The organism is Azospirillum endophyticum (assembly GCF_016595245.1).
Taxonomy (GTDB): Bacteria; Pseudomonadota; Alphaproteobacteria; order Azospirillales; family Azospirillaceae; genus Azospirillum; species Azospirillum endophyticum.
In genome coordinates this window covers 1-50,858 of sequence record NZ_JAENHM010000002.1, presented here as the reverse complement: position 1 = coordinate 50,858, position 50,858 = coordinate 1, and the positions used below count along the sequence as shown (strand labels likewise).

Genomic DNA, 50,858 nt, shown 5'->3' with positions numbered 1-50,858 from the left:
AAACTTACTTCTGCGACCCTCACGCACCCTGGCAGAAAGGCGGCGTCGAGAACACGATCGGGCGGCTGAGACGCAAACTACCCAGGAAGACAAACCTTGCCGTGACAACTTCGCAAGAGATTGAGGCTCACGCGGATTGGATCAACTCCATACCGCGTGAGTGCCTCGACTTCTTCACGCCAGATGATCTATTCTCTAAAAATCTCTCCGTTGCGCTTCAAGCGTGAGACCATCTCCCCGCCTTCGCGGGGATGACGGAAGTCCTTTGATGGGAATCCAATTTCCATATGCGATTGCCATACGGGCGCTGAGAAGGGAAATTGCGTACGAGGGCGTGCATCAGACCACCATGAATCCTTTTTATTAGACAATCATCATTGCCTTGCTACCTTCCGTTCCGGTCCGAGCCTTTGGGGCGACCAGCAACAATCTGATCGTGTTCCGTCCGCCCGGGCCAACCGGGACCGGAGCGGCACGACGGGGACGGATGACGCGACGAGGGGCGGGGCGCGGATCGCCGCTGTCCACGCGATGTCGACAACCCTTGCAGGGCAAAGGTGACCCTCTCATGACGATTTCAAACAAAATCATTCTGAAGACCGCACTGGCGGCGCTCGTCGTCCTGGCGCCGCTTCCCGCCGCCGCGCAAAGCAGTGCCCAAATCAAGCTGTCCGATTTGAAGGTGAAGATCGACCCGGCGCAGACGACGGTGTCGGGCATTTCGTCGGGTGCCTATATGGCCGGACAGTTCCAGGTCGCCTATTCGGGGCTGGTCAAGGCGGCCGGCATCGTCGCCGGCGGTCCCTACGACTGTGCCGAGGTGTCGGAAGGCGGCATCGCCCCGGCGGTGGTGGCGCTGAAGCGCTGCATGGACGTGGCGATGGGACCGCCCGACGTGCCGGCGCTGGTCGCCAACGCCAAGGCGCGCGAGGCGGCGAAGGAGATCGATCCGCTGTCCAACATGGCGCAGTCGAAGATCTACCTGTTCAACGGCGACGACGACCGCACGGTGAAGCGCCCGGTCGCCGACGCCACCGAGCAGTTCTACCGGGCGCTGGGGGTGGCGGAGGCGAATTTTTCCTATGTGAAGCTGCCGAAGGCGGCGCACGCCTACATCACCGACGGCTATGGCGCGGCCTGCGACTTCATCCCGCAGGAGGGGGAGAAGAGCGAATACATCAACGACTGCCGGTATGATCAGGCGGGTGCCATCGTCCGCTTCTTCTATGCCGACGCCCGGACACCGAACGCCCCCGCCGCAGCCCGCCAGCCGCAGCTGTTCGATCAGGCCCCCTTCGTCGGCGATCCCAGCCGCAGCGGCATGGGCCGGACCGGCTATGTCTATGTTCCGGAAGCCTGCGAGGGCGGCCGGCAGACCTGCCGCATCCATGTCGCTTTCCATGGCTGCCAGATGGCGTCCAACCTGATCGGCGACCATTTCGCCGTGCATGCCGGCTACAACCGCTGGGCCGACGTCAACAACATCGTCGTGCTGTACCCGCAGATCGACGGCGCCGCCAAGCCGACCTCCAACCCCAAGGCTTGTTGGGACTGGTTCGGCTACACCGGCTACGACTTCGCCCGCAAGAGCGGCTTCCAGATGACCGCCGTCCGCAAGATGATCGGCGCGCTGACAGGCGAGTGAAGGGCGGCGTTCGGTTTGCCCCCTCCCCGACCCTCCCCCGCTGGGCGGGGGAGGGGGCAGGCGCTTGTACGAGATGGCGGCGGAGTTCCCTCCCCTGCGTAGCGGGGGAGGGTTAGGGTGGGGGCATCCGAAGCCCGCACTCCACCAACAGAAAAGCCCCTCTCCGGCGAACCGGAGAGGGGCTTTTCCTTGAGCCTGAACCGATCAGGCCTTGAGGATGCCGCGGCCGGCGAAGCGGGCGGCGACGCCGAGTTGCTCCTCGATGCGGATCAGCTGGTTGTACTTGGCGAGACGGTCCGAGCGGCTGAGCGAGCCGGTCTTGATCTGGCCGCAGTTGGTGGCGACCGCCAGATCGGCGATGGTGCTGTCCTCGGTTTCGCCCGAGCGGTGCGACAGCACGGCGGTGTAGCCGGCCTTGTGCGCCATGTCGACCGCCTCCAGCGTCTCCGACAGCGTGCCGATCTGGTTCACCTTCACCAGGATCGAGTTGGCGACACCTTGGCGGATGCCCTGGGCCAGACGCTTGGGGTTGGTGACGAACAAATCGTCGCCGACCAGCTGCACCTTGGAGCCGATGGCGTCGGTCAGCGCCTTCCAGCCCTCCCAGTCGTCCTCGGCCATGCCGTCCTCGATCGAGATGATCGGGTAGCGGGCGGCCAGGTCGGCCCAGTAGGCGACCATCTGTTCCGGCGACAGCGACTTGCCTTCGCCGGCCAGCTCGTACTTGCCGTTCTTGAAGAACTCGGTCGAGGCGGCGTCGAGCGCCAGCATGACGTCGTCGCCCGGCTTGTAGCCGGCGGCCTCGATCGCCTTCATGACGAAGCCGAGCGCCTCGTCGGTCGAGCCGATGTTGGGGGCGAAGCCGCCCTCGTCGCCGACATTGGTGTTGTGGCCGGCATCCTTCAGCTTCTTCTTGAGCGACTGGAAGATCTCGGAGCCCATGCGGATGGCGTCGGCGCCGGTCTCGGCGCCCACCGGCATGATCATGAATTCCTGGATGTCGATCGGGTTGTCGGCATGGGCGCCGCCGTTGATGATGTTCATCATCGGCACCGGCAGCAGCGAGGCGAAGGCGCCGCCGACATAGCGGTAGAGCGGCAGGCCGGCATCCTCGGCGGCGGCGCGGGCGACCGCCAGCGACACGCCCAGGATGGCGTTGGCGCCGAGACGGCTCTTGTTCTCGGTGCCGTCCAGGTCGATCATGGCGAGGTCGATGGCGCGCTGGTCGTCGCCGTCGAGGCCGGCGAGCGCGTCGTAGATCTCGCCGTTGACGGATTCGACCGCCTTCAGCACGCCCTTGCCGCCGAAGCGGGACTTGTCGCCGTCGCGCAGCTCGACCGCCTCATGGGCGCCGGTCGAGGCGCCCGACGGCACCGCGGCACGGCCGAAGGCGCCGCTGTCCAGCGCGACGTCGACTTCCACGGTGGGGTTGCCGCGGCTGTCCAGGATTTCGCGGGCGTGAATCTCGGTGATGACGCTCATGATCGGTCGATCCTTCGAGGAATGGCAGCCGCGTTGTCTCGCAGGCCGCGTTTTGAGGCGCGCTGGCTTGATAGCCCCGACGTCCGGGCGATGCAATATCTGCTTCGGCTTACAACCCGGCCCGAATCGGCGCCGATCAGAGGAATCCCTCGACCATCGCGGCGAATTCGGCCGGGCGTTCGGCATGCAGCCAGTGCCCGACCCCCTCGATCATGCGGATTTCCGCCTTGGGGAAATGGCGGCGGATGGCGTCGTGATGCTCGGGCCGGATGTAGTCCGAGGCGCCGCCGCCGATGAACAGGGCCGGACCGTCATAGCGCGCGCCGCCGAAATCGGGGAAGTCGATCAGCCCCGCCATGTTCGAACCGATGGAGTCGAGGTTGATCCGCCAGGAGAAGGCGCCGTTCTCCAGCACCAGGTTCTGCATCAGGAAGGAGCGCAGCGGCGCCTCCGGAATGGCGTCGGCAAGCTGGGCCTCGACCTCCGGCCGGCGGGTGGCGCCCTCCAGCTTCGCGGCCTTCATGGCGGCGACGTAGGGGGCGTGGGTGTGGGTGTAGGCGACGGGGGCGATGTCGGCGACCACCAGCCGCTCGACCCGTTCGGGATGGGCCAGCGCCAGCGCCATGGCGGTCTTGCCGCCCATCGAATGGCCGACGATGGTGGCGCGGGCGAAGCCGCGGTCGTCGAGGAAACGCAGCACGTCGGCCGCCATCTCCGGATAGCCCATGTCCTCGGCCCAGGGCGCGCCGCCATGGTTGCGCAGATCGAGCGCATAGACCCGCCGCGATTCGCCGAAGCGGCGGGCCAGCGTCTGCCAGTTGCGCGCCGAGCCGAACAGGCCGTGCAGGACCAGCATCGGCGTTCCGCCATTGGCTTCGCCGGCTTCCAGATAGGTCAGGGGGAGGGCTTGCTGCGGCATTTCGGGGCCTTTGTCCGGTGAGGTCCGAGATGGGTTCTGGACGAATGCGGGCCGCGATCCTATGACGAACGTGGTCGCATCGCTAGAGTGCGATCGTTTCGGACGGAAACGTCCGAAGCGTGAATCGCACGAAGAATCAAACGGCTGGAGTCCATCGGATGCTTCAATAAGCCCCCGATGGACTCTAGGATGCCGCCGGGCTATTTCTGCACCACAAGAGCGACCCAGCCATCGTGTTCCGTCATATCCTGTCCGTCGGCGGCCTGACCCTGGCCAGCCGGGTGCTCGGCTTCCTGCGCGACGTGCTGACCGCGGCACTGCTCGGCGCCGGGCCGGTGGCCGACGCCTTCTTCGTCGCCTTCCGGCTGCCGAACCATTTCCGCGCCCTGTTCGCCGAGGGCGCCTTCAACTCCGCCTTCGTGCCGCTGTTCTCGGGCAAGCTGGTGCAGGACGGCGCCGCTGCCGCCCGCCGCTTCGCCGACGAGGTGATGACCTTGCTGGTCATTGTGCAGCTCGTGCTGCTGCTGGCGGTGCTGGCCTTCATGCCGCAGTTCATGACGGTCTTCGCTCCCGGCTTTGCCGACGAGCCCGAGAAGTTCCGGCTGGCGGTGCTGTTCACCAGCATCACCTTCCCCTATTTGCTGCTGATCTCGCTGGTGTCGCTCTATGGCGGCGTGCTGAACAGCATGAGCCGCTTCGGGTCGGCCGCTGCGGCGCCCATCCTGATGAATCTCTGCCTGATCGCGGCGCTGGTGGTCGGCACGCCGCTGACGCCGACGGCCGGACACGCGCTGTCCTGGGGCGTGCTGGTATCCGGCGTGGCGCAGTTCCTCTATCTGGCCTGGGACGCCCGCCGGGCCGACATGAGCCTGCGGCCGGTGATGCCGCGCCTGTCGCCCGACGTGAAGCGCTTCCTCAAGGTGCTGGGACCCGCGGCGCTGGGATCCGGCCTGACCCAGATCAGCCTGTTCGCCGATACGCTGATCGCGTCGGCGCTGCCGACCGGGGCCGTCTCCTACCTCTATTACGCCGACCGGCTGAACCAGCTGCCGCTGGGGGTGATCGGCATCGCCGTCGGCACCGTTCTGCTTCCGGAAATGTCCAAGCGGATCAAGAGCGGCGATGAGGCCGGCGCGGTCGACAGCCAGAACCGCGCCATCGAGCTGTCGCTGGTGCTGACCCTGCCGGCGGCCATCGCCTTCCTGGTGGCGGGCACGCCGATCCTGTCGGTGCTGTTCCAGCGCGGTGCCTTCGGCCCGTCCGACGCCGCGGCCTCGGCACTGACGCTGCAGGCCTATGCGCTGGGCCTGCCGGCCTTCGTGGTGATCCGCAGCCTGGTCAACGGCTTCTATGCCCGCCACGACACCGCGACGCCGGTGCGGGTGGCGCTGGCGGCGGTCGGCATCAATGTGGCGCTGAAGCTGGCGCTGATGGGGCCGCTGGCCCAGGTCGGGCTGGCGGTCGCCACCTCCGTCGGCGCCTGGGTGAATGCCGGGCTGCTGGCGCTGCTGCTGCACCGGCGCGGCCTTTTCCGCGCCGATGCGCGCCTGACCCGCAACCTGCCGCGCATGGTGGTCGCAGCATCCGCCATGGCCGGCGCCCTGTGGCTGGCGACCGGCCGGCTCGCCCCCTGGCTGGGCGCCGCCGGCGCGGCCGAGCGGCTGGGCGGGCTGCTGGTGCTGGCGGCGGTCGGGCTGGCGGTCTACGCCATCGCCGCCGTGCTGCTGGGGTTGGTGCGGCGCAGCGACCTCGGCCGTCTGCGCCGCCGCCGGGCGAAGGCGTGAATTGAAGGGCGGGAGTCTTGTCTCCGCGCTGCTTTGTCGATCTTGTTGAACACTGCGGCCCCTATCCAAAAATCCTCCGACCTCACTCCTCTGTCTGCAAAGGCCGCTCCGGATCGGCGCTCCATTCCGACATGGAGCCGTCATAGAGCCGCACGCCCGGCACCCCCGCGATCTCGCTCAACGCGAACCAGGACACCGAGGCGAGGTGGCCGGTGTTGCAGAAGGTGATGGGCTGGTCGCGCAGCGGCAGGCCGGCCTGATCGGCCAGCGCCTTCACCGCATCGGGCGTGGCGAAGCGATGCTCCGTCGGAGAATAGAGGGCGGCGATGTCCAGGTTCACCGCACCCGGGATGGTGCCGGGCGCGCGGGCCTGCGGGCTCTTGGCCTTGCCGGCGAACTGCTCGGCGGACCGGGCGTCGTGCAGGGGCACCGCCCCGGCCTGCACCGCCGTCTCGACCTGCTCCAGGGTGGCGCGCAGGTCGGTGCGGGGGCGGGCGGTGAAGCCGGCCGGTTTGCGGTCCGCCGGCTGCGGCGCCACCGGTCCGCCGGCAGCGACCCAGGCGGCGAAGCCACCGTTCAGCACCGACACCGCATCGTGCCCCAGCATCTTGAAGGTCCAATGGACGCGGGTGGCGTTGCCCATGTCCGACGCGTTGGCACCGGCCGCCACCAGAACGACGTGGTCGCCGTCGCCGATGCCGAGACCGCCGATCAGCCCGGCCAGCACCCCAGGCTCCGGCAGCATTCCGGCGCCGCCGCCGACCACCGTCCGCCAGCCGGCCGTTGCGTAATCGGAATGAACCGCTCCCGGAACGAAGCCGCCGGCGGGCGGGGTCCGCACATCCAGGACGACGAGGCCGGGGCTGTCGAGCCGGCTCTTCAGCCAGGAAGCGTCGACGAGCGGGGAAATGCTGGTGTCGGTCATCAGAGTGAACCCGGTTCCGGTTGGTCGGTGCCAGGACCTGCCATGGTCGTTGCATGATGACAACGACTCCTCCGGCGGGCCGGCGGCTGCCCGCCGTGGCGGGTGGGCGGACAGTGTGGGCGAAGTGCCGGTGCGGGAAAAGCCCAATCTTGTCGCAATGCCCGCCTGCCGGTGGCGTTGCCCGCCTACCCGCCCGGGGTGTAGGATGTCCCGTTCGTATAGGTAAGGCGCCCTTCACCGGCGCGGGAGCTTGGACAGCCATGGCCAACATCGACGACCTGCTCGGCGCCGCCGATCCCAATGACGGCGACGCCTCGTCCTTCGCCATCGGCGACGCGCCGGTGGAGATCAAGGTCGTCATCGGCACCGCCATGCTGCGTGTCCGCGATCTGCTGAAGCTGGGCCGCGGTGCCGTGGTGGAACTCGATCGCCACCTGAAGGACCCGACCGACGTCTATGTCGAGGGCGTGCTGGTCGCCCGCGGCGAGGTCGCGATCATCGACGACAAGATCGGCGTCACCCTGACCGACTTCATCAAGTCCAGCCGCGAATGGAAGCGCTGACCGCTCCATCGTCGCCGCGCCCCGCCTTGTTCCCTTTCCGATGCTTCATTCGGTAGCAGCCCCGTTCGCGCCGGCGCCTTGACGGCGGGCGGTGGCATCTGGTCTCGTTGAGGGCAATCGTGGGATGTGCCGTCGCCGACGGCATCACCCACCGGCCGGCCCGGAGAGCGATGCCATGCCCCATCACGCGGTCTCCCCATCCTCCTGCCTGCCGCGCCACTGTTCGAACCCGCAGGCTGACCGCGAGCGGGGCTACGGCCCATCGGAGCGCGCCATCCTCAGCCGGGCCGCCTTCGCCGAGGCGATGGCGGAAATCGGCGCCTGGCCGGGCTATGCCCCGACCCCGCTGCGTTCCCTGCCCGGACTGGCGCAGGAGGCCGGGATCGACCGCCTCTGGTACAAGGACGAGAGCACCCGCTTCGCGCTCGGCAGCTTCAAGGCGCTCGGCGGGGCCTATGCCGTGCTGCGCCTGCTGGCGCGGGAGGTGACGGCGCGGGTGCCCGGCGTGCCGGTGACGGCGCTGGACCTCGTCGTCGGGCGCTATGCCAAGGTGACCCGGACGCTGACCGTCACCACCGCCACCGACGGCAACCATGGCCGGTCGGTCGCCTGGGGCGCGCAGGTGTTCGGCTGCAGCTGCGTGGTGTATGTGCCCGCCGCCTGCACGCCCGGCCGCCGGGCCGCCATCGAGGCGTACGGGGCGCAGGTGGTCGTGGTGGACGGATCCTACGACGACGCGGTGCGCCGCGCCGCCGCCGACGCGGCGGAGCAGGGCCGGTTCGTCGTCTCCGACACCTCCTACACCGGCTACATGGACGTGCCGCGCGACGTGATGCAGGGCTATACCGTGATGGTGGAGGAGGCGATCCGCCAGCTTCCCGCCAGCGAACGGCCGACCCATGTCTTCGTCCAGGGCGGCGTCGGCGGGCTTCCCGCCGCCGTCTGCGGCCATCTGTGGGAAAGCTGGGGACGCCAGCGCCCGCGCTTCGTGGTGGTGGAGCCGCACAATGCCGATTGCCTGTACCAGAGCGCCGTCGCCGGCCGGCCGGTGCGGTCGTCCGGCGATCTCGACACGGTGATGGCCGGGCTCGCCTGCGGCGAGGTCTCCCCGCTGGCCTGGGCGATCCTGGAGCGCGGCGCCGACGATTTCCTGACCATCCCCGACGAGGGGGCGGTCATCGCCATGCGCAAGCTGGCGGACGGCAAGCAGGGAGGCCGCCCGGTCGTGGCCGGCGAATCCGGCGTCGCCGGGCTGGCTGGTCTGCTCTGCGCCGCGGCGCATGAGGAGATCCGGCTGGCGCTGGGCCTCGTGCCCGACGCCCGCGTGCTGGTGTTCGGGACCGAAGGGGCGACTGACCCGGAGGTGTATGAGCGGATCGTCGGCCGGACGCCGGATGCGGTCGCCGGACTGCTCAGCGCAGCAGATCGGTGACGATGTTGGCGCCGTCGGCGCTCAGGCGGTCCGCGGTCTCGCGGTAGTCGCGGGCGCCGGAGAAGCCGCCTTCCGCCTTCACCCGCTGGATCCAGGCGGGCGAGGCGCCGAGCGACACCAGGCGCTCCACCATCATCTGGGTCGAGCGCATGGTCATCCGGCCGTTCTCCGCCATGCGCGGGGCATGCACCATGAACTCCGCCCGCGGGGCGGCATAGCGCGGGTATCCGGCCAGATAGAGGCCGACGCACATGCTTTCGCAGGATTCGCCGTCGCGCACCCGGGTGGCGATCGGCCGGCCGTCTTTGCGTTCGGCCAGCACGGCGTCGATCATCCGGTACCCCGCGGCGGTGAAGCCGCCGGGGCTGGACAGCTCGATCACCAGCGGGCGGCGGGCCGGCAGGGCGTGCAGGGCGTCGACGAAGCTGCGTTCCGCCCCCGGCGTGATGATGCCGTCCAGGCGCAGAACGGTGAGGTCGCCCTGGTCGTTGCGTGACATCACGGCATCGGGAAATTCGGCGGAGGAAGCGGCAGAGGGAGCCGGCGGGGCCGGATTGACGATGACGGGGGCGACGGCAGACGGGGTGACCGGGTTGAGGGACAGGCCGTCCGGCTGGGTCGCGGCACGGCCGGACGCGGCACCTGCGATCAGCAGCGCGCCCAGACCGCACCCGAACCCGACCTTCCGTACCAGCGACCGCACCGACATCAGGACCTCCACCGCTCGTCTCGTCCAGCGTGGCGGGCAAAGCTTGCCCGAGGGTTAACGGCGTGTCTGTGGCCGGCCGCACAATGGGGGTACGAGGGGGGATGATGGGGGAGGGGAAGCCGCGGCGCGATTAAGCGTGCGCGCGGGCGCAAAGGGCGCTAGAAGAAACGGGATTCCAAGGGTATGGCCGGGGCGCCCTTTCCAGGGCGGCGCCCGTCCGGTCCCGTGCCGTGAACGTCGAAGAGCGGAACGATGTCGTACATCCAGGGTGAAACGGGCGATTGGGAAGTCGTGATCGGGCTTGAGGTCCATGCCCAGGTGATTTCGAACGCGAAGCTGTTCTCCGGCTCCGCCACCGAATTCGGGGCCGCGCCGAACAGCCAGGTCAGCTTCGTCGACGCCGCGTTCCCCGGCGTGCTGCCCGTCATCAATGCATATTGCGTGGAACAGGCGGTGCGCACCGGTCTGGGGCTGAAGGCGCAGATCAACCTGCACTCGGTGTTCGACCGCAAGAACTACTTCTACGCCGACCTGCCGCAGGGCTACCAGATCAGCCAGTTCCTGCAGCCGATCGTCGGCAAGGGCGAGATCGTGCTGGACCTGCCGGACGGCACCAGCCGCACCGTCGGCGTGACGCGCCTGCACCTGGAGCAGGACGCCGGCAAGTCGCTGCACGACCAGCATCCGTCCAAGACCTATATCGACCTGAACCGGTCGGGCGTGGCGCTGATGGAGATCGTGTCGGAGCCGGACATGCGGACCTCGGAAGAGGCCGGCGCCTATGTGCGCAAGCTGCGCTCCATCCTGCGCTATCTCGGCACCTGCGACGGCAACATGGAGGAAGGCTCCATGCGCTGCGACGTCAACGTGTCGGTGCGCAAGCCGGGCGATCCCTTCGGCACCCGCTGCGAGATCAAGAACGTCAACTCGATCCGCTTCGTCATGCAGGCGATCGAGTACGAGGCGCGTCGCCAGATCGAGATCATCGAGGACGGCGGCAAGATCGACCAGGAGACCCGGCTGTGGGACACGACCAAGTTCGTGACCCGCTCGATGCGGTCGAAGGAAGAGGCGCACGATTACCGCTATTTCCCCGACCCCGACCTGCTGCCGCTGGAACTCGACCCGGACTGGGTCGAGGACATCAAGAAGACGCTGCCCGAACTGCCGGACGACAAGAAGACCCGCTTCATCGAGGATTACAAGCTGTCGGTCTATGACGCCGGCGTGCTGGTCTCGGAGAAGTCGAAGGCCGATTATTTCGAGGCGGTGGCCAAGGGCCGCGATCCGAAGCTGGCCTCCAACTGGGTCACCGGCGAGCTGTTCGGCTATCTGAACAAGGCCGGCAAGGAGATCGAGGAAAGCCCGGTGTCGGCCGAAAATCTCGGCGGCCTGATCGACCTGATCGCCGACAACACCATTTCCGGCCGCATCGCCAAGGAAGTCTTCGAGACGATGTTCGAGACCGGCGAGAAGGCCGCCGACATCGTCGAGAAGAAGGGGCTGCGCCAGGTCACCGACACCAGCGCCATCGAAGGTTCGATCGACGCCGTGCTGGCCGCCAACCCCGACAAGGTGGCGGAGTTCCGCAGCGGCAAGGACAAGCTGTTCGGCTTCTTCGTCGGCCAGGTGATGAAGGCGACCCAGGGCAAGGCCAACCCGGCCATGGTCAACGAAATCCTGATGAAGAAACTGAAAGGCTAAGCGTCCTTTCCCTGTTGGCGGAGTGAAAATCCCACTCTGTCCGAAAGAAAGCCTCTCCGTCCGGTGGAGGGGCTTTTTTCTTGGGTGCCTCCCGTCGTTAGGGTGAGACCGCAGTTGAATTCTCCCGGTTTCCACCGTCACAGTGCTGGAAACGGGGGAGGAACCATGGCGGCGGAGCCGGTGATGGTGGCGCTGGCGGCTGTTTCCGTCGGCGGTCTGCTCGGGGTGCTGCTGGGCCGCTATGCCGGGCGCCGGGCGATCCGTCGCCCGCCGCCACTTTCCCTCGCCGACCCCGGCATCGCCTCTCCGGCGCACGCCATGCACGAGCCGGAGATCGGCGCAAGGCTGGAGATGGCGCTGGAGGCGACCGGCGCCGCGGTGTGGGATGCCGATCTGCTGGCCGGCACCTGCTGGTGGTCGGATACCTTCCCGCGCATGCTTGGCCATCGCACCCGGCCGGCGATGCCCGCCGATTTCTGGGAATGCCGGCTGCATCCCGACGACCGCGACCGGGTGCTGGCCCACATCGCCTCGCATCTGGCGGGGGAGACCTCCGCCTATGCCTACAGCTACCGCCTGCGCCATGAAGGCGGCGGCTGGGTGTGGATCGCCGCCAAGGGCCGCGCCATCCGCGACGAGACCGGCCGTGCCGTGCGCTATGCCGGCATCATGACCGACATCACCGAGGCCCGCCGGCAGGAGGAGCGGCTGCGGGCCAGCGAGGAACGGCTGCTGAAGATCATGGAGGCGGCGCCCATCGCGGTGAACGTCACCACCCGCGACGGCCGCTGGCTGTTCTGCAACGCCCAGTCCGCGCGGCTGCTGGGCCGCGACAGGGCAGAGCTGATGCGCACCCCGGTGAGCGAGCTGTATGCCGACTCCGCCGACCGCGAGGCGCTGATCGCCCGATTCGACGATGAAGGGGCGTTCCGCAATGCCGAGATCCGCTTCCGCCGGCCCGACGGCAGCGTCGTCTGGGTCCTGTCCTCGTGGAACAGCATCGAACTGGACGGCGAATCGGCGCTGTTGACCTGGCTCTACGACATCACCGACCGCAAGGCCGCCGAATCGGCGATGATCGAGGCCCGGGAAGAGGCCGAGCAGGCCTTGGCCGATCTGCGGGAGGCGCAGGAAAGCCTGATCCAGGCCGAGACCATGGCCTCGCTCGGCCAACTGGTGGCGGGGGTGGCGCATGAGATCAACACGCCCATCGGCATCGGCCTGACGGCCGCCAGCCATATCGGCGAACAGGCGCAGATCCTGCGCGACCGCTTCACCGGAAACGCGCTGCGGCGGTCGGAATTCCTGGAGTTCCTCGAGGGCTTGAGCGAGAGCAGCCGCCTGTTGATGGCCAACATCGACCGCGCCGCATCCCTGGTGCAGAGCTTCAAGCAGGTGGCGGTCGACCAGTCCTCCGGCGACCGCCGGGTGTTCGAGCTGGGAAGCTATATCGGCGAATTGCTGTTCTCGCTGCGTCCGCGGCTGAAGCGCACCAGCTTGACGGTGGTGGTGGAATGCGATGACGAGCTGACGATGGACAGCTTTCCCGGCGCGCTGGGGCAGGTGCTGACCAATCTGGTGATCAACGCCGTCGTCCACGCCTATGGCGACGGCGACCGCCAGTCCGATCGCATGGCCGAGAAGCCGGCCGGCACGATCAGGATCGCCGCGCAGCCCGACGGAGCGGAGCGGGTCCGGATCGATTTCATCGACGACGGTGTCGGCATCGCGCCGGAACATCTGTCGAAGGTGTTCGACCCCTTCTTCACCACCAAGCGCGGGCAGGGCGGCTCCGGACTCGGGCTGCACATCGTGTTCAACACCGTCACCGGTCCGCTGGGCGGCACGGTATCCGTCCAATCCTGGCCGGGGCAGGGCACCCGCTTCACCCTCCTGCTGCCCCGCGAGGCACCGGCGCTGCAGCCGGCCGCGGCGGCGGAGCCGGCCTTGGGCTGACACCGTCGCGCGTCGAGCGACGGATCAGGCGCAACGGGTCAGGCGATGTGCAGGTCGTGGAGTTGCAGATGCTTGGGCCGGCGGCCGCGGCGCTTGGGGGCGGCGAAGTCGGCGAGCGCACCGTTTTCCCCGCGCAGCTCGGCATTGAGTTCCTGCAGGCAGCGCTGCAGCAGTTCCTTCTCGCGCTGGTCCTCGCGGTCGGTGATCTCCAGACAGCTCAGCTTGATTTCGACGAGATCGATCAGGGTTTCGGCGCAACGGCGTGACAGGGTCATGGCATCCTCCACGGCGACGGGGGCGACGTCACTGTCCGGCGGGTCGAGCTTTCGGCATCGAACCCTGCGCGACCGAGTTGTGCGTCACCCGGGCTTTTTATTGCTCATGGTGGCATCATAAGCGCCTTCCGTTAAAAAGTGACTAAAATTTTATATAGATTTGTCCTTCCCCATCAATTTTCGGGAAAAGCGGGTTTGTGTGTCCGTAAGCGTTGACAAGGCTACGGCCGGCCGTTAGAACCGCTCCCACGCCAGCGGTGCCCTAAGGGAAGCCGCACTGGCTGGAGGGGTGGCCGAGTGGCTGAAGGCAACGGTTTGCTAAACCGTCATAGGGTTTAAAGCCCTATCGTGGGTTCGAATCCCATCCCCTCCGCCATCATGCATGATATATGTCAAGGCGTTGAAAGAGCTCGGCTTTTTGCCGGGCTTTTTTGTTATTCTCCACGCGTTTCCCACACATATCTTCGTTAGGCCGTTCTAAACGTCATACGGAGTGTGCGGTGAGCAAGGATGTTCCTATTGGACAGCGGTTTAGCTGCGTTTATTCAGAGCGCCTAACAAAACCTAGCAAGGAGCGGAGCCCCCGCCTATATGCCCGGGCATGGCGGAACCTCTTGTAAGTGACGCTTTGTGGGCGATGGCTGCCTGTGCGGTTAGCCCGCCGGAAGAGCAGGTGTCAGCCGCTCAATGGCTGAACAGGTTTAACGGGCGTCATCTTTGTGCTGGAGAGCGGCATTCCTTAGGGGTTGCTGCCCCAGCCCTGGAGATGGGGTACGGCTCGGGCATGACGTACTGGCGCCGGCTGCGCGATTGGCATAAGGCCGTCGTGTGGCAGACGATCCATCGGGCCCTGCCGGAGCGTTTGGGGTAGCCACTGCCATCGACTAGCGCCGGACGGCGCTGGACAGCGCCAGCGTTCCGGCGAAAGGGGCGCGGACAATGGCCAGAACCCGACGGACCGGGGAACGCCGGAGGCCAAGCGCCATGTCGTCATCGACTCCAACGGCATTCCGTTGGCCATGACCATTTAAGCGGCGAACGTCCACGACAGTCAAAAGCTCGAGACCGCCGTCGATGGAATTCCGTCTGCCCGTCAATGCGCTGGACGATCGCGACGCAGGGAGGTTTATAATCATTTCCGGTCTGCGAAATCGATGTCCTTCAAGGCGCGTGCGGGCACCCCGCCATAAACTTTCCCTCCTTCGTATTCACCTGGCAATAGAACGGAACCAGCCGCAATTACTGCATCGTCTCCGATCGTGCAGGGACCAAGGATGGTGGCATTGGTGCCGACCCAAACCCCTTTACCGATACGAATATCCCGACCTGATGAAGGATACTTGAACCGGCCTACGCGTCGTTCCTGAATTTGGTGCGTTCCTGTGATGAGACAGACATTGTTCCCGAAGAAAGAATGATCGTTGATGTAAATTTCGCCAGAACTTAGGTTAAAATGCGCGTTGTTTACCGCGACCATGTTTCCAAGATGGACGCGAGATGGATCGCCCCAATAGCTTGGCGTCCTCATGAGTTCATCAGCGATGTATGGCGCCAACAGTTTAGCGGCGTAGGTTAGTTGATCCTTATCCAAGGCCCATTCTTCTCCAGTTTAGTCAGTCAAGCTTGCAACGTTTGGCGTGCATTTGGGCTAGTGCGGGCAGATGACATAGAACAGCATTCGGTGTGATTTTTAGAAAATACTCGAGCGCCAAGTTCGGATAAATGAGCTTGCTCGCTCAAAGTATGGTCTGCATAGGATTGGGTTTATGTTTGTAGTAGTTGTATAATTTTAAAAAATCTGCTTTCTATACGTTAAATGGATGTTCCGCTGGATCGGTAATTTCGACGACATCAACACTTATTTCAGCTTCTTGAGGAATGCATATCATATTGATTGCGGCGCGACTTGGAAAGACATTTAGTTTATTTCCATAATAATTATTTTCATGAAAATAGACGCAATTGTGCCAATAACATCTATAGCCCATACTCTTGACCTTATAAAACATGCGTGCGCCATCAGAGCCACCATTGTCTTCAAGGTAGAGTATTGGTCTAAACATCTGAATTGTCCTCTGCGCTCCTTCTAGCAGTTCTGTTTCCATGCCTTCAATGTCTGCCTTCAAAAAATGGCAATTTTTAAGATTAAGGCCATCAATAGTAGTAATTCTTATTTGTTCTCCATCCTCATGATCGCCTAGAGAGACCGATCCAAAGTTATTCTCATGGCTATAGTTAATGCACTTTATTCGTGTTTCTTTGGATGATGCGCCAAGTCCTAGGTTAACAGCTTCAACGTTTATGCATCTATTGAGCGTAATGTTTGTGCAGAGAATATTAAAAATAGCTTTTTGAGGCTCGAATGAAAAAACTTTTCCAGTGCTTCCAACCAATTTTGACATGAGCACAGTGTGTGCGCCGATGTTTGCTCCGGCATCGATGGCAGTGAATCCGCTCATGACGACGGAAGAAATTATCCTTGTTTCTGGAAAACAGTACTCGCCGTAAAGATCTAAAGACCTGCCAACGTAAGTATCATGTGGCATGAATGCCATAATCCCATATCGGCACTGCTTTATCTTTAAATGATTTGATTCAAAAATTGGTTTGCTTTTATCTTGTTCTGACATTACTTCCTCTTTGGCCAGGAGCACTGGCATCAGCTTGATGGTATCGGCGACCCGAAGCTAAACCTTCATACAATCCATATCAACCATCGGCATGGATGAGGATTGATGCCGTAATGGAATGAGTCCGGATAAATAGGAGCTGTTGAACCGCGCAACGGTCGGCGTTCAAGGTACGGATGGCGTTGCTGTCGAAGGCTTTGTCGGTCAGAGAAGGGGAGACCTCAATGCCGTAGATCTCTCGCAGGTGCCCAGTGATCTCCCGTGTCGACATGCCTCGCGCGTACATTGAGATGGCTTATCGGGAAAGCGATTCACTGGATCATTTTCTGATCCTCCTCGCTGTCATCGAAGCCGGGGAAACGACGCAGGTACTTGGCGATCAGTGCCGGGGCCAATGTTCCTGTCCCCCTCAATAGAGCCGTCCAGCGGATGCTCAGGGCGACAGAGTGGTTGCACCAGAATCCGCGATCATCTGCGCTGGGCCATTCATGGCGGCGAGCGATGACCGGATTTGAAGGGCCGCCCTCCCGCCGCCTACCCTGCCAGGGCCGAGCGTCGCCGCGATGCCCTGTTCGGCATCCTCCCTGCCCATCCGGCTGGCCGCGAGCATCTCGGCAATCATGTGACGCCGTCTTCGGCCGGTTGATGGCATCGGCTCTTGAGATCGTGGATCTCATCAACCAGCGAGTCCGGAGGCGGCCGGCACCCACATGCCTGGGAATGGGCCAAGTGCCATTCGACCCGCTGCTGTCGGGTCGCCTTCACGGGCATGGGATGGGCTTTGTGCCAGTTCCTGTTCATCGGCCCCCCCAAAGAACCTGATTATGCTCTTTGGCCGGGAGGCCCACCAGCGGCTCCGGGGGACTGGTCATCATGCCGCAGGTCAGAACCTTCCGCTGACGCCCTTTCGGAACATGAAGTAAACACGCAAGGAAGGTTCTTGCGTCCTACGCGCCCCCCGTCTGCTGAAGGCGCTGGAGACGCGATGTTCTCTATTCGGAGCCCGGGTTTTCCTGGAAGTATCCGGACGGTTCGATCAACCCCGTCTCCCGCGCCTCCGCCTCCGGCGCGGGCTCCCATACCGCCCTTGCCCAGGCTGAAGTGCCTTCGGCCCAGCCGCGAAGCTGGCACATGAAGTTTTCAATGTCGTCTGCGGCCGTATTCATCATGGATTAAATTTAGTGATGGCGCATTAAAGTCGGAACTTGGCTGTTCCGCCAAGTCGTTAGATTTTTTGGATAGCTGTGTCTATGCGGAATCGCCAGATATCAGGCTCACGGTAATCTTTCACAATCTTTCATGTGCTTGCTGTTCTCTCCGGAACATTAGGAGATTATCCATAGCCTTCGAGCCGACTGGACCGGCAATCCCGCGGGATACGGTGAAGCCGTCATTGGCACTGGGAGCCGGTCGGGAGAACCGGCCCTGCAATACCGACCGGCCTTGCGACCGCAGCAACCTCGCGAAGGGCCGGGTCGATGGCTGGTTGGATCGTCCGGCGGAGTTCAAGGCGGGGTGAGATTGTCTCTTGCCCAGAAAGCCGCAAGGGAGCGGACGGATGCTACGAAATCCTCAAAGCTTGTCTGCTTCACCACATAGGCGCTGCCACCGGCTTCATAACACGCTTCCACGTCTCCCTCGTCTCGCGAAGAGGTCAGCACCACGACAGGAATTTTCCTGGTTGCCGGCTCCGCCTTGATTCGCTTGAGCACCTCGACCCCATCGATCTTGGGGAGCTTCAGATCAAGGAGGATCACGGCAGGGAGCACCCGGCCGGGACCATGAGTGAAGAGATACGAAAGCGCTTCCTCGCCGTCATTGACGACCACGATGTCATTGTCCAAGCCGACTTGGGCAAAAGCCTCCAGAACCAACTCCAGATCCCGCCTGTTGTCTTCAACGATCAGGATCGGCTTCAGGTCAGCGGGCGAAGCTGGGGATTTCGGATCGTCCGGAGGTACATCGACACTTTTCTCGCTCCAGCGTCTCCGCATTTCCCTACGCATGGCGATAAGACCGGCCAGATGCGCCTGCACAATCTCGGACTTGCCGGATTCTTGCAGGGCCGAAAGGGTTGCCGATTGCAGGGAAAACAGATCCTTGTCCGAAAACTGCCGCAGGTCGTCGGAAACGCTTTTTATGTCTTTGGAATCGGGTATGGAGAGTGCAGCAACTGGTTCAGCTGTCGCCGGCGCACTTGATGATTCCGTCAATCTTACCCTTGCCTTGCTGGCGAACAACTCCCAGTCTTCCATAAGAGCTTTCCCAATATTTGCGCGGATGGATCATAGTCGAGCGATATTCCCGAGGACAAGGTGCTTGCCGACAGGCCGGGATTGGCAGGTGCAAGATGGCGGCAGCTGCCTTACCCAATACGTAGATGGCGCCCATGGGGGGACAAGCCCCCGGATCGGATCGCATAAAATCGGAATTGATTTGGAGCGTAGATCCGATCGACAAATGAAGGTCTATAGCGTCGCTCGTTTCACATTGAACGCACGACGCTATAGTCGGAGGGTAAGAACGGGTGACTGAGTTGGGATGCTGCGCTCAGTCCTTATCCTCGCATGTCGACGCCCGAATACTCCGGTCCATTTCTATCCGGCTGCCCCGCCCCCCATGGTCCGGTCCATCCTCGCCTGCCGGCTTTTGTGATGCACGCAACAGCGGACGGCGGTGGTCGATCGGTATGGTCTCCTGAACCTGCCGGCCATGCGGGCTCCGAGAGCCTCGATACGCTGCCGACGCGGCAGGTCGGCAAGAATGCCGGTGGGCAGGGCCGACGGCTCGCCCCCATGATGTCCAAGGAGATGAACGATGACGAGCATCCATGACCGCACCCTGTCGCAGAGCATCTTGGATATGGCCGATGCCGCCGAGCGTCTGGTGATCGCCGACGGCTATGCGGAGGTCACCCAGTTCCTCCGCCCCCTGATGCGCGATGTTCCCGATGGGCGCATCGCGGTGGGGGCGATGGACGGATGGACCGCGCTCGTGTTCGAACCGGCGGCGTGAGCCGTGTACCCTGGGGTCTCCGCAGCGTCCAGGTGACCGCCGGTTGGCTCGACCGTCGATTTGACCGGTCGCGCCTCGTCGGATAGGCTTCATCAGGCGTCGTCGAGGTTCAATCCATGGCCGATCTGATGGAAGCCCTCTGGGATATCCTGCTTGGAAACCGCCTGCTTCGGTGGTTCTTCATCGGACTTCTCGTCGGCTTGGTCCTGATCGGCTACATGGTCGCATCCGGCTCCGATATGGATGCCGCGGATGCCCTGATGGGGATCGTCGCCAGCGGAGTTCTCGTGCTCGCACTGCGCCTCGCCCTGTGGTTCTTCAACCACTGAGACTGTCCAGGGGTGCGGGACCGTGACTGCCGGGGCGCCGACACCGCATCCTCCGGGCCTCAGCCCTCCTGAAGCAGTTCGACTTCCACGAACAGGATTTCCGAACTGCCGCTGTTGATGACGTTGTGGCTGACACCGGCCTTGCGGAAGTAGGACCGCCCGGGCTCCAGCGGGAACTGCCGCTCCGATCCATCCGGATCCATGATGGTGAAGACACCCGTCGTGATCGGCACGATCACATAATCATAGCCATGGACATGAGCGCCGGTCTCGGCGCCGGGGATCAGGCGCCATTCGGTCACCCGGGTCCGTTCATTCTCGACATGCGTCACCGAAACGGCCTGTGGGCGCCCGCTCATCGCTTTCCTCTTCGTCGATCGAACCGATGCGGCGAGCGTAGCATGCGGGCTTTCCGGAAGCCGATATGAAAAACCGGGCGAGCCTTGCCTGATGCCCGAACCCTCCGACCCCCGCGCCGCTCCGGCCGCGATCTATTCCCGAGCCCGTACGGTCCAAGGATGGCTCACAGGGAAAACGCAAAATCAAGGTGAGTGAGCACATATTTCGAAAATTATAGGCTTATGATCCTATCGATCGTCTGGATCGAGGGGCAAGGCAATGGGCGTCGGGAAAGCCGGGGAATTCTCCACCAAGCGCATCACTGCCGGTCAGCGGGACACGGCCGCGTCCGCCCCATAAGGACGGCCGTCGCTTCCCCGATCCCCCACCGCCGGATTTTTTGTGCTCGAAGGAGGCATCCATGGCCGTCGCCATCCCGCTCATCACCGCCCTGACGCCGCTGGTGGCGGATTTGCTCGACAGGATCCCCGATCCGGACGCCAAGGCGAAGGCCGCGGCGTCGGCGAATGCGCAGCTGGTCGCCCTGCTCCAGTCCGGCGATGCCGCGCAGCTTCAGGTGAATGTCGCGGAGGCCGGCAACCCGTCGCTGTTCGTCTCCGGATGGCGGCCGGCGGTCGGCTGGGTCTGCGTGCTGGGCCTGCTGGTCCAGACCGTCGGCTATCCGCTGCTGGGATGGGGCCTGTCGATCTGGTCTCCCGGCACGCCGATGCCGAGCATCGACACCGACACGCTGATGAGCCTGCTGGTGCCGATGCTCGGCCTCGGCGCCTACCGGACCTTCGAGAAGGTGAAGGGGGTGGCGCGGTAGGGTCCCGCCCGCTGTCCGCCGGGTCCTCCGCCCGTCACGCCACCCGCCCGTCACGCCACCCTTTTCTCGCGGAAGGCTTCGATGGTGCGCATGACGCCGCGCAGTTCGGCCAGCCCCTTCAGGCGCCCGACGAAGGAATAGCCGGGGTTCATCGTCTGGCCGATGTCGTCGCCCAGCAGATGGCCATGGTCGGGGCGCATCGGGATCTGGGCGTCGGCACGGCCTGCCTGACGGCGGCGGGCCTCCTCGTCGATCATCGCCGCGGCCACGCCGATCAGGTCGGTGTCGCCGCCGAGATGGTCGGCCTCATAGAAGGAGCCGTCCGGCTCGTGGGTGGTGTTGCGCAGGTGGACGAAGTGGATGCGCGGGGCGAACTCCTTCGCCATCGCCACCAGATCGTTCTTCGGGTTGGATCCGAAGGACCCCGTGCACAGGGTCAGCCCGCAGGCCTCCTGCGGCACGGCGTCGAACATCGCCCGCACGTCGGCGGCGGTGGACATCACCCGCGGCAGGCCGAAGATGGGGAAGGACGGGTCGTCGGGGTGGATGCACAGCCGCACCCCTTCCTCCTCGGCGACCGGCGTGATCTCGCGCAGGAATTCGATCAGGTTGGCGCGCAGATCCTCGACGCCGATCTCCTGGTACAGCTCCAGCATGCCGCGGAAGCTGTCGCGGTCATAGGCGAAGTCGCGGGCCGGCAGCCAGTCGATCAGGTTGCGTTCCAGCTCCGCCACCTGCTCCACCGTCATCGCCTCGAACCGTGCCTTGGCGGCGGCGACATGGGCGGGGTCGTAGCTGGCCTCCGCATTGCGGCGCTTCAGCACGAACAGGTCGTAGGCGGCGAAGTCGACGCTGTCGTAGCGCAGGGCATAGCCGCCGTTCGGCAGCCGGTGCATCAGGTTGGTCCGGCTCCAGTCGGTGATGACCATGAAGTTGTAGCAGATCACCGGGATGCCGGCCCGCGCCACATTGCGGATCGACTGCTTGTAGTTGTCGATCTTGCTGCGGAAGTCGCCGGTGCGGGTCTTGATCTCCTCGCCGACGCCGATGCTCTCGACCACCGACCAGGTCAGGCCGGCGGCCTCGACCATGGCGCGGCGCTTCTGGATTTCCTCGGGCGTCCAGACGCTGCCCTGGTTCATGTGATGGAGTGCGGTGACGATGCCGGTGGCTCCGGCCTGACGGGCCTTCTCCAGGGTGACGGGATCGTCCGGGCCGAACCAGCGCCAGGTTTCCTGCATGATATGGTCCTTTCAAAATCGGGTGCGGAGGCGGAAACCGCCGGTGGTCAGGGGATGGCGAGGAAGGCGGCCAGCGTCTTGGCGACGCCGGCGCGCATCAGGCTGTCGAGATGGCGGACGACCGCGGTCCGGAAGGCGTCCTCGGCCACCAGTTCGGGAGCGAAGATGTCCTCGACGGCGAACAGCGCCGCCGCCAGGGCGCCGGCATCGCCCTGATGGGCGCGGGCGATGCCGGTCAGCGCCGCCGCCAGCGGATCGGCGACGGTGTAGGCGGCGCCGGTCTCGTCCTTTTCCAGCAGGAAGCGCATCCAGGCGGCGACGGCCAGCGGGATCACCCGCGGTGCCTTGCCGGCGGCGAACAGCTCGCGCGCCGGTTCCAACAGTCGCGGCGGCAGCTTCTGCGAGCCGTCCGACGAGATCTGGAGGGTGCGGTGGCGGATGCCGGGGTTGCGGAAGCGCGCCTCCAGCGCCGCGGTATAGGCGGGGATGTCGGTCCCCGGCACCGGCGGCAGGGTGGGGATCAGGTCCTCCGCCCACAGGCGGCGCATGACGGCCGGCAGCTGCGGGTCGGCCATGGCGTCGGCGATGGTGCCGATGCCGGCGACCACCGACAGATAGGCCAGCAGCGAATGGGCGCCGTTCAGGCAGCGCAGCTTCATCAGCTCGAACGGGTGGACGTCGTCGACCAGGATGGCACCGGCCTTTTCCCAGGCCGGGCGGCCGAGCGGGAAGCGGTCCTCGATCACCCACTGCTTGAAGGGCTCGCTCACCACCGGCCAAGCGTCATGACAGCCGGTCGCCTCCTCCACCGTGGCGCGGTCGGCGTCCTGGGTGGCGGGAGTGATGCGGTCGACCATGGTGCAGGGGAAGCCGACCTGTCCGGCGATGTAGTCGGCGAGGTCCGGATCGCGGAGTTCGGCATAGCGCACGACGATGCCGCGCACCTTGATGCCGTTCTGGGCGAGGTTGTCGCAGACCAGCACGGTGAAGGGCGCCACCCCGGCGGCGCGGCGGCGGCGGATCGCCTCCGCCAGCAGGCCGGGCACGCTGCGCGGCGCCGTGGGATCGGCGAGGTCGGCGCGGATCAGCGGATGCGCCTCGTCCAGCGCGCCGGTGGCGGCGTCCTGGCAATAGCCCTTCTCGGTCACCGTCAGGGTGACGATGCGGATCTCCGGCTTCGCCATCAGCGCCAGCACGTCGTCCAGCTGGTCGGCGGTGGCCATGGCGTCGAGGAAGGATCCCATGACGCGCAGCCGGTCGCGGTTCTCCTCGCGCACCAGCAGGGTGTAGAGACAATCCTGCGGCTTCAATGCGTCGCGGATCGCCGGGGACAGCGGATCGACGCCGACGATGCCCCAGCTCTTGTCGCCGTCCGCCAGGACGTCGTCGGTGTAGCTGGCGAGATGGGCGCGGCAGAAGGCGCCGAGGCCGATATGGACGATGCCCGGCGTCACCGTGGCGCGGTCGTAGGCGGGGCGCTCGATCCCGGATGGAAGGCGGTCGAGGGTCGCGGTGGAAAGGCGGGTTCGGGAGGGACGGGCCGCCAGCAGGGCGGGGTTCGCGTCGGGCATGATGGGCTCCGGTTCGCGGCGGTCGCTGCGGTCACCCCTTTTTCCGCTGTCGCGGCATGTCGCGGGGGGCCGGTGCACCGTCATTCTGTCAGGCTTGGAGGGGGTCGGAAGGGCTCCGGGGCAGGGCGCCCCGGAGCCGTGGAGCGGATGTGTCAGACCTCGATCCCGGCCGGGGTCATGCCCGACCCGGTCTTCGGCAGGATGAAGTGCATGATCGCCAGACCGACGAGGTAGAGGACCGACGCGATGCCGAACAGCACCTGATAGTTGCCGTTGGTCGCATCCAGCAGGCGGCCGACGCCCATCGAGACGAACATGCCGACGAAGTAGGCGCAGAAGCCGCCGATGCCGACCACCGAGCCCACCGCGTTGCGCGGCATGGTGTCGGACACGATGGTGTAGACGTTGGCCGAATAGCCCTGGTGGGCGGAGGCGGCGATGCCGATCAGCAGCACGGCGACCCACATGTTGGACACGGTGGAGGCGAAGAATACCGGCAGCACGCACAGGCCGCAGACCAGGAAGGTCAGCTTGCGGGCGCGCAGCGGCTTCACCCCGCGCTTGATCAGGTGGGAGGAGAACCAGCCGCCGCCGACGCTGCCGAAATCGGCCATGGTGTAGATGATGATCAGCGGCAGCATCGCCCCGAACAGGTTCACGCCATACTGCTTGTTCAGGAAGCCCGGGACCCAGTTCAGGTAGAACCACCAGACCGGCGCGGAGAAGCAGGTGCCGACGATGTTCGCCCAGGTGCCGCGATAGCTCAGCAGCTTGATCCAGGGGATGTTCTCCTGCGGCAGCACCGGGTCGCTGCGGATATAGGCCAGCTCCTCGGCCGTCAGCTTCGGATGCTCTTCCGGCTTGCGGTAGATCAGCAGCCAGGCGATGACCCAGAAGAAGCCGATGCCGCCGGTGACCAGGAAGGCGGCCTGCCAGCCATAGGCGACCAGCAGGATCGGCACCAGGATCGGCGCCACGACGGCGCCGACGTTGGATCCGGCGTTGAAGACGCCGGTGGCGAGCGCACGTTCCTTGGCCGGGAACCACTCCGACACCGCCTTGATCGAGGCCGGGAAATTGCCGCCCTCGGTCAGGCCGAGGCCGGCGCGCGCCACCTTGAAGCCGAGGACGCTGCCCATCAGGGCATGGATGCAGGCGAAGAAGCTCCAGCCGGCGACGGCGGCCGGCAGGCCGATGCGGATGCCGATCTTGTCCATCAGCCGGCCGCAGCCGATGTAGCCGAAGGCGTAGGCCAGCGAGAAGGCGGCGACGATGTCGCCGAAGTCCGACTCGGTCCAGCCCATGTCGCCCATCAGCGTGGACTTCAGCAGGCCCAGGACCTGACGGTCCATGTAGTTGATGGTGGTCGAGAAGAAGAGAAGGCCGCAAATGGTCCAGCGGTAGCGGCCAATGGTCTTGCTCACCGTGACCGCCGCCTTGCCCACCGTGGTGCCGATACCGCCGGCCTTGTGGGCCGGTTCCGCCGACTGGCCGGGGGCGGCGTCGGCAATGATCTGTTCGCTCATGATTGGCGTCTCCAGCCAGGACGCGCGCCGCCTGCCGCAAGATCTCCGCGCGCCGGGTTCGATCCCGCGAAGTCTTGGGCGCACCGAAGGGCAGGCACGGAAACCGGGGGTCCGGAATCCCGCGCCCGATCGGGCGGTGGTCGCGCGTTTAAGCACTGTTTCCTGGAGCAGTCCGGCCATCGTCGGGAGCGGTGCCGCTTCGGTACCGTTCGTGGCGTCGCATACTACCATTCCAGTTGCTGGTATGGTAGTAGCCCGCCCGCCCGGCGGTCAACCGCGGCATCTGCGGCATTTCGTCAGGCCATGCCCGGACGGGCGGCGGTGCGGGCTTGCGGTCCTGGTCCGGGACATGACCGATCGTTCGGACGAAGCGGCGATGTCCCGTGCCGGGCCGGGTTAGCGGGGCGGTGCAATGGGTCACTGCCTGCCTGCCTGCGCCGGAAAATACAGTCGCAGGCTGTATGATTTGACCACCCCGCCGAATGGATCGGCGCCGGCGCCACCGGGAGGGCGTGAGAATGGGGCAGGATCAGGGTCATGGGCAGGGGCATGGTGTGTCCGGCCGGCGGATCACGGGTGGCGCGCATCGCGATCTCCTGTTCGGCGGGGCGGGCGACGACACCATCATCGGCGCCAGCGGCAACGACTACATGGAGGGCGATGGCGGCAGCGACCGCTTCGTTCTCAAGCCCGGCGACGGTTGGGACTGCATCGGCGACTTCCAGGGCGGCGCGGGCGGCGACCTGCTGGATTTGCGGGGCTGGAGCGGGTTCGCCAGTTTGGCGGATGTGCTGGCGCAATCCCATCAGGATCGCGACGGGCTGGTGCTGGATTTCGGACCGCGCGACGGTGTCAAGCTGATGGGGCTGTCGCGCGACGACCTGACGGCCGGCAACCTGCTGCTGAAACCCGGACATCGGAAGGCCGCCGCCGTCTTCGCGGGGGCGGACGGCGACCATGGCGGCGAAATCTGGGGGACGGACGGACGCAGCGCCGTCCTTCTGCGGGACATCGCCGCGGGCAGGGCCTCGTCAGACCCGCGGGACTTGGTCGAGCTGGGCCGGCGGGTTTATTTCAGCGCCGATGACGGCGTTCACGGCCGCGAAGTGTGGATGACCGACGGAACGACGGGCGGGACGCGCATGCTGGCCGACATCCGGCCGGGTGCGGCGGGCTCGGCGCCGACGGAGCTGAGCGTGGCGGACGGCAGGCTGTTCTTCCAGGCGGACGACGGCCAGCATGGAACGGAGCTGTGGGTCAGCGACGGCACCGCCGCCGGGACGCATATGGTGAAGGACATCGGCGACAAGCCGGCCGGCTCCTTTCCGCACGAGCTGACCGCGGTGGGGGACGAGCTGTTCTTCTCCGCCACCGACAGCGAGCATGGAATTGCGCTGTGGCGGTCGGACGGAACGGCGGCCGGGACGGTGCTGGTGAAGGACTTCTTTCCCGGAGGCTTCGACCCGCCGGTCCCGGTGCCGATTTTCCCCGGTCACCTCACGGCCGCCGGGGACGATGGGGACCGGCTGTACCTGACGGCCTGGGACGGCACCGGCTCCTACAGCCAATTGTGGATCACCGATAGGACCGGGGCGGGGGCCGTCAAGCTGCTCGACGGTCTCGGCGAGGATCCGAGGAGCGGACACACGGCATCCCTGGTCGTGGCGGGAGAGACGCTGTTCTTCAACCGGGGCAAGGATCTGTGGAAGAGTGACGGCACCCCGCAGGGCACGGTCCTGGTCAAGGATCTTCCATCCACAAGCTCGACCGTTCCCAATCGGTTCATTGCCGTCGGCGATGGCGTCGCCTTCGTTGCCCGCACCGAGCAGACCGGCAACGAACTGTGGATCTCTGACGGGACGGAGCAGGGAACGCACCTGGTGAAGGACATCGCGCCCGGCAGTGCCGACGCGAACATCGCGGACGTCACCGTCGTGGATGGCACGCTGTTCTTCACCGCCGACGACGGCGTGCATGGCGACAGCCTGTGGAGGAGCGACGGCACCGCGGCCGGCACGCGGATGGTCACCGCCCACAACGTGAGCTGGACGCAGCCCACCGGCCTGGGCGCGGTCGGCGACAGCCTGTATTTCAGCGCGACCGATTCCACGACGGCCGGCGCCTTGTTCCGCCTGGATGTGGACAGCGGCGCGGTGAGGGAGCTTACCGGCACGCAATCTTTCGGCCTGTCCGCCGGCGGCTTGCAGATCGTCGGGCTCTGAGCGAGCCCCGGCGTGTGGACATCACAACAGCGGCAGGTCGCTGCCGCCATGCACGATGTCGACGGTACCGGAAATCAGGTTCTCGCCATAGAGCGCCTCCAGGTCGACGCCACTGGCCGGGCGCACCGGGCGGATGGCGCCGATCCAGCCGGCGATGGCCTGTTCCTGGCGGCGGCGGATCGCTTCGGCCTCCTCCACCGTCACCGCCCGGAAGGACAGGGCGTCGCCGGGGCGCAGGCGGCCGGCGCGGGCCAAGTCGGCGGAGATCACCGTGGCGATCTTGGCATAGCCGCCGGCCGTCTGGTGGTCGTTCAGCAGCAGGATCGGCTGCCCGTTGCCCGGCACCTGGATGGAGCCGGTGACCAGCCCGTCCGACGGGATGTCGGCCGATCCGCGATGCTCCAGTGCCGGCCCCTCCAGCCGCAGCCCCATTCGGTCGGCTTGGCTGCCGACCCGGAAGGCGGCGGACAGGAAGGTTGCGAGCGCGGCTTCGGTGAAGCGGTCCTCCTGCGGTCCGGGCACGACGCGCAGCGGTCCGGCGCCATAGTCCGGCGGCTGCGGCAGCTCGACGTCCGGCCCGTCGGGCGCGCCGTCGCGGGCCAGCGGCAAGCGGTCGCCCTGGGCCAGCGGCCGGCCGCCCAGCGGGCCGATGCCGGCCCGCACATAGCTGGACAGGCTGCCCATCACCGGCGCCAGATCGAAGCCGCCGGCCACCGCCAGACAGGCGACGGACGCCCCATCCACCGCACCCAGCCGGAGGATGTCGCCCCGCTGCAGGGTATGGCTGCGGTGGGGGGCCAGCGGTTGCGGGGCTTCTCCCGCGCGCTCCAGCGTCATGGTGATTGGGCCGACGGCGGCGATGCGGACGGAGGGCGCGTCCACCCGCAGGGCAGGGCCGAGCAGGGCGATCTCCAGCCCGGCCATCCCCTGCGGATTGCCGACCAGCGCATTGGCCAGCCGCAACGCCAGCGGGTCGAGGGCGCCAGCCACCGGCATGCCCAACTCCTGGAAGCCGAAGCGGCCCAAATCCTGGATCGTCGCGAACAGGCCCAGCCGGACCACTGTGAGGGCGGGGGTCATCCTACGTCCCTCAGGCTGTCGGGATCGAGGTAGCCGGCATCGGCGGACTCGGTGATCATGTCGAAGAGGTCGCGGTCGATCGCGTCGAAGCGTACCCGGTCGCCGGCCGCCAGCAGCACCGGATCGCGCCGGGCGCCGTCATAGAGCGGCACCGGGCAGCGGCCGATCAGATGCCAGCCGCCAGGGCTCTCCCAGGGATAGACGGTGGTCAGCCGTCCGGCGACGGCGACGGATCCCGCCGGCACCCGCACCCGCGGCTCGGTCCGGCGCGGCCGGTCCAGCTCCGCCGGCAGGTCGCCCATATAGCCGAAGCCCGGCATGAAGCCGAGCATATAGACGAAATACTCGGCCGATCCATGCAACTCCACCACCCGTTCCGCGGTCAGGCCCAGCGCGTCGGCCAGTTCCGCCAGATCGGGGCCGAGGTCGGGGTCGTAGCAGACCGGCAGGCGCCACCGCCGCCCCTCCGCCGGGGCTTCGCCGCCGCCGGCCAGTGCGGCTTCGACCGCTGCCTGCATCTCCCGGCGGCCGGTGGCGACCGGGTCGTAGACCACCAGCAGCGAGCGGAAGGTCGGCACCGTCTCCACCAGTCCCGGCGGCGGGGCGGCCTTCAGCCGGGCGTGCAGGGCCATGACGCGGGCGTTGGCCGCCCGGTCGATGGCCTCGCCGAACTCGACGTTGAAGGCGGTGTCGCCGGAGCTGGTGAAACGGACCTCCACATTCTGCTCCTTATCCGATCATCCCTATCCAATCATCATGGACGGCAGCCAGGACACCATGCCGGGGAACACCCACAGCAGGGCCACCATCACCACCATCAACAGGAAGAAGGGCAGGCTGGCCTTGCCGATGGTGAAGATGTCCTTGCCGGTCATCGATTGCAGCACGAACAGGTTGAAGCCGACCGGCGGGGTGATCTGCGCCATCTCCACCACGATGATGATGTAGATCCCGAACCACAGCAGGTCGATCCCCGCCCGCTGCACCATCGGCAGGATGACCGAGGTGGTCAGCACCACCATCGAGATGCCGTCGAGGAAGCAGCCCATCACGACGAAGAAGGCGGTCAGCGCCACCAGCAGCGCCGCCGGCGACAGCTGCATGGTGGTGATCCATTCCGCCAGCAGGCGCGGGATGCCGGTATAGCCCATCGCCACCGTCAGGAAGGCGGCACCGGCCAGGATGAAGCCGATCATGCAGGAGGTGTGGGCGGCACCGAACAGGCTGTCGCGGAAGGTCGTCCAGTTCAGCGTGCCGGTCACCAGCGCCAGCACCAGCGAGCCCAGCACGCCGATGCCGGCAGCCTCCGTCGGGGTGGCGATGCCGACATAGATCGAGCCCAGCACCGCGGCGATCAGCAGCATCACCGGGATCAGCGCGCCGGTGTCGCGGATCTTCTCCCCGAAGCTCTGCGACGGCTCGGGCGGCGGCACCCGGCCGGGGTTCAGCAGTGACCAGCCGCCGACATAGAGCATGAACAGGCCGGTCAGCACGACGCCGGGGATGACGCCGGCGATGAACAGCCGGGCGATCGACACGTCGGCGGCGACGCCGTAGACGATCATGATGATCGAGGGCGGGATCAGCAGCCCCAGCGTGCCGGCACCGGCCAGCGAGCCCAGCGTCATCATCGGGTCGTAGCCGCGGCGGTTCAGCTCCGGGATGGTCATGCGGCCGATGGTGGCGGCGGTGGCGGCGGACGAGCCGGAGACCGCGGCGAAGATCGAGCAGCCGATGATGTTCACATGCATCAGCCGGCCGGGCAGCCAGCCGGTCCAGGGCGCCAAGCCCTTGAACATGTCGGACGAGATGCGGGTGCGGAACAGGATCTCGCCCATCCAGATGAACAGCGGCAAGGCGGTCAGCGTCCAGGAGGTGCTGGCGCCCCAGATGTTGGTCGCCATCACCATGCCGACCGGCCGCGCGGTGAACAATGCCATGGCGACGAAGCCGACGCCGGCCAGCGCCAGCGCCACCCAGACGCCGGCCCCCAGCATCAGGAACATCGTCACCACGACGACGATGGAAGCGGTCGTCTCGTCCATCGCTCAGCCCTCGCTCTGCATGCCGGCATGCTGGTAGGAGGCGTCGCGCCCCTGCAGCACGGCCAGCAGGTCGTCGACCAAGGCGACGACCAGCACCACCAGACCCACCGCCATCAGCGCCTGCGGCATCCACAGCGGCACCGGCAGCACGCCCTGGCTGAGATCGCCGAAATCATAGGAATCATAGGTCATGCGCAGCCAGTACCAGGCGAAATAGGCGCTGAGCGCGGTGGCGAAGCCCAGGCACAGCAGTTCCATGGCGCGGCGGGCGGCGCCGTTCAGCCGTTCCACCAGCACGCCGACGCGGATATGGGCGCCGCGGCGCAGCGCCGGCCCCAGCATCAGGAAGAAGGACGCCGCCATGCAGTAGCCGGCAAGCTCGTCGGCTCCCGGCACCATGACGTTGAGCAGCCGGGAAACCACCTGAGTCACGATCAGGACGGCGATGGCGGCAAGAAGGACCGCGCCCAGGATCTCGGCGGCGCGGTAGAGGATGGACAGTGCGGTGCGCATGGCGCAACCACCTCCTGCGGTCGGTCTTGGCGGAAGGGGCGTGAACGGGCGTCCGGCCGCCCGTCCTGCCGTTGCCTGGCAAGGGGCGGTGCCGGCCGGACGCCGTCGGACCGGTTACTTGCCGAAGGCGGAGATGATCGCCTCGCCGTCGGCGCCGGCCGCCTTGGTCCATTCGGCGGTCATCGTCTTGCCGATGGCGGACAGGCCTTCCTTCAGCTTGTCGGACGGCGGCAGCACCTTCATGCCGTTGTCGGTCATGGTCTTGTTCAGGTCGGCGGTCTTCTTCTCCCACTCGGCCCAGCCGGTGGCTTCGGCCTTGGCCGCGGCGTCCTGGATCGCCTTCTGGGTGCCGGCGTCCAGCCCCTTCCACACCTCGGCATTGACGAACACCATGTTGCGCGGCAGCCAGGCCTGGACGTCGTAATAGACCTTCACGAAGTCCCAGGCCTTGGTGTCGACGCCGGTGGCGGCCGAGGTGATCATCGCGGTGACGATGCCGGTGCCGAAGGCCTGCGCCACCTCGGCCGCCTCGATCTTCACCGGGATGGCGCCGGTCAGCTCGGCGATGCGGGTGGTCGCCGGGTTGTAGGCGCGGAACTTCTGGCCCTTCAGCCCCTCGACCGATTGGATCTCGTCCTTCACGTAGAGGCCCTGCGGCGGCCACGGGATCGAGTAGAGGAGCTTCAGGCGCTGGCGCTCCAGCTTCTTCTCCAGATAGGGCTTGGAGACCTCGTACAGCTTGTGCGCCGACTTGAAGTCGGTGGCGAGGAAGGGCACGGAATCCAGGCCGTAGAGCGGATCCTCGTTGGCCCAGGAGCTGATCAGCACCTCGCCCAGCTGGGCCTGTCCGGACTGGACCGCGCGCTTGATCTCCGGATGGCGGATCAGCGAGCCGTTGGAATGGACGGTGATCTGGATCTTGCCGGCGGTGGCCGCCTTCACCTCGTCGGCGAACTGCTTCACCACGATGGTGTGCAGGTTCGTGTCCGGGTAGGGGGTCGGCATGTCCCAGGTCTCGGCTGCGGCCGTCAGCGGCCCGGCGGCGACGCCCAGGCCCAGCAGGCCGGCGACGACCGGACCGGCCATCCGGCCAGTGACCGAACCGGTCATCCGGCCAATGAGTCGGGAATGCAGCTTGTGAGCGGTCATGATGTTCGGAAGCCCCCTGTTGTTGCCCGATGCGGCATCCGCCGGCCTTCTGGCCGGTCGGTGGAGAGCGAAAAGCCGCTCCCCTGATCCCGCCCCTATCCGGACTCCAAAGGTTCACCGTTCCGAACCGTCCGTCAAACCCCCTGTGAGGGTTGCCGGGAAAAAAGTCAGCGCTGCCCGCTGCTTATCGCCAGATGCCTATCAGCGGGGCGCATCCGCCGGTCAGTAGATCAGCTCGTTCTCGCCGCTGCCCTCGGCCAGCACCAGCTCGCCGCGGGCGGCCAGATCCTTCGCCAGCTGGACCATGTACATCTGCGCCTCGTCGACGTCGCGGACGCGCACCGGACCCATGGCCGCCATGTCCTCGCGCAGGATCTTGGCGGCACGCTCGGACATGTTGGAGAAGAACAGGTCCTTCAGCGACTCCGAGGCGCCCTTCAGCGCGGTGCCCAGCTTCTGCTTGTCCACCGTGCGCAGCATCGTCTGTACGCCCGAAGGGTCGAGCTTCGACAGATCCTCGAAGGTGAACATCAGCGACTTGATGCGCTCGGCGCTGTCGCGGTTGCGCTCCTCCAGCGCCGCCATGAAGCGGTGCTCGGTGGTGCGGTCCAGCCCGTTGAAGATCTCCGCCAGCATCTCGTGGCTGTCGCGCCGGCTGGTGCGGGCGAGGTTGGTCATGAACTCGGTGCGCAGCGTGCGCTCGACGTCGTCCAGAACCTCCTTCTGCACCGCCTCCATGCGCAGCATGCGCATGATGACCTCCATCGCGAAGCTTTCCGGCAGCTGCGCGAGCACGCGGCCGGCATGGTCGGAGCGGATCTTGGACAGCACCACCGCGACCGTCTGCGGATACTCGTTCTTCAGATAGTTGGACAGCACCGACTCGTTGACGTTGGTCAGCTTGTCCCACATCGTCCGGCCGGCCGGACCACGGATGTCCTCCATGATCTGGTCGACCTTGTCCTTGGGCAGGGTCTTCAGCAGGAGGCGCTCGGTCGAATCGAAGGAGCCGACCACGGTGCCGCTCGACGACATCTGCTCGGCGAACTCGACGAACAGGCGCTCGATCAGGTTGGCCGACACGGTACCCAGGTTCGCCATCACCTGGGACAGCTCCTTGATCTCCTCGTCGTCCATCATGGCGAACAGCTTGGACGAATGCTCCTCGCCGAGCGCCAGCATCATGATGGCGGCCTTTTCCGGGCCGGTGAGGGTCCGGTAGTCCTCACGAACCTTCTGAGCCATTGCTACCCTTCATGATGCGCTGAATCCGATGATGCGCGATCATTGCGGCAAACATCGTTAACAAACGATAAGGAAGACCCTGGGGGCGCACGAAAGCGGAGGTGGCGGAACCGAATGCGGGCAGGGGCGGTTGGAGGTCGCATCCCCCCTTCTTGCGCGAAAGGTGGCGTCCATGCCCGCCCGTGCCGCCCTTTTGCTGCCCTGCCTGATGGCCTTCCTGCCGGCCTCCGCCCTGGCGGAACGGGCGGTGACGGTCGAAGGCTCCGACTGCCGGGTGTGGGACCAGTATCCCGACCGGCGCAAGAGCATCCGCTGGTCCGGCGCCTGCCCGAACGGCTGGGCGAGCGGTCCCGGCGTGCTGCGCTGGTTCCACGACGGCCGCTATGACGGGCAGGCGGAAGGCAGGATGGTCGACGGCCGGATGGAAGGACAGGGGCGCGTCGCCTGGCGCGACGGACGCCGTCTCGACGGGACCTTCCGCGGCGGGCTGGTGTCGGGGCATGCGACCCATGTCTGGTCCGACGGACGGGTCTATCGGGGCGAATGGAAGGACGACCGCCGGACCGGGCTCGGTACGCTCACTTTCCCAAACGGCAACAAGTATGTCGGCCGCTTCGAGCGCAACCGGCCGACGGGGGAGGGCGAGTTCGTCACCGCCGATGGCCGCCGCCATCGGGCGCGGGTCGACGCCCGCGGCATCGTCGGTGCCGGCGCTCCGCTGCATCGCCCGCCCCAATCGGCCGCGATGCCGCCGGACGCGGACCCCGGCCCGGATCATCCGCCGAACAGGACCCAGAAGCTTGAGGAATGGCTGAACCAGTCCGACCAGTTCCTTCGCGATCGGGCTCGGTAGCGGGCTACGCCCATCGTCTTGCGCGGCCAAGCTTCAGGGAACGGAGGAACTTTCCCTCCTTCGCGCGGAGGCGCTACGGCATGCACAGATCTCGCTTCTGCAAACGAGATGCGACTTTCTCTAGCGAATAGCCCTTCTCCCCTCGCGGGAGAAGGGTTGGGATGAGGGGGCGGTCGACCGAAGGTCGGTGGAAATCAAACTTGCGCCCCCTCACCCCAACCCCTCTCCCGCGAGGGGAGAAGGGATACGTGCAACGTTAAGATGCTTTTTCTGCCGCAAGCGCGAGATCTGTGCATCCCGTAGCGCGGAGGCGGGGAACCAGGATTTCCAACCCAAGTGCTTGTGAAGACTGGATTCCCGCCTTCGCGGGAATGACGGCCGAGAGAAGCGAATGATGCGATCCAATACGACGTGGTTCGAACTTGGGGCTTCTCTCAGCGAGTCACCGATTTCTTCACAAGCCTCGAAGGCAGGGATCCAGGCTACCGGCCCCAGCGCGTGAAACGGCTGGATTCTCGCCTTCGCCGAAATGACAGCCGACGACGATCATTTCCGTTCAAGGCTCGGATGCCCTCGAACCGACCGCATACGCCTCTATGTGAAAATGGATTTACAGAAATATGCCATTCCTGTAACTCTGTCCTCATGAGGGCTGCGCTGACGCTGTCGAGGGGTTTCGGGGAATGGAGCTGCCCATCCAGACGGGATCGCTGCTGATCCGCATGCAGAACTGCCAGCAGCAGCTTCCGGCGGCGCTCGCCAAGGTCGGCGCCTGGGCGCTGGCCTATCCCTTCCGCACCGCGACCTTGAAGATCGGCGAACTGGCGGCGGCGGCCGAAGTGTCGGTGGCCTCGGTCAACCGCTACGCCCGCTTCCTCGGCTATGACGGCTATCCGGAATTCCGCGAGGATCTGCTGCGTGCCTTCGAATCCACCTTCGCCCCGGTGGAGAAGCTGCGCGTCGCGGTGCAGCGCGACACCTCGAACGCCGAGATCATGCGGGAATCGCTGGTGAACGACGCCGGCAACATCACCCGCACCATGGAGCTGCTCCAGCCCGAACAGTGCGAGGCGGCGATCCGCCTGATCCGCGAGGCCGGCCGCGTCGTCGCGCTGGGGCTGGGCGACAGCGCCTATCTCGCGCTGTTCCTCGCCGACGTGCTGGAGCCCTATGTCGACCATGTCCGCGAGGCCATCGAGTTCGCCGGGACCGAACGCACCATCCGCCGGCTGATGACGGTCAGGCCGGGCGATCTGGTGATCGCCATCACCTCGCCGCGCTATTCGCGCCGCACCATCGAGCATCTGCAGCTGTGCCGGGAGCGCGGGGCCAAGGCCATCGCGCTGACCGACGCGCCGGACAGTCCGATCGTGCCGCTGGCCGACGTCACCCTGCTGGCTGGGGCCGACCATGGCGTGCGCCACAGCTCCCCCACCGGGTTGATGGCGCTGATCGTGGCGCTGGGCACCGCATTGTCGCGCTCCGGCCCGGACAGTGTCGGACAGGCCGCCGACGTTGCCGAACGCATCCTGCCCTACCTCCATGTCGTGCCGAAATCGACCCGGCAGCCCGAATAACGCGGCTCCCGGTGAACAGGGCCACCCCATCCACGCGCCGAAGAAGTTGGAATGCGATGACGATCTCCTATTGGAACGGGCGTTACCTGCCGCTGGACGAGGTCCATGTGTCGCCGCTGGACCGCGGTTTCCTGTTCGCCGACGGCCTCTATGAGGTGACCGCCGCCTACAATGGCCGCCTGTTCGAGCCGGAGGCCCACATCGCCCGCCTGCAGCGCGGCCTGTCGGAGCTGCGCATCGACTGCACCCTGTCGGCCGGCGACTGGCTGGCCATCATGGAGCGGCTGGCCACCGAGTCCGGGATCACCGGCGACCTGACCGTCTACCTGCAAGTCACCCGCGGCGCCGCCGCCAACCGCGGCCACGCTTTCCCGGCCGGCGTCACCCCGTCGGTCTTCGGCATGGCGAGCCCGCTGAAACGCCCGCCCGCGGCGTGGCGCGACCAGGGCGTCGCCGCCATCACCATCCCCGACATCCGCTGGGGCCGCTGCGACCTGAAGACGGTGGCGCTGCTGGGCAGCGTGCTGGCGCAGCAGGCGGCGACCGACGCCGGGGTGGTCGATGCGCTGCAACTGCGCGACGGCCTGGTGACCGAGGGCGCAGCCACCAACGTCTTCGTGGTCAAGGACGGCGCCATCGCCACCCCGCTCAACGACAACCGCATCCTCCAGGGCATCACCCGCACCGTCATCCTGCGGCTGGCGGCCGAGGCCGGGCTGCAACTGGTGGAGCGCGACATCCCGGCGGCGGAGCTCGACAGCGCCGACGAGATCTGGATCGCCAGCACCACCAAGGAAATCACCCCCGTCACCAGCCTGAACGGCAAGCCGGTCGGCAGCGGTGCGCCGGGCATGGTCTGGCGTCGCCTGTTCGCGCTGTTCGCGGAAAGGCTCGGTCGATGAGCAGCGCTGCCGCTGCCGCAAAGTCTGCCGACAGCGCGCCGGCCCTGCTGTCGGTGGAGGGGCTGAGCGTCGCCTTCGACGGCGACCATGGCCCCGTGCGCGTCGTCGACGATGTCAGCTTCACCGTGGCGCCCGGCGAGACGGTCGCCATCGTCGGCGAATCCGGCAGCGGCAAGTCGGTGACCTCGCTGTCGCTGATGCGGCTGGTCGATTATGCCGGCGGCCGCATCGTCGGCGGGCGCATCCGCTTCAAGGGCCGCGACGGGCGCGAGCGCGACCTCGCCACCCCTTCGGCCGAAGCGCTGACTGACATGCGCGGCAACGACATCGCCATGGTCTTCCAGGAGCCGATGACGTCGCTGAACCCGGTCTTCACCATCGGCGACCAGATCGCCGAGGCGGTGATGCTGCACCAGGGTCTCGACCGCAAGGCGGCGCGGGCGGAGGCGCTGCGCATGCTGGAGAAGGTGCGCATTCCCGAACCGGCCCGGCTGCTCGACCGCCATCCGCACCAGCTGTCGGGCGGCATGCGCCAGCGCGTGATGATCGCCATGGCGCTGTCCTGCAAGCCGTCGCTGCTGATCGCCGACGAGCCGACCACGGCGCTCGACGTGACCATCCAGGCGCAGATCCTGCGGCTGATCCGGCTGTTGCAGGACGAGATGGGGATGGGCGTCATCTTCATCACCCACGACATGGGCGTGGTGGCGGAGGTCGCCGACCGCGTCGTCGTGATGTGGCGCGGCCGCAAGGTGGAGGAGGGCAGTGTCGAGCGCATCTTCCAGGCGCCGCAGCACCCCTACACCAAGGCGCTGCTGTCCGCCGTGCCGAAGCTGGGCGCCTTGCGCGGCCAGGATCTGCCGGTGCGCTTCCCGCTTCTGGTGGTGGACGACGCGAAGTCCGAGGCTGCGCCTCCGGCTCCGCCGCCGGTGCAGGACACCGTGCGCGCCGCCGACGCCCCGCTTCTGGAGGTGCGCGACCTCACCACCCGCTTCGACGTGCGCAAGGGCATCTTCGGCTCGCTGAAGGCCCGCGTGCATGCGGTGGAGAAGGTCAGCTTCGCCGTTCGTCCGGGCGAGACGCTGGCTCTGGTCGGCGAGTCCGGCTGCGGCAAGTCGACCACCGGCCGCACCATCATGGGGCTGCAATCCGCCAGCTCCGGCAGCATCCGCTTCGACGGTCTCGACACCGCGACGCTGGATTCCAACGGCCAGGCGAAGCTGAAGGAGAAAATCCAGTACATCTTCCAGGATCCCTTCGCCTCGCTGAACCCGCGCATGACCGTCGGCTTCAGCGTCGCCGAGCCGATGCTGGTCCATGACTATGTGCCCGCATCCAAGCCGGGGGTGTCGCGCCGCCGCGCCATCGAGGAGCGGGTGGCGGAGCTGCTGACCCAGGTCGGCCTCAGGCCGGAGCATGCGCGCCGTTATCCGCACGAGTTCTCCGGCGGCCAGCGCCAGCGCATCTGCATCGCCCGCGCAATCGCCTGCGACCCCAAGCTGATCATCGCCGACGAGGCGGTGGCGGCGCTCGACGTCTCGATCCAGGCGCAGATCGTCAACCTGCTGATGGAACTCCAGGCCAAGCGCGGCCTGTCCTACCTGTTCATCAGCCACGACATGGCGGTGGTCGAGCGGGTCAGCCACCGCGTCGCGGTGATGTATCTCGGCCAGATCGTCGAACTCGGCCCGCGCCGTGCCGTGTTCGAGAATCCGCAGCATGCCTATACCCGCCGCCTGATGGCGGCGGTGCCGGTCGCCGATCCCAGCCGCCGCACCCGCGACCTGCGGCTGCTGACCGGCGAGATCCCGAGCCCCATCCGCAGCCTCGGCGACGAGCCGTCGGTGCAGCCGCTGGTGCCGGTCGGCGAAGACCATTTCGTCGCCCGTCACGCCGTCGGCGGCGATTTCTGAACCAAAAAACAGGGAGTCTACACGTGAAGCGTTTTGCCCTTCCCCTGCTCGCCGGCCTGCTCGCCGGCACCGCGCTGGCCGGTCCGGCCTTCGCCGCCAAGGATCTGGTGGTCGGCCTGCCCGACAACATCACCACGCTGGACCCGGCCGACATCAACGACACCCTGTCGCAGTCGGCCAGCCGCACGATGATGCAGGGCCTGTTCGGCTTCGACAAGGACATGAAGCTGATCCCGCTTCTGGCCGAGAGCTTCACCGTCAACGACGCCGCCACCGAATACACCTACCGCCTGCGCAAGAACGTCACCTTCCATGACGGCACGCCGTTCAACGCCCAGGCGGTGAAGACCAACTTCGACCGCCTCGCCAACCCGGCCAACCGGCTGAAGCGCCAGAGCCTGCTGGCGATGCTGGCCGAGACGGTGGTGGTCGACGACACCACCATCACGCTGAAGCTGTCGCAGCCCTTCGGCGCGCTGAACAACAACCTCGCCCACCCGGGCGCGATGATCCACAGCCCAAAGGCGCTGGAGACCTTCGGCAAGGAGATCGGCCGCCATCCGGTCGGCACCGGCCCCTACAAGTTCGTCAGCTGGGAAGCGGACACGCTGAAGGTCGAGAAGAACGACAAGTACTGGAAGCCGGGCCTGCCGAAGATCGACCACGTCACGCTGAAGAGCGTGCCGGAGAACGGCAGCCGCATCGCCATGCTCCAGACCAACGAGGCGCAGTTCATCTATCCGCTGCCGCCGGAGATGGTGAAGATGGTGGAGGCCAACCAGGCGCTGGAACTGATCGACTCGCCGTCGATCATCGCCCGCTACGTGGCGATGAACACCATGAAGAAGCCGTTCAACGACCCGCGCGTCCGTCAGGCGCTGAACTACGCCATCGACAAGAACGCCTACGCGAAGGTGGTTTATCGCGGCTATGCCGGCCCGCTGGATTCGGCGATCCCGTCCAAGCTGGGCTTCCACGTCACCCAGCCCAACCAGTACACCTACGACCTCGCCAAGGCGAAGGCGCTGCTGGCCGAAGCGGGCTATCCGAACGGCTTCGAGGCCGAGATGTTCGGCCGCAACAGCACCAACTTCATCCGCGGCATGCAGTTCGTCCAGCAGCAGCTGTCGCAGATCGGCGTCAAGCTGACCGTCACCCCGCTGGAATCCGGTGTCGAGACCGCCCGTGTCTGGGGCGTCGAGAAGCCGGAGGACGCCACGGTGCAGATGCAGTATGGCGGCTGGTCGGCCTCGACCGGCGACGCCGACTGGGGCCTGCGCCCGCTGCTGTGGGGCAAGGGCTTCCCGCCGAAGTTCTTCAACGTCGCCTACTACAAGAACGACACGGTCGACGCCGCCATCGAGACCGGCATCGCCACCGCCGACACCGCCAAGCGCGCCGAGGCCTACCGCGTCGCCCAGGAGCAGATCTGGAAGGACGCGCCCTGGATCTTCCTCGGCGTCGAGAACCTGCTGGCCGGCAAGTCGAAGAAGCTGACCGGCTTCTACTACGTCGCCGACGGCGGCCTGCAGATGGAAGAGGCCGATCTGCAGTGATGTGAGTGTGGGGGCGCGCCATTGCCCCCACCCTAACCCTCCCCCGCTGGGCGGGGGAGGGGACAAGCGCTTTGACGGGGGGGCGGCGGCAGTCCCTCCCCCGCCCAGCGGGGGAGGTTAGGTGGGGGTCCCGCATCCCCAAGACTCCCCCCGCCCACCCAGGCCCTCCACCAGGACCTCTGCCCCATGCTGAAATATCTCGTCGGCCGTCTCGCCGGCATCCTGCCGGTTCTGCTGGTGATCTCCGTCTTCGTCTTCGGCTTCGTCCATCTGCTGCCGGGCGATCCGGCGCGGCTGGTCGCCGGGCCGGATGCGACCCAGCAGGACGTCGAACTGGTGCGCCAGGATCTCGGCCTCGACCAGCCGCTGTGGGTGCAGTACGGCCGCTTCCTCGGCAATGCGGTGCAGGGCGAGTTCGGGCGGTCGATGAAGTCGAAGCGGCCGGTGTCGCAGGAGATCGGCGAACGCTTCATGCCGACGCTCTATCTCACTGTCGTCGCCATGGTGTGGGCGACGCTGGCGGGCCTGCTGATCGGCGTCGCGTCCGCCACCAAGCGCGGGCGCTGGCAGGACCATGTCGGCATGGTGGTCGCGGTGTCGGGCATCGCCTTCCCCTCCTTCTGGCTCGGCCTGCTGATGATCGACCTGTTCTCGGTCAAGCTCGGCTGGCTGCCGACCAGCGGCTATGGCACTTGGCAGCATTACGTCATGCCGTCGCTGACGCTCGGCCTCGGCGTCGCCGCGGTGATGGCGCGCTTCACCCGCTCCGCCTTCATCGAGATCGCGCGCGAGGATTACGTCCGCACCGCGCGGGCCAAGGGCGTGCCGGCCCGGCTGGTGGTGTGGAAGCACACCCTGCGCAACGCGCTGATCCCGATCATCACCATGGTCGGCCTGCAGTTCGGCTTCCTGCTCGGCGGCTCGATCGTGGTGGAGACGGTGTTCTCCTGGCCGGGGCTGGGCCGGCTGCTGGTCGATAGCGTCAATTACCGCGACTACACCGTCATCCAGGCCGAGATCCTGCTGTTCTCGCTGGAGTTCATTATCATCAACCTGCTGGTCGACGTGCTGTACGCCCTCGCCAACCCCGAGATTCGCTACTCATGACCACGACAGACGCAACCGGCGTGGCCGCCGCCGCCACTCACGAAGCCGTCCGCTCGCCGCTGCGCGAGTTCTGGCGCAAGTTCCGGCGCAACCGCACCGCCATGGCCGCCGGCCTCTGCTTGGCCGCACTGGCGCTGGCGGCGGCCGCCGCCCCCTGGATCGCTCCCTTCGACCCGGCGGGCTTCGATTACGACCGCATCCTGGAAGGCCCGTCGGCCGACCATTGGGCCGGCACTGACGCCTATGGCCGCGATATCCTGAGCCGCATCCTGTGGGGCGCCCGCATCTCGTTGTCGGTCGGGCTGCTGTCGGTGCTGCTCGGCGGCGCGGCCGGCGTGGCGCTGGGGCTGGTCGCCGGCTTCCGCGGCGGCTGGATCGATAGCCTGATCATGCGCGTCTGCGACGTGCTGCTGGCCTTCCCCGGCATCCTGCTCGCCATTGGCATCGTCGCCATCCTGGGGCCGGGGATCGAGAACGTCATCTATGCGGTGGCGATCTTCAGCGTCCCGGTCTTCGCCCGCCTGGTGCGCGGCAGCACGCTGTCGCTGAAGCGCGCGGTCTATGTCGACGCCGCCCGCGCCATCGGCGTGCGCGACCGGCTGCTGATGGTCCGCCACATCCTGCCCGGCACGCTGCCCAGCGTGATCGTCTATGTTTCCATGCGCATCGGCACCTCGATCCTGACGGCGGCCAGCCTCAGCTTCATCGGCCTCGGCGCCCAGCCGCCCAGCCCGGAATGGGGCGCCATGCTGGCCGACGGGCGCAGCTACATCGGCGTCGCCAGCCATGTCACCTTCTATCCCGGCCTTGCCATCTTCCTGACGGTGCTGGCCTTCAACCTGCTTGGCGACGGACTGCGCGATGCCCTCGACCCGAAACTTCGTTGAGCCGGGCTCCGCTGAGCCGGCAAAGCGCGCGCGGGCCTGCGGGCTTGCCTGCGGCCGGCTGACGCCGGGGCCGCGCAACGCCATCACCGATGTGCCGGGCGTGCGCGTCGGCCATCTCACGCTGGAGGACGGCGCCGTCCAGACCGGCGTCACCGCCATCCTGCCCCATGCCGGCAACCTCTACCGCCACAAGCCCATCGCCGCGGCCGAGGTGTTGAACGGCTTCGGCAAGAGCGTCGGCCTGATGCAGGTCGACGAGCTGGGGACGCTGGAAACCCCGATCCTGCTGACCAACACCCTGTCGGTCGGCACAGCATCCACCGCGCTGGTCCGCCACGCCATCGCCGGCAACCCCGACATCGGCCGCACCACCGCCACGGTCAATCCGCTGGTGATGGAGTGCAACGACGGCCCGCTGAACGACATCCAGGCGCTGGCGGTGACCGAGGCCCATGCCGCCACTGCGCTCGCCGCCGCGCTGTCGGAAGCGGACGGCGCGGAGGTTGCGGTCGGATCGGTCGGGGCCGGGCGCGGCATGTCCTGCTTCGGCTTCAAGGGCGGCATCGGCACCTCGTCGCGACGGCTCAAGCTGGACGGCAAGCGCCATCACCTCGGCGTTCTGGTGCTGGCGAATTTCGGCCGGCCGGGCGAGCTGCGCCTGCCCGACGGCCGGCGCGTCGCCGTGCCGGAAAAGGACGATGCGCCGGAGAAGGGCTCCGTCATCATCATCGCCGCCACCGATGTCCCGCTCGACCACCGCCAGCTGCGCCGGGTGATCCGCCGCGCCGGGGTCGGGCTGGCGCGGGTGGGCTCCTTCTGGGGCCATGGCAGCGGCGACATCGCGCTCGGCTTCACCACCGCCAACCGCATCGACCATGACGAGCGGGCCGACATCGTGCCGCTGCGCATGGTGAACGAACACCGCATCGACAGGCTGTTCGAGGCGATGGCCGACGCGACGCAGGAAGCCGTCCTCGACGCGCTGGCCGCCGCCACGCCGGTGGTCGGCCGCGACGGCGCCACCCGCCCCTGCCTGTCCGATGCCCTGATTTCCGGGAGCACTCCGTGAAGATCTACATCTCCGCCGACATCGAAGGGGTGGCCGGCGTCGTCTCCCAGCAGCAGGTGACGCCGGGCAACCCCGAATACGAGCGCGCCCGCCGCCTGATGACCGCCGAGGTCAACGCCGCCATCGAAGGCGCGCTGGACGCTGGGGCCAGCGAAATCCTGGTCAACGACAGCCATGGCCCGATGGTCAACCTGCTGCCGGACGAGCTGCACCCGGCCGCCGAACTGATCCTGGGCCGGCCCAAGCCGATCGGCATGTTCGCCGGGCTGGAGCCGGACACGGCGGGCGTGATGTGCGTCGGCTTCCACACCTCAGCCCGCCAATACGGCATCCTCGCCCACACCACCAACAGCTTCGCCTTCGGCCGCGTCCGGGTGAACGGGCTGGAGCTGGGGGAGGCCGGCAATTACGGCGCCTATGCCGGCGAGATCGGCGTGCCGGTGATCCTGCTGAGCGGCGACGACCGCTTCGCCGCCGAGATGGCCCCGCTGTTCCCGGAGTCCGAACGGGTGGTGGTGAAGCAGGCGCTCGGCCAGCGCGCCGCCCGCTCCGTGGCGCCGTCGGTCGCCCGCGACCGCATCCGCGAGGCGTCGGCCCGCGCCGTCCGCCGGGCGTCCAGCATCCCGCCCTTCCGCGTTCCGCCGCAGACGGACGGCGCGCCCTACCGGCTGGAGATCGAGATGAACAGCCCGGCGCTGGCCGATCTGGCGTCGCTGATCCCGGTGTCGGAGCGCCTCGACCCCGTCACCATCCGCCTGCCGGCCGCCAGCATGGCCGCCGTCCTCGGCTGGATCAACACCCTGTCGGCCATGTCGGCCACCCTGCGCTGAGAGCCGCACCCATGACCATCACCCAACCGCAGCCCTTCGCGCTGGCCATCCATGGCGGCGCCGGCACCATCAAGCGCAGCGCCCTGACCCCGGTGCTGACCGAGGGCTACCATGCCGGCCTGCGCCGGGCGCTGGCCGCCGGGCACGCGGTGCTGGCCGACGGCGGCAGCGCGCTCGATGCCGTCACCGCCGCCGTCATGGCGCTGGAGGACGAGCCGCTGTTCAACGCCGGCCGTGGCGCCGTCTTTACCGCCGAGGGCGTGCAGGAGATGGACGCCGCCATCATGGACGGCCGCGACCGCGGCGCCGGTGCGGTGGCCGGTCTGTTCGGCCCGCGCAATCCCATCCTGGCCGCCCGCGCGGTGATGGAGCACAGCGAGCATGTCCTGCTGATCGGCGAGGGCGCGCTGGATCTCTGCCGCCGCCAGGGTCTGGCGATGGAGGAGGCCGCCTATTTCTTCACCCAGCCGCGCTGGGACGCCCTCCAGGCCGAGCTGGAGCGCCGCCGCTCCGGCAGCCCCGACGACGGTGACGAGCAGCGCCGGCACGGCACCGTCGGTGCCGTCGCCCGCGACCGCGACGGCAACCTCGCCGCCGCCACCTCGACCGGCGGCATGACCGCCAAGGCCAAGGGCCGGGTCGGCGACAGCCCGGTGATCGGCGCCGGCACCTTCGCCGACAACATCACCTGCGCCGTCTCCGCCACCGGCCACGGCGAGCATTTCATCCGCCGCTGCGCCGCCCACGAGATCGACGCCCGCATGCGCTGGGCCGGCCAGAGCCTGGAGCGCGCCGCTGGCGACGTGGTGGCGGAACTGGGCGTGATCGGCGGCTCCGGCGGCCTGATCGCCATCGACCGCGACGGCCGGGTGGCGCTGCCCTTCAACTGCTCCGGCATGTACCGCGGCGCCATCGGGCCGGAGGGGCTGCCGATGACGGCGATCCACCGCGAGGAGTTCCGGATCGGTTGAGACTGATGAGGAGGAAGTCCCTTATCCCCCGGAGATAAATCCCCTCTCCCCCAAGGAAAATCCCCTCTCCCCCCCGGGGAGAGGGTTAGGGTGAGGGGGACGCATGGCGAGGATCCTCAAGCATCGCGCACTCCCGGCCCCCACCAAAGCCACGCAGTGCATCCCCCTCTCCCCGGGGGGGAGAGGGGGAATCCTCCCGGGTCGGGAACAGGACGCATCCCGAATCGCGACCGCGACCGCGATCGTCCGACGCTGCCCCGTTTCCCCGGCTGGACAGGCGTCAGCCGGCTTGCGACTCTGCGGCTTTTACAGCGCAACGCCCGGAACAGGAGGATGACGGCATGCGTGCGATGGTGATTTCGCGGTTCGGCGGTCCCGACGTGTTTGAACTCCAGGACCGGCCGCGTCCGGTGCCCGGACCGGGCGAGCTGCTGGTCCGCGTGGTGGCGTCCGGCACCAATCCGGTCGACGCCAAGATCCGTCAGGCCGGAAGCTGGTCCGGCATCCCCTTCCCGGCGGTGCTCGGCTACGACGTCTCCGGCGTGGTCGAGGAGGTCGGTCCCGGCGCGGCCGGCTTCAAGCCGGGCGACGCGGTGTTCTACACCCCGGAGATCTTCGGCAATCCCAACGGCAGCTACGCCGAATACACCGTCGCCGCCGCGTCCATCGTCGCGCACAAACCGCCCGGCCTCGGCCATGTCGAGGCGGCGGGCATCCCGCTGGCCGGCGGCACGGCGTGGGAGGCCATCATCCGCCGTCTGGCGGTGCGGCCGGGCGAGACGGTGCTGATCCATGGCGGGGCCGGCGGCGTCGGCAGCTTCGCCATCCAGTTCGCCAAGGCGGCCGGCGCCCGCGTGCTCGCCACCGCCAGCAAGGCCAACCACGAGGCGATGCGCGATCTCGGCGCCGACGTGACGCTCGACTACCGCGACACCGACGTGGTGGACCAGATCCTGCGCGAGGCCGGCGGGGCAGGGGTCGATGCGTCCTTCGACACCGCCGGCGGCAATGTGCCGATGAGCACCCAGGTGACCCGCCCCTTCGGCCGCATCGCCACCATCCTGCCGCCGACCGGCGACCTCGATGCGCTCTATGTGAAGAACCAGACGCTCTACGGCACCTTCCTGACCCGTGAGGGCGCCCGGCTGCGCGAGATGGCGCCGCTGTTCGAGCGCGGGCAGGCCAGGGTGATCGTCGACGCCGTCCTGCCGCTGGAAGAGGTCGGCAAGGCGCACGAACGGCTCGATTCCGGCCACGGCCGCGGTAAGATTATCCTGCAAGTGGGCGCCTGACGGCGCGCGCCGGGCTTTCGAAGGACGGTCGTGGTGTATATCTGGCTGATCGGGCTGCACGTCACGGCGGTGACGCTCTGGATCCTGGGAATGTCCGCCGCCGCCATCCTGATCAGCGCCCTTGATGCCACGACCGCCGCCGAACCGGGACCAGCCCGCCTCCTGCGCGCGGCCTACCGCTGGGAGCGCCGCGTGACCTCCCCGGCGATGGGGCTCGCCTGGCTGCTGGGCATCACGCTGGTGGTGGTCGGCGGCTGGGGCTTCGAGCCGTGGCTGGTGGCGAAGGTCATCATCGTCACCGCCCTGTCCGCCCTGCACGGCAAGCTCGCCGCCGGGCTGCGCCGGCTGGGCCAAGCGGATGCGCGACCGGTGTCGCCGTTGCTGCGTTTCTCCCCGCTGGCGGTGATCGCCGGGGCCATCGCCATCGTGACGCTGGTGGTGGTGAAGCCTTATTGAGCCGCCCCGGCAACGGGGCGGAGCCTTCACCGGCAATTCTTCGCCGGTCAGCCATCGGCGGGGAGCAGATCGGGGTTCCAGACGACCTCCCACAAATGCCCGTCCGGATCCCGGAAATATCCGGCATAGCCGCCGTAGAAGGTGTCCTGCGCCCGCTTGACGATCTCGGCGCCGGCCCGTCCTGCCGCCTCCATCAGGTCGTCCACCTCGCTCCTGTGCCTGACGTTGTGTCCGATGGTGAAGGCGGTGGAGCTGACGGGAGTCCTGGCCAAGCCGGTGTCGTGGCAGATGTCGTCCTGTGCCCAGATCGCCAGCTTCAGCCCGCCGGACAGGTCGAAGAAGGCAACCGCGCCATGCGCGAACTCGCGGCCGACGATGCCGTCGGTGGGCAGGCCGAGGCCGTCGCGATAGAAGGCGAGCGCCCGGTCGAGATCGGCGACGCCCAGCGTCAGAACGGAAATTCTCGGTTTCATGTCCGCTTTCATGTCCATATCCCTGCTATCGGCGCCTGCATCATGCATGCGCCCTGATAGTCTTGGGCCGTTGCCCCGGGGCTGTTCCCCTGGGCAACGGAAGGACCCGCTCGGCGGGGGCCGGGCCAACCGTCCCGAACCTAACCTGTTTCAGACGGCGGAATCCTATGCTCCGGTCCCGCCTTCCGCAAGGCATTGACCTCTGGAGCCGCCCGGGCGGGCAGCGCGACCTGCTGCTTTGACGCCCTGGCAGTGGATAATATATGATCTTTTAATCGCCGCTATCTTCGATAACAGCCAATATGTTGGACTTTGAGTTCGCATCGCCCGATGACCTCTGCCGTGCCGTCGCGAAGCGGGCGCGGGAGATGCGGCTGGCCGCCGACCTGACGCAGGAAGGGCTGGCTGCACGGTCGGGGGTCAGCCTCGGCAGCCTCAAGCGGTTCGAGAGCACCGGGGCCATTTCGCTGGAATCGCTGGCGCGTCTCGCCATCACGCTGCGGGCGGAGGACGGGTTCGGCGGACTGTTCTCCCCGCGCCCCTTCGCCACCATGGCGGAGGTGCTGGCGGTCCCGCCGGCCAAGCGCAGGCGGGGGCGCAAGTCATGACCGGAGCGCTGCGGACCATTGATCCGGTGGAGCTGATCCATGTCGAGATGGAGGTCGGCGGAACCTTGCGTCCCGTCGGCGACATCGCGCGCCGGAACCGCACGCTCTACTTCGCCTATGATCCCGCCTTCCGGGCGCTCGGCCTGGAACTGTCGCCGTTCCGGCTGCGGCCGGGGCTCGACCTCTACGAGGGGCCGCGCGACCTGTTCGATGGGCTGCACGGCGTCTTCAACGACAGCCTGCCCGACGGATGGGGGCGCCTGCTGCTCGACCGCAAGCTGCGGGAGGGCGGCATCCTGCCGGGATCGCTCACCCCGCTCGACCGGCTGGCGATGGTGGGGTCACGCGGCATGGGTGCGCTCCGGTACCGGCCGGAGCATCCGCAAAGGCTCGCCATGACCAAGCCCGACGTCGACCTGGACGAACTGGCGGACTCCGCTCGCCTCGTCCTGGAGGACGATGCCGATGTCGTCATCGACCATCTCCTGGCGCTCGGCGGCTCTTCGTCCGGTGCCCGGCCCAAGGCTCTGGTGGGGCGCTCCGCCGACGGCAAGCGGTTGGTCCACGGGGTCGACGACCTTCCGCCGGGTTTCGACCACTGGATCGTCAAGTTCCGGTCCCGCGAGGACCCGGTGGACATCGGTGCCATCGAGCAGGCCTATGCCCTGATGGCCCGGGAGGCGGGCATCGACATGCCGGAAACGACGCTGTTCCCGTCCGCCCGCGGACCGGGCTATTTCGGCGTCCGGCGTTTCGACCGCGACGGCAACCGCCGCATCCATATGCTGACCGCTTGCGGGCTGCTGCATGCCGACCACCGCATTCCCAGCATCGGCTATGACGACCTGCTGAAGGCGACCCGCTTCCTGACCAGACGCGAAGCGGATGTCGACAGCCTGTTCGCACGGATGGTCTTCAACGTGCTGGCCCATAACCGCGACGACCACACCAAGAACCATTCCTTCCTGATGGCCGAAGACGGGGCTTGGTCGGTCGCCCCCGCCTATGACGTGACCTTTTCCGCCGGTCCGGGCGGCTACCATGCCTTGATGGTGGGCGGCGATGTCCGTGATCCCGGCATTGCGGAGATCAAGGGCGTGGCCGCCGCCGCCAACATCCGGTCCTCCGTGGTCCGGGACTGTATCGACCGGACGCGCGCCGCACTCGCCCGCTGGCCGGCATTCGCCGCCGCCCGCGGCGTGTCCCGCGCGATGCTGGGCCGGATCGCCGCGACCATCGGTCCCGGCCGCTGATCAGCCCGGCAGGGGATCGCCATCGTCATGCCGGTGGTGGTAAAATCCCGTCGAGCCGCACACGGCAGCGGGCCGGAACCGGCTTCGGCGCGAAAGGACGAGCCATGGCCGTTGCCAAGACTACGATCTGCCTCTGGTACGACAAGGACGCCGAAACCGCCGCCCGCTTCTACGCCGAGATCTTTCCCGACAGCGCGGTGACTGCCGTCCACCATGCCCCGAGCGACTACCCGTCCGGCAAGGCGGGCGATGTGCTGACGGTCGAGTTCACCGTCGCCGGAATCCCCTGCCTCAGCCTGAACGGCGGGCCGGCCTTCACGCACAGCGAGGCCTTCTCGTTCCAGATCGCCACCGACGACCAGGAGAGTGCCCGCGGCTGGTGCAAGGACCGCTGGGGGATTTCCTGGCAAATCACGCCGCGCGTGCTGACCGATGCGCTGGCGGCCGGCGGAGACGAGGCCAAGCGGGCGTTCGAGGCGATGATGGGGATGACGAAGATCGACGTGGCGGCGATTGAGGCGGCACGGCGGGGGTGAGAGAATTCAAAGGGAAGCGTGGGTAAATTGGGTCGTAATGCTTAACCGATATTCGGAGTTCGTTGGTCATGAGTTGGCCGTAACCAACAGAAATTGGTGTTTGCCCTCCAATTCTACATGAAAGAAATGGTTCATTCCACCCTCTACAAAAAAGTTTCCTTCAGAATTGATTGGACCGTAGCCGTCGTACCTCCTCATCAACAAGCTGCTTTGGTAATTTAAAGAAATCAAATAGTGCATATAGTGGCTGAAGAAAATCCAAGAGAATTTCTGGAAGTTGATCTTCTATTTTGTTACTCATGATACTTAAGCTGCGATCTAGCGTATTTTGTTTCGCAATTTTTTTGGGATGTACTGATCTTCGTCCTTCAACATGCAGTAGTTCACGCCCTTTCAGCCCTCGCCATGTAACCATGATGGTTAGTGGCACGGGGGTTGACGATAGCTGTTTGGCGAATGACGCAGCCTGAAGAAAACATTCAGCAATCCGCCAGACTGGCATAGTGATATCGAACCCTTTGCCCTGTGGCAGACGATCAGGAATGGAATCTTCATCGAACCCACGCACAAGCAATGCCTGTCCTTTCACTGTAACTCGCCAAAAGTCAGTATGGGCCGGGTCGGCCAGCCAGTGTCCGGGTTCATCACCAAGATAGCATTCGATAGCATTATCATGAACATAAGGCCGGATACCGCTTCGTGTCGGTACCCACCAAGGGGACCATCCTGTGTGCCGCACCGTAGCGCGATTCAGGAGATCAAGAACCTCTGGGAGAAGGCGATCCGGCAAAGGTGCATCGATCTGATAGGCAACCGAGTAGTAACCGAGAGATTCTGCAGATTGAGGATCGGCCCCATCTGTCACAAGCTCGCGCCATCGCATCAGCCCCTTATCCCGCCACGCCTTCAAATGTTCCTGTTTGGAGGGAGGCAATTCCTCTGCAGCTACACTTCTGCCGTCCAATATCCCCCGTATGGCATCCAATAGATCGTCCCGGCCAGCTCGGATACAGCGGTCAAAAAGATCGCGCCAATCCGCAGCCGTTGCCGGCTCGGCGCTTTCTGGCGTCGGGCGACGAACATAGACGCGACCGGCAATCAGAGTCTTCTGATCGGGACTGCCCTTCTTGGCTTGAATTGGCACACGATGGCTGCCCGGAACGATGACGACGGGGTGAACCGTACCGTCAGTCCTGCTTTGCCGGATATGTGTTACTTGAACTTGGAAGGCTGGTTCTGCATAGCTCGCAACGATCCGAGCAATAGCATCCTGACTATAAGCGTCCAAAGCCGGAGGGACCGGCTGACATACCTGGAACGACCCGTCATTCATCTCGTCGAAGCCTAGAATTATAAACCCGCCGCCGTGATTGGCAAGGGCGATGGCCAGGGCTCCGAATCCGGGTTAACGGATTTTAACGGCGAGAATGGCGTCGAGGTAATCGGT

Annotated in this window: 46 protein-coding genes, 1 tRNA gene and 3 pseudogenes; 29 read left to right on the top strand and 21 right to left on the bottom strand. The window is 66.4% G+C overall.

The annotated features are described in order from the left end of the window. Positions 1 to 227 (top strand): IS30 family transposase (locus tag JHL17_RS36790; protein ID WP_211113256.1); only part of this gene is annotated, 227 nt, incomplete at its 5' end. Positions 228 to 568: 341 nt separating this feature from the next. Further along, positions 569 to 1,645 carry an extracellular catalytic domain type 2 short-chain-length polyhydroxyalkanoate depolymerase gene (locus JHL17_RS00635; protein WP_200190121.1) on the top strand — a complete coding sequence of 359 codons (1,077 nt, stop codon included), beginning with the start codon at positions 569 to 571 and terminating at the stop codon, positions 1,643 to 1,645. A gap of 204 nt (positions 1,646 to 1,849) precedes the next feature. On the opposite strand, the gene eno is transcribed toward JHL17_RS00635, so the two are convergent. After that, the gene (gene eno, locus JHL17_RS00630; protein WP_200190120.1) at positions 1,850 to 3,127 is read right to left on the bottom strand and encodes a phosphopyruvate hydratase; all 1,278 of its coding nucleotides are present in this window, start codon (positions 3,125 to 3,127) and stop codon (positions 1,850 to 1,852) included. Positions 3,128 to 3,263: 136 nt separating this feature from the next. Then, positions 3,264 to 4,046, bottom strand: a complete 783-nt coding sequence (locus JHL17_RS00625) for an alpha/beta fold hydrolase (protein ID WP_200190119.1) — start codon at positions 4,044 to 4,046, stop codon at positions 3,264 to 3,266. 233 nt (positions 4,047 to 4,279) lie between these two features. Here JHL17_RS00625 and murJ point away from each other — a divergent pair, with 233 nt between their 5' ends. Continuing rightward, entirely contained in the window at positions 4,280 to 5,830 is a 1,551-nt protein-coding gene (murJ, locus tag JHL17_RS00620; protein WP_200190118.1) for a murein biosynthesis integral membrane protein MurJ, read from the top strand. 82 nt (positions 5,831 to 5,912) lie between these two features. Here murJ and JHL17_RS00615 read toward each other — a convergent pair whose 3' ends face one another. Next, positions 5,913 to 6,755, bottom strand: coding sequence for a sulfurtransferase (locus JHL17_RS00615; RefSeq protein ID WP_200190117.1), 843 nt, complete (start codon positions 6,753 to 6,755; stop codon positions 5,913 to 5,915). A 260-nt stretch (positions 6,756 to 7,015) separates the two neighbouring features. Here JHL17_RS00615 and fliN point away from each other — a divergent pair, with 260 nt between their 5' ends. Both fliN and JHL17_RS00605 read left to right on the top strand, forming a co-directional pair. Continuing rightward, complete coding sequence (fliN, locus tag JHL17_RS00610) at positions 7,016 to 7,318, top strand: flagellar motor switch protein FliN (RefSeq protein ID WP_085084056.1); 303 nt, start codon at positions 7,016 to 7,018, stop codon at positions 7,316 to 7,318. A 175-nt stretch (positions 7,319 to 7,493) separates the two neighbouring features. Continuing rightward, the gene (locus JHL17_RS00605) at positions 7,494 to 8,750 is read left to right on the top strand and encodes a diaminopropionate ammonia-lyase (RefSeq protein WP_200190116.1); all 1,257 of its coding nucleotides are present in this window, start codon (positions 7,494 to 7,496) and stop codon (positions 8,748 to 8,750) included. On the opposite strand, the gene JHL17_RS00600 is transcribed toward JHL17_RS00605, so the two are convergent. Continuing rightward, the gene (locus JHL17_RS00600) at positions 8,731 to 9,459 is read right to left on the bottom strand and encodes a Clp protease/crotonase-like domain-containing protein (RefSeq protein ID WP_200190115.1); all 729 of its coding nucleotides are present in this window, start codon (positions 9,457 to 9,459) and stop codon (positions 8,731 to 8,733) included. The two genes, JHL17_RS00605 and JHL17_RS00600, sit on opposite strands and share 20 nt — an antisense overlap. Before the next feature lie 252 nt (positions 9,460 to 9,711). Between JHL17_RS00600 and gatB the strand changes: the two genes are divergently transcribed. Together gatB and JHL17_RS00590 are read left to right on the top strand one after the other, a co-directional pair. Next, positions 9,712 to 11,163 (top strand): Asp-tRNA(Asn)/Glu-tRNA(Gln) amidotransferase subunit GatB, encoded by a 1,452-nt coding sequence (gatB, locus tag JHL17_RS00595; protein WP_200190114.1) that lies wholly within the window; start codon positions 9,712 to 9,714, stop codon positions 11,161 to 11,163. Between the two features lie 165 nt (positions 11,164 to 11,328). Further along, positions 11,329 to 13,119 (top strand): PAS domain-containing sensor histidine kinase, encoded by a 1,791-nt coding sequence (locus JHL17_RS00590; protein WP_200190113.1) that lies wholly within the window; start codon positions 11,329 to 11,331, stop codon positions 13,117 to 13,119. A gap of 38 nt (positions 13,120 to 13,157) precedes the next feature. Here the strand turns inward: JHL17_RS00590 and JHL17_RS00585 are convergent, their stop codons facing one another. After that, positions 13,158 to 13,394, bottom strand: coding sequence for a hypothetical protein (locus JHL17_RS00585; RefSeq protein ID WP_200190112.1), 237 nt, complete (start codon positions 13,392 to 13,394; stop codon positions 13,158 to 13,160). Positions 13,395 to 13,677: 283 nt separating this feature from the next. On the opposite strand from JHL17_RS00585, the gene JHL17_RS00580 reads away from it, so the two are divergent. Beyond that, positions 13,678 to 13,770 (top strand) — tRNA-Ser (locus JHL17_RS00580). A gap of 384 nt (positions 13,771 to 14,154) precedes the next feature. Further along, a pseudogene (locus tag JHL17_RS37930) lies at positions 14,155 to 14,530 on the top strand (transposase); the annotation flags it as partial. Here JHL17_RS37930 and JHL17_RS37545 read toward each other — a convergent pair. From JHL17_RS37545 to JHL17_RS37925, 3 genes and pseudogenes are all read right to left on the bottom strand, one after another. Next, entirely contained in the window at positions 14,527 to 14,871 is a 345-nt protein-coding gene (locus tag JHL17_RS37545; protein WP_425599570.1) for an acyltransferase, read from the bottom strand. The pseudogene JHL17_RS37930 and the gene JHL17_RS37545 overlap by 4 nt on opposite strands. Before the next feature lie 328 nt (positions 14,872 to 15,199). Further along, entirely contained in the window at positions 15,200 to 16,054 is an 855-nt protein-coding gene (locus JHL17_RS00570; protein ID WP_200190111.1) for an FkbM family methyltransferase, read from the bottom strand. 115 nt (positions 16,055 to 16,169) lie between these two features. After that, positions 16,170 to 16,253, bottom strand: a pseudogene (locus tag JHL17_RS37925) (IS5/IS1182 family transposase); the annotation flags it as partial. Positions 16,254 to 16,461: 208 nt separating this feature from the next. On the opposite strand from JHL17_RS37925, the pseudogene JHL17_RS36865 reads away from it, so the two are divergent. After that, positions 16,462 to 16,628, top strand: a pseudogene (locus tag JHL17_RS36865) (IS66 family transposase); the annotation flags it as partial. Positions 16,629 to 17,529: 901 nt separating this feature from the next. Here JHL17_RS36865 and JHL17_RS00555 read toward each other — a convergent pair. Further along, the gene (locus JHL17_RS00555; RefSeq protein ID WP_247893224.1) at positions 17,530 to 18,279 is read right to left on the bottom strand and encodes a response regulator; all 750 of its coding nucleotides are present in this window, start codon (positions 18,277 to 18,279) and stop codon (positions 17,530 to 17,532) included. A gap of 562 nt (positions 18,280 to 18,841) precedes the next feature. Here JHL17_RS00555 and JHL17_RS00550 point away from each other — a divergent pair. Beyond that, positions 18,842 to 19,039 (top strand): hypothetical protein, encoded by a 198-nt coding sequence (locus JHL17_RS00550; RefSeq protein ID WP_200190110.1) that lies wholly within the window; start codon positions 18,842 to 18,844, stop codon positions 19,037 to 19,039. Between the two features lie 116 nt (positions 19,040 to 19,155). After that, positions 19,156 to 19,368, top strand: coding sequence for a hypothetical protein (locus JHL17_RS00545; RefSeq protein WP_200190109.1), 213 nt, complete (start codon positions 19,156 to 19,158; stop codon positions 19,366 to 19,368). A gap of 59 nt (positions 19,369 to 19,427) precedes the next feature. Here JHL17_RS00545 and JHL17_RS00540 read toward each other — a convergent pair whose 3' ends face one another. Beyond that, complete coding sequence (locus JHL17_RS00540; RefSeq protein WP_200190108.1) at positions 19,428 to 19,727, bottom strand: cupin domain-containing protein; 300 nt, start codon at positions 19,725 to 19,727, stop codon at positions 19,428 to 19,430. A 401-nt stretch (positions 19,728 to 20,128) separates the two neighbouring features. On the opposite strand from JHL17_RS00540, the gene JHL17_RS00535 reads away from it, so the two are divergent. Beyond that, positions 20,129 to 20,536: a 3TM-type holin gene (locus JHL17_RS00535; protein ID WP_200190107.1), complete on the top strand. Its 408-nt coding sequence runs from the start codon at positions 20,129 to 20,131 to the stop codon at positions 20,534 to 20,536. Positions 20,537 to 20,586: 50 nt separating this feature from the next. Here the strand turns inward: JHL17_RS00535 and uxuA are convergent, their stop codons facing one another. The 3 genes from uxuA to JHL17_RS00520 form a co-directional block, all read right to left on the bottom strand. Beyond that, on the bottom strand, positions 20,587 to 21,777 hold the full coding sequence (gene uxuA / locus JHL17_RS00530) for a mannonate dehydratase (RefSeq protein WP_200190106.1): 1,191 nt from the start codon (positions 21,775 to 21,777) through the stop codon (positions 20,587 to 20,589). Between the two features lie 47 nt (positions 21,778 to 21,824). After that, positions 21,825 to 23,348 carry a mannitol dehydrogenase family protein gene (locus JHL17_RS00525; RefSeq protein WP_200190105.1) on the bottom strand — a complete coding sequence of 508 codons (1,524 nt, stop codon included), beginning with the start codon at positions 23,346 to 23,348 and terminating at the stop codon, positions 21,825 to 21,827. A gap of 152 nt (positions 23,349 to 23,500) precedes the next feature. Next, a complete protein-coding gene (locus JHL17_RS00520) occupies positions 23,501 to 24,874 on the bottom strand; it encodes an MFS transporter (RefSeq protein ID WP_200190104.1) in 1,374 nt (457 codons plus the stop codon). A 518-nt stretch (positions 24,875 to 25,392) separates the two neighbouring features. Between JHL17_RS00520 and JHL17_RS00515 the strand changes: the two genes are divergently transcribed. After that, complete coding sequence (locus JHL17_RS00515; protein WP_200190103.1) at positions 25,393 to 27,096, top strand: ELWxxDGT repeat protein; 1,704 nt, start codon at positions 25,393 to 25,395, stop codon at positions 27,094 to 27,096. Between the two features lie 21 nt (positions 27,097 to 27,117). Here the strand turns inward: JHL17_RS00515 and JHL17_RS00510 are convergent, their stop codons facing one another. From JHL17_RS00510 to fliG, 6 genes are all read right to left on the bottom strand, one after another. Continuing rightward, on the bottom strand, positions 27,118 to 28,176 hold the full coding sequence (locus tag JHL17_RS00510) for a 5-oxoprolinase subunit C family protein (protein ID WP_200190102.1): 1,059 nt from the start codon (positions 28,174 to 28,176) through the stop codon (positions 27,118 to 27,120). After that, positions 28,173 to 28,895, bottom strand: a complete 723-nt coding sequence (gene pxpB / locus JHL17_RS00505) for a 5-oxoprolinase subunit PxpB (protein WP_200190101.1) — start codon at positions 28,893 to 28,895, stop codon at positions 28,173 to 28,175. Before pxpB ends, JHL17_RS00510 begins: the two co-directional genes overlap by 4 nt. 24 nt (positions 28,896 to 28,919) lie before the next feature. Then, entirely contained in the window at positions 28,920 to 30,221 is a 1,302-nt protein-coding gene (locus JHL17_RS00500) for a TRAP transporter large permease (protein ID WP_200190100.1), read from the bottom strand. 3 nt (positions 30,222 to 30,224) lie between these two features. Then, positions 30,225 to 30,734, bottom strand: coding sequence for a TRAP transporter small permease (locus JHL17_RS00495; RefSeq protein ID WP_200190099.1), 510 nt, complete (start codon positions 30,732 to 30,734; stop codon positions 30,225 to 30,227). Positions 30,735 to 30,848: 114 nt separating this feature from the next. After that, positions 30,849 to 31,883 carry a TRAP transporter substrate-binding protein gene (locus JHL17_RS00490; RefSeq protein ID WP_247893223.1) on the bottom strand — a complete coding sequence of 345 codons (1,035 nt, stop codon included), beginning with the start codon at positions 31,881 to 31,883 and terminating at the stop codon, positions 30,849 to 30,851. Between the two features lie 222 nt (positions 31,884 to 32,105). Beyond that, positions 32,106 to 33,128, bottom strand: a complete 1,023-nt coding sequence (gene fliG, locus JHL17_RS00485; protein ID WP_200190098.1) for a flagellar motor switch protein FliG — start codon at positions 33,126 to 33,128, stop codon at positions 32,106 to 32,108. 172 nt (positions 33,129 to 33,300) lie between these two features. Between fliG and JHL17_RS00480 the strand changes: the two genes are divergently transcribed. The 12 genes from JHL17_RS00480 (at position 33,301) to JHL17_RS00425 (ending at position 46,541) form a co-directional block, all read left to right on the top strand. Further along, positions 33,301 to 33,981, top strand: coding sequence for a hypothetical protein (locus tag JHL17_RS00480; RefSeq protein ID WP_200190097.1), 681 nt, complete (start codon positions 33,301 to 33,303; stop codon positions 33,979 to 33,981). 683 nt (positions 33,982 to 34,664) lie between these two features. Beyond that, positions 34,665 to 35,558 carry a MurR/RpiR family transcriptional regulator gene (locus JHL17_RS00475; RefSeq protein WP_200190096.1) on the top strand — a complete coding sequence of 298 codons (894 nt, stop codon included), beginning with the start codon at positions 34,665 to 34,667 and terminating at the stop codon, positions 35,556 to 35,558. Between the two features lie 56 nt (positions 35,559 to 35,614). Next, positions 35,615 to 36,460 (top strand): D-amino acid aminotransferase, encoded by an 846-nt coding sequence (locus JHL17_RS00470; protein ID WP_200190095.1) that lies wholly within the window; start codon positions 35,615 to 35,617, stop codon positions 36,458 to 36,460. After that, a complete protein-coding gene (locus tag JHL17_RS00465; RefSeq protein ID WP_200190094.1) occupies positions 36,457 to 38,373 on the top strand; it encodes an ABC transporter ATP-binding protein in 1,917 nt (638 codons plus the stop codon). The genes JHL17_RS00470 and JHL17_RS00465 overlap by 4 nt, the downstream gene beginning before the upstream one ends. Positions 38,374 to 38,396: 23 nt before the next feature. Next, complete coding sequence (locus tag JHL17_RS00460) at positions 38,397 to 39,929, top strand: ABC transporter substrate-binding protein (RefSeq protein ID WP_200190093.1); 1,533 nt, start codon at positions 38,397 to 38,399, stop codon at positions 39,927 to 39,929. A gap of 186 nt (positions 39,930 to 40,115) precedes the next feature. Then, positions 40,116 to 41,036: a glutathione ABC transporter permease GsiC gene (gsiC, locus tag JHL17_RS00455; protein WP_200190092.1), complete on the top strand. Its 921-nt coding sequence runs from the start codon at positions 40,116 to 40,118 to the stop codon at positions 41,034 to 41,036. Next, a complete protein-coding gene (locus tag JHL17_RS00450) occupies positions 41,033 to 41,923 on the top strand; it encodes an ABC transporter permease subunit (protein ID WP_200190091.1) in 891 nt (296 codons plus the stop codon). The genes gsiC and JHL17_RS00450 overlap by 4 nt, the downstream gene beginning before the upstream one ends. Then, positions 41,898 to 42,992, top strand: coding sequence for a DmpA family aminopeptidase (locus tag JHL17_RS00445; protein WP_200190090.1), 1,095 nt, complete (start codon positions 41,898 to 41,900; stop codon positions 42,990 to 42,992). Before JHL17_RS00450 ends, JHL17_RS00445 begins: the two co-directional genes overlap by 26 nt. After that, on the top strand, positions 42,989 to 43,822 hold the full coding sequence (locus tag JHL17_RS00440; protein WP_200190089.1) for a M55 family metallopeptidase: 834 nt from the start codon (positions 42,989 to 42,991) through the stop codon (positions 43,820 to 43,822). The genes JHL17_RS00445 and JHL17_RS00440 overlap by 4 nt, the downstream gene beginning before the upstream one ends. Before the next feature lie 11 nt (positions 43,823 to 43,833). Continuing rightward, positions 43,834 to 44,793, top strand: a complete 960-nt coding sequence (locus JHL17_RS00435; protein ID WP_200190088.1) for an isoaspartyl peptidase/L-asparaginase family protein — start codon at positions 43,834 to 43,836, stop codon at positions 44,791 to 44,793. Between the two features lie 341 nt (positions 44,794 to 45,134). After that, positions 45,135 to 46,085 (top strand): zinc-dependent alcohol dehydrogenase family protein, encoded by a 951-nt coding sequence (locus tag JHL17_RS00430; protein ID WP_200190087.1) that lies wholly within the window; start codon positions 45,135 to 45,137, stop codon positions 46,083 to 46,085. 33 nt (positions 46,086 to 46,118) lie between these two features. Next, positions 46,119 to 46,541 (top strand): CopD family protein, encoded by a 423-nt coding sequence (locus tag JHL17_RS00425; protein ID WP_345773724.1) that lies wholly within the window; start codon positions 46,119 to 46,121, stop codon positions 46,539 to 46,541. 47 nt (positions 46,542 to 46,588) lie between these two features. Here the strand turns inward: JHL17_RS00425 and JHL17_RS00420 are convergent, their stop codons facing one another. Continuing rightward, positions 46,589 to 47,014 (bottom strand): VOC family protein, encoded by a 426-nt coding sequence (locus JHL17_RS00420; protein ID WP_200190085.1) that lies wholly within the window; start codon positions 47,012 to 47,014, stop codon positions 46,589 to 46,591. A 302-nt stretch (positions 47,015 to 47,316) separates the two neighbouring features. Here JHL17_RS00420 and JHL17_RS00415 point away from each other — a divergent pair, with 302 nt between their 5' ends. From JHL17_RS00415 to JHL17_RS00405, 3 genes are all read left to right on the top strand, one after another. Then, entirely contained in the window at positions 47,317 to 47,622 is a 306-nt protein-coding gene (locus JHL17_RS00415) for a helix-turn-helix domain-containing protein (RefSeq protein ID WP_200190084.1), read from the top strand. Then, complete coding sequence (locus JHL17_RS00410) at positions 47,619 to 48,875, top strand: type II toxin-antitoxin system HipA family toxin (RefSeq protein ID WP_200190083.1); 1,257 nt, start codon at positions 47,619 to 47,621, stop codon at positions 48,873 to 48,875. Before JHL17_RS00415 ends, JHL17_RS00410 begins: the two co-directional genes overlap by 4 nt. A 104-nt stretch (positions 48,876 to 48,979) precedes the next feature. After that, positions 48,980 to 49,411: a VOC family protein gene (locus tag JHL17_RS00405; RefSeq protein ID WP_200190082.1), complete on the top strand. Its 432-nt coding sequence runs from the start codon at positions 48,980 to 48,982 to the stop codon at positions 49,409 to 49,411. Positions 49,412 to 49,571: 160 nt separating this feature from the next. Here the strand turns inward: JHL17_RS00405 and JHL17_RS00400 are convergent, their stop codons facing one another. Beyond that, a complete protein-coding gene (locus JHL17_RS00400) occupies positions 49,572 to 50,744 on the bottom strand; it encodes a hypothetical protein (protein ID WP_200190081.1) in 1,173 nt (390 codons plus the stop codon). Between the last annotated feature and the right edge of the window lie 114 nt (positions 50,745 to 50,858).

Coding starts and splice junctions, on each gene's coding strand:
- JHL17_RS00625 (WP_200190119.1), bottom strand. CDS start 4,046: ATGCCGCAGCAAGCCCTCCCCCTGACCTATCTGGAAGCCGGCGAAGCC.
- JHL17_RS00495 (WP_200190099.1), bottom strand. CDS start 30,734: ATGCGCACCGCACTGTCCATCCTCTACCGCGCCGCCGAGATCCTGGGC.
- JHL17_RS00490 (WP_247893223.1), bottom strand. CDS start 31,883: ATGACCGCTCACAAGCTGCATTCCCGACTCATTGGCCGGATGACCGGT.
- gsiC (WP_200190092.1), top strand. CDS start 40,116: ATGCTGAAATATCTCGTCGGCCGTCTCGCCGGCATCCTGCCGGTTCTG.
- JHL17_RS00570 (WP_200190111.1), bottom strand. CDS start 16,054: ATGCCAGTGCTCCTGGCCAAAGAGGAAGTAATGTCAGAACAAGATAAA.
- JHL17_RS00420 (WP_200190085.1), bottom strand. CDS start 47,014: ATGAAACCGAGAATTTCCGTTCTGACGCTGGGCGTCGCCGATCTCGAC.
- JHL17_RS00400 (WP_200190081.1), bottom strand. CDS start 50,744: ATGAATGACGGGTCGTTCCAGGTATGTCAGCCGGTCCCTCCGGCTTTG.
- JHL17_RS00550 (WP_200190110.1), top strand. CDS start 18,842: ATGACGAGCATCCATGACCGCACCCTGTCGCAGAGCATCTTGGATATG.
- JHL17_RS00585 (WP_200190112.1), bottom strand. CDS start 13,394: ATGACCCTGTCACGCCGTTGCGCCGAAACCCTGATCGATCTCGTCGAA.
- JHL17_RS00615 (WP_200190117.1), bottom strand. CDS start 6,755: ATGACCGACACCAGCATTTCCCCGCTCGTCGACGCTTCCTGGCTGAAG.
- JHL17_RS00500 (WP_200190100.1), bottom strand. CDS start 30,221: ATGGACGAGACGACCGCTTCCATCGTCGTCGTGGTGACGATGTTCCTG.
- JHL17_RS00465 (WP_200190094.1), top strand. CDS start 36,457: ATGAGCAGCGCTGCCGCTGCCGCAAAGTCTGCCGACAGCGCGCCGGCC.
- JHL17_RS00605 (WP_200190116.1), top strand. CDS start 7,494: ATGCCCCATCACGCGGTCTCCCCATCCTCCTGCCTGCCGCGCCACTGT.
- fliN (WP_085084056.1), top strand. CDS start 7,016: ATGGCCAACATCGACGACCTGCTCGGCGCCGCCGATCCCAATGACGGC.
- JHL17_RS00535 (WP_200190107.1), top strand. CDS start 20,129: ATGGCCGTCGCCATCCCGCTCATCACCGCCCTGACGCCGCTGGTGGCG.
- JHL17_RS00545 (WP_200190109.1), top strand. CDS start 19,156: ATGGCCGATCTGATGGAAGCCCTCTGGGATATCCTGCTTGGAAACCGC.
- JHL17_RS00410 (WP_200190083.1), top strand. CDS start 47,619: ATGACCGGAGCGCTGCGGACCATTGATCCGGTGGAGCTGATCCATGTC.
- JHL17_RS00415 (WP_200190084.1), top strand. CDS start 47,317: ATGTTGGACTTTGAGTTCGCATCGCCCGATGACCTCTGCCGTGCCGTC.
- fliG (WP_200190098.1), bottom strand. CDS start 33,128: ATGGCTCAGAAGGTTCGTGAGGACTACCGGACCCTCACCGGCCCGGAA.
- JHL17_RS00635 (WP_200190121.1), top strand. CDS start 569: ATGACGATTTCAAACAAAATCATTCTGAAGACCGCACTGGCGGCGCTC.
- JHL17_RS00515 (WP_200190103.1), top strand. CDS start 25,393: ATGGGGCAGGATCAGGGTCATGGGCAGGGGCATGGTGTGTCCGGCCGG.
- JHL17_RS00555 (WP_247893224.1), bottom strand. CDS start 18,279: ATGGAAGACTGGGAGTTGTTCGCCAGCAAGGCAAGGGTAAGATTGACG.
- JHL17_RS00445 (WP_200190090.1), top strand. CDS start 41,898: ATGCCCTCGACCCGAAACTTCGTTGAGCCGGGCTCCGCTGAGCCGGCA.
- JHL17_RS00430 (WP_200190087.1), top strand. CDS start 45,135: ATGCGTGCGATGGTGATTTCGCGGTTCGGCGGTCCCGACGTGTTTGAA.
- uxuA (WP_200190106.1), bottom strand. CDS start 21,777: ATGCAGGAAACCTGGCGCTGGTTCGGCCCGGACGATCCCGTCACCCTG.
- JHL17_RS00510 (WP_200190102.1), bottom strand. CDS start 28,176: ATGACCCCCGCCCTCACAGTGGTCCGGCTGGGCCTGTTCGCGACGATC.
- gatB (WP_200190114.1), top strand. CDS start 9,712: ATGTCGTACATCCAGGGTGAAACGGGCGATTGGGAAGTCGTGATCGGG.
- JHL17_RS00435 (WP_200190088.1), top strand. CDS start 43,834: ATGACCATCACCCAACCGCAGCCCTTCGCGCTGGCCATCCATGGCGGC.
- JHL17_RS00405 (WP_200190082.1), top strand. CDS start 48,980: ATGGCCGTTGCCAAGACTACGATCTGCCTCTGGTACGACAAGGACGCC.
- JHL17_RS00540 (WP_200190108.1), bottom strand. CDS start 19,727: ATGAGCGGGCGCCCACAGGCCGTTTCGGTGACGCATGTCGAGAATGAA.
- JHL17_RS00470 (WP_200190095.1), top strand. CDS start 35,615: ATGACGATCTCCTATTGGAACGGGCGTTACCTGCCGCTGGACGAGGTC.
- JHL17_RS00480 (WP_200190097.1), top strand. CDS start 33,301: ATGCCCGCCCGTGCCGCCCTTTTGCTGCCCTGCCTGATGGCCTTCCTG.
- JHL17_RS00600 (WP_200190115.1), bottom strand. CDS start 9,459: ATGTCGGTGCGGTCGCTGGTACGGAAGGTCGGGTTCGGGTGCGGTCTG.
- JHL17_RS00475 (WP_200190096.1), top strand. CDS start 34,665: ATGGAGCTGCCCATCCAGACGGGATCGCTGCTGATCCGCATGCAGAAC.
- JHL17_RS00520 (WP_200190104.1), bottom strand. CDS start 24,874: ATGAGCGAACAGATCATTGCCGACGCCGCCCCCGGCCAGTCGGCGGAA.
- JHL17_RS00525 (WP_200190105.1), bottom strand. CDS start 23,348: ATGCCCGACGCGAACCCCGCCCTGCTGGCGGCCCGTCCCTCCCGAACC.
- JHL17_RS00590 (WP_200190113.1), top strand. CDS start 11,329: ATGGCGGCGGAGCCGGTGATGGTGGCGCTGGCGGCTGTTTCCGTCGGC.
- eno (WP_200190120.1), bottom strand. CDS start 3,127: ATGAGCGTCATCACCGAGATTCACGCCCGCGAAATCCTGGACAGCCGC.
- JHL17_RS00450 (WP_200190091.1), top strand. CDS start 41,033: ATGACCACGACAGACGCAACCGGCGTGGCCGCCGCCGCCACTCACGAA.
- JHL17_RS37545 (WP_425599570.1), bottom strand. CDS start 14,871: ATGGTCGCGGTAAACAACGCGCATTTTAACCTAAGTTCTGGCGAAATT.